Raw genomic sequence first — 57,166 nt, forward strand, 5'->3', positions numbered from 1 at the left:
CTGGATGGAAGGTTATTTCCGGTGTATCCTGCCTCCAGTTTTCTGCTTATATGCAGGGTGGTTGTGGTTATTCTCCTTATACTTCACATTAGCAGACACTGCGCAATGCATTGAGGCTTGATGGCACTGATTCAGTACCGATACTGCACAATCCTGGTAAGGTGTCTGAGGAAAGTTATGCGATTTTCTATTTTCCCGACTGCGGCTCTGTGCGGTTGTTCAGTGAAGTCTGCATAGCCACACTGGCCATACTTCGTGAAGTGGGTGTGGAGACGTTCATGCCACCTGGTTATCGCTGTTGCGGCTATCCACAAACCGCAGCTGGGCTGTACGACCGGGGACGCCAGATTATATCTGAGAACAGGATACTGTTTCATCGTATCGCCATTACCCTAAAATTACATGGATATCAAGACAGTTCTGATCTCCTGCGGAACCTGTATGGATCAACTCTACCTGAAAAATGAAGATACATTGAAGTATTGAATCAACTCAGGGATGGAGTAAAAACAAAATAGTCGACCTGAGATATAAGACTGGATTGAAAACACAAATAATTTAATAACCCGAAAATGGGAGGCATACATGGCGAACAAAAGATTTCAACCATCCGCATTAGACAAAGGCGTTCCCAAGCATATCGTTGATAAGGTAAACGCATCCAAGAAGAAGCAGCTCATCGGCCCCCAGTATCCCTATGAAAAAAAAATGGGTCGTGAAGAGTATGAAAAGGAAAAAGCAGAGCTTCAAGTGGAACTGCTGAAGCTGCAAAAGTGGGTGAGGGATACCGGAGAGCGCATTGTAATGATCTTTGAAGGCAGGGATGCCGGTGGGAAAGGAGGCACGATCAAGCGTTTCATGGAACATATGAACCCCCGGCAGGCTCATGTTATCGCTCTGACCATACCCAGTGAAAGGGAACTCGGCCAGTGGTACTTCCAGCGTTATATCAGTACGCTGCCTACTAAGGGAGAAATCACTCTCTATGATCGCTCCTGGTACAATCGCGGTGTTGTCGAACCGGTAATGGGATTTTGTACCCCGGAACAGCACAAGTTGTTCCTGAAGCAGGCTCCGATCTTCGAGCATATGCTTGTCGATGACGGTATTCGATTATACAAATTCTGGTTTTCCGTCAGCAGGGAAGAACAGTTCAGGCGCTTTAAATCACGTGAAACCGATCGCCTCAAACAGTGGAAATTAAGCCCTGTAGACCAGGATGGCTTAAAGCGTTGGGACGAGTTTACCGAAGCGAAGAATATCATGTTTGAAAAAACGGATGTTCCTTGGGCGCCATGGACAATCATTCGATCTGATGGTAAAAAGCGAGCCCGCCTGAATTGTATGCGTTATGTGCTCAACAGCCTGCAATATACGGACAAGAATAAGGAAATTGCCATACCTCCCGATCCCAAAATCGTTGGAAGTGTTGGAGAAATGTATAAGTATACATAGTGATTGCAAAAATTCTGGATACATTTTTTGTAGCATTTTCTCTCATAAACCCACAAACTGCGCATAAAACGGGATAGTCACCATTTAAAACAAAAACCACTACAGATCAATTCAGCGACAGAACCGGCAAGCTGGCCGGCTTCAGTCTGCCAAATGTGGTTGCAGGCAGTGTCAATTTTAACTGGAGTTATCGCCCACAGACAACAGCAGAACCTGGTGTGATCGAAGGTGTACTACAGAGGTAGTAGTACGCTGGTGTAACGGGCTAGCATTTACGGATAGAGTGAGCCCGTTACCCACCTGACTTGTTGAAGGTGTTATGGCTTGATCATTTAATTCAAGAGAGTGATTAATCATAGTATTTGGCCTGCCCAAAAAGTAGCTGCCTTCAAGGTAAAAGCTTTGAGTCCGGGGATTTGCGGGTTGCCTTACCTTTGTGAAAACACTAAATACTCTACGGTATTTTTTTGATCTATATCATGCCTAAGTGACTCGATTATCTGTGTGATGTCTATCTTTAGGATAGCAATCCAACGATTTCATAGCGGACTTATCCAACCATGATGAAAAATAACGACCAGAGGCGACGCCTGGCCTGGAGAAGCGCATTTTTTCTGCTTTTCATATTAGCCCCGCCTCTGGATATACTGCGTTTCGACCTCACTCAGAATCACCTCATCCTGTTTGGTTTTCCCTGGACACTCGGTATGTCGGCGTTCCAGGAAGGAACCATTGGGGCAATGGAGATGGGGATGCAGATGCTGCTTCGACTGTTTCTACCGCTCGCTTTGTTACTGACTCTTGGGGTCTACTTCGCTTGGAAGTGGGGGCGTCTCTACTGTGGGTGGCTGTGTCCGCACTTTTCTGTGGTTGAGATGATCAATTCCCTGATGCGTCGAGCCCATGGCAAGCTGTCCATCTGGGAGAAAAACCCGTTGCCCGAAGTACAACGTGACGGTACTCAAATCCAACCTAACAAGCGCTGGTGGCTAGTTACTGTCGTGGCGGTGCTGTTTTTTTCTTTCCTTTGGGCGGTTGCTCTGCTCACCTACCTGCTGCCGCCTAAGGAGATATACAGCAACCTGATCACAGCCAGCCTGACAAGAAACCAATTCGTTTTTATCGGTGTGGGGACTATACTGTTGACGATTGAGTTCACCTTTGCACGACATCTTTTCTGTCGTTTTGGCTGTGCACTGGGCCTCTTTCAGAGTCTGATCTGGATGGGGAACAAGAAAGCGATGGTTGTCGCCTATGATCGCAAACGGGCAAAGGTCTGCGTGAATTGTGACGCCTCCTGTGAACATGCCTGTCCCATGCGCCTGAAACCGCGCAGTATTAAGCGTCGAATGTTTACCTGTACGCAATGCATGCAATGTATTGCGGCTTGTGATGCCACTCAGCAGGCAGGAACCGGCAGCGGTTTGTTGAAGATGCTGGAGGACCAGTGTGCCTTGGACGTTTCCACGCGCGACTTCGGTTTCAAGCCTGAGGTACCTGAAGCCTGCTTCTCAAAAGAGAATGCAGGTAAGAGGAAGTGTTGCCATTGACCGGGATGGGTGACTTATCAGGTACCGACCCGACTTGCAGGATGCTTGGCCGGTTGAGCTGCAGCAGGGATTGTTTGACTGACGCTCTTATTCCGGTGCTTTGATTGCTGGCAGCGCAATCGGGAGTTTCCGTACGTGTAAGAAAGAAATACATTGGGGGTTGCCGGCGTATGTCCAATGGAAATTGAGGATTATCTGAAATGCGACCGTCTGGCGATTTTAATCGTCTTGGCAATTGAACTGTACGGCACCAATCAACTATTAATCATGTGGTTCGATTATGTCTGTCCTCTTGTAGACATTCAAGCCAGCGAAAGAAGTACCCCCTGGCCTGTTCCTCACCCGTCACCAGGTAGTGAAGTGCGTAAGAGTTGTTTAATGTGGACCTGAGTAACCGCTCACTCTGCTCTGTACCGCAAAACAGGATCCTGTCTCCCAGATATACCGACTCATCGAGACTTGGCAGCATGCTGGATTGTCCATCCCGGAAAATCATCAACGGCATACATGTAAGGATTTCGTTCCTGTCAGAGGGGTGGTGTAATAGGTTACTCAAAACTATTTTTTGACCTTGTTCACTGAAATCCACCATAGCCAGTGCATGCGCCCTATCCAGCGTAATACACCAGAGGTGTGGTTTTCTATTGCCAATGATAGTGGTTAATTTATCACTGATCTCGCCTGTGAGATGCTCTCCCTGTCCGTATAAATATTCAATCAATTGCTGAATATGTGGAGAGATTAAATATTTTAGTATTCGACGGGCGGTAGTCAGACTGGATTGCAATATCAAATCTGCGTGGGCTGCGTCGAATGCAAGCTGATTCTCATGATAATTTTGGCGCACAATGGTAAACACGGTTGGATTCACCACCTGCGCGCTCATCAGGATATTAAGGTTGTCTGAGTCACTGTCAGTACCCGCGACAATTCCGCTTGCATTGGCTAGGCCTGCTCTTTCCAACGTGCCGTGATCAGCATATCCATTAATGAACGATTCATCATCCGGCGCCTTGTCCACATTTGGATCGATGATAAGAGGATTAATATCATTTAACTTCATGTACTGATGCAGCCATTTTCCCATGCGTCCATAGCCGCATAATATCCACTTGTCACTGGGAGCCTTGAGAGGCTTGCCAAGTTGAACGCCCTTCGCCCTCACCAGCCAGCTGTTAAGATTATGTAGTCTTGGGGCTGTGATGGCCATACTCAGCAGCTGAGCGAATATTTCAAATGGATTAATTATGGTGACGTTATGTAGTGGCGACAGATGCTCTTCATGTTTGGGTGAAGTTGAGCGGCAAATAATATGAACATCAGGGTTCATAAACCGGGCCATAACAGCGATTTTGAGGTTGACCTCTTCATCGCCTGTTAATGCGATCACAGCCTTGCACTGCGGGTGTTTTACACCTGCATCCACCAAATGTTTAGGCGCGCTGGAATCACCGCACAAACCAGGCATTTTGATGTTGTAATCCCGCAAGGAAAGAGCCTTTATACGTTCCGGATCCCGGTCAATCACAACGCCAATGAGATGGTGATCACTTAAACCGCGCGCTAGGAGACTGCCAGTATCGCCAAAACCGCATATGATAAAAAAGGGATCGGATATTTGTTTCACAATTCTTGAAAATCGATATTCACTCAAAGCCTGAACAAAGTGTGCATTTCTTATTAATCCGATAATAGAACCGATTGCGTAGAGCCATGCTATTACACCCATGTACAGACAAAATATGGCCCATAGACGTTGTTCATCGGTAAACTCACTCGGGATCTCCCCGAATCCGGTGGTGGTGGCGGTATAAGTGAAAAAATAGAATGCATGAAACAAACTCATGTACTCGGTATTGCCGTCTGCGGATTTTCCGGGAATGAGAGCCATGCCCGTAATTCCGACCGCATAAACAAGGATAAGCACAAATATCGGCCTGCGCATATAGCGCAGGACCAGCATGGAAACCCGATCCAGTTCTGAGGTTGCCGCCATTAATTGAACCTCAACGGCGGGACATCAGTGTGTCTCCAATAAGGATGACAACGGAAACGATATTCGCCAACAGTGCGCCACTTGCCAGTGAAACGATCATAACCATGGACTCCGGGCCTGGCCCCATCTCTGTGTCGCTCTCAAAAACCACCCAAAATATTCGTGCTGTAATCAGGAGAAGATCCGCTACCAGACTGGCTGCTAGAAGCAACGCACCGACCTGGGAGCGGTCACCAAGTTTTAAGCCGGTTGCAATAAGGCTCACCAAAATCGCTATTGTGAGTATCCATACATTGTGATGTGAGGGGTTGTCGATATGGCCAATCACAAAAACAAAGTTAAAGGTCAATGAAAGAATGATAAAAAAACCAAAAGTTACCCTTTCCAAGTTCATATTAAATACTCGTACTAATATTCACACATAGTCAGATAGAAAATAAACGAAATGCTTATTTAACATGTACCCGGGACATTGGGGTAAACGAGGATCCCGAATCGTTTAACAGGCAAGCAGGATTTCTTAAACAATAGTTTAAGACAGTGATATTGCAATGACTAAATAAAGTGAGGAAGTTTTCTCTAGTATATATATCATTCCCCTCACTGTGGGTGTCGTAAAAGCAAGCAGTAATCGACGCAAATCCAATATGTCCGCAAATAAACGCAAATTTAGTGTTTTAACTGTCCTGTATGGAGGCGGTAGGTTTGGGTCTTTGTTGCGCCCTGTTGCACAGTAAATAATATATTTGCGTTCATTTGCGGACATAAATAATCATTCGCGATTATTCGCGGCTTACTTATACATCTCACTAAACCAAGACACCGATTAGGTGGCTGAATAGTGAGGGTGATCAGGAAAAGATTTACAGTTCAGGGACAAGGTGTAAAAGGTCGGTGTTAGAATGGGCCTGTGCTACGAAATGAATAACCGCCACCACTTTACTATTCGACCGACTCCCGGAGGAGGTCACGTATCAACGTCGTTGCCGTCTTGACATCGAAACCGCCGAAGCGTTGGAAACGAATACGCCCCTGCTTATCCAGGATAGCAATCTCCGGTGTCCCGCGGGTGTGGAACAGCTTCATCGTTTGTGGTGTAGGGTCATTGCCTTGATGCCGATCAACTCCAACCAGATGATTGATCCCCTTCTTTTTTAAATAGGGTATCAAACGTTCCGTCCGTTGGTAATCGTGACCCTCAAAAACCGTATGTATGCTCAACATGACGAGTTGGCCGGCGGCAATTTCCTCGGCAAAGCGCTGTTCCCATTGCGCCACTAGCGGGATCGAGAAATTATTACACCCCGGACACCACATCTGGAAAAAATCGATGACAACTACTTTGCCTTTTAGATCATCCAGGGTAACTCCATCACCATTGATCCACTCATCCACATCGAGTGCCGGTGCCATTGGGTAGGTGCCGGCTGTAAGCGGCGGAGTCATGAGGAGCATGGTAAAAAGAAGTGAAACAAAAGTCAGGTTTCTCATAGGGTGTTCCTCGTATAGTTCCGGCTTCCCGAACGGTGCGATTGCCGCCAGTCCGGCATTCCCTTCATTGCTTTCCTCAGCACCAGGGGGCCAAGGTCATGCAAGATCTGGTTGATTGGCAACAAGTTCATAGCTACTGGTTTTTTGTCGTGTTTGCGTGATTCGGATGTCAGGCGACTCTAGCACGCATGATCATGGGCATGGAAAAGTGGGCATGCTGATATAAAGAAGATATGCATGGTGGTAATTCTTTGTTTTGTCCCCTGATACTGACAATCTTCACTGCGCCAGGTTCAGTGCACCTTTATATCCGGTTATCTTGTCATCAATATATCATCGGTGCGATGATGATATGGTTGCGAAAATTAGCCTAATGACATACGGATCTAAGCACCTTGTTCATTAAGGGTGATTTTGGCGAATTCACTCTCTACCAGGCTAAACAGGGGCTATCGGCCGAGCCCTTGGTTTTGCCGCCACTGTTTGGGGATTCTATTGCTCTACATAATTGACTATCAGGCATAAGTGATATGGTCTATTCCAACCTTGTTGCAATCAGAGATCTGATCTTATGCAGGGTATTGACTAATCTAGCGGTTGGCTCACGTGGATTATGATGCGCTGGTGGAGGCGATCTTTGACATAGACCGGGTCATACTGAATGAGTGACTCGCGCTGCTCGATAGACCGTGGAGTTCTCAGGGAGAGACGGGGCCAACTATTTTTATTCTGGTGGTTCTGGTGGTTCTGGTGGCGGTAGGAAGCCGGGCTGAATGATGGGTATAAGCGCTTATTGGAGACGGTGATCCTGCGTGTGGATGTTTTGGGCATCGAAGTAGCGGGCGTCACAGTGGTTGCGAGCGATTGAAATCTGGTTGGATCGTGAAATGTTAAGATGCTGTTTTTTTAGATATCTTTCGTGGTATTTGACGGTCTGTGATACCCTTTTTCAAATCAGCTTGTTAAGTCGCTCAGCAAAGAAATAGAATTTTTCATTCAAGAAATTAAGATAATGGTATTTTTCATGGTTTTCACTCTGCCCGCCAAATATAGCCAACTGCATTTACTCCATTTACCAAGCTTATTGGCAGTCGAGTGGGAGTAGATCAGGCAGCCCGGCATGAGGTTGGACTGATGACAGCTGATGAGCCGGACCTGCAGGATCAGCAATTCATGCGGCAGGCACTGCTGCTGGCGGAACGGGCGCAATCCCAGGGCGAGGTGCCGGTAGGTGCAGTGGTCGTATTGGAAGGCGACATCATCGGCGAAGGCTGGAACCGGCCTATTGCACTGCAGGATCCTACCGCCCACGCAGAGATCATGGCATTGCGGGACGCCGCCTCCAGGATAGGTAACTATCGACTGCCGGGAACCACCCTGTATGTCACCCTTGAGCCCTGTCCCATGTGTGCCGGTGCCATTGTGCATGCCCGTGTCGGCCGGGTTGTGTTTGCCGCAGACGATCCCAAGGGTGGAGCCGCCGGGAGTGTCTTTGACCTGTTGCCGACGGATCATCGATTCAACCACAGTGTGGCGGTGAAGGGGGGTGTGCTGCAGCAGCGTGCTACGGATCTGCTTAAGGATTTCTTTCGACAAAAAAGATTAAAACAACAAGGGGAGTAACAAGCATGAACCCCAAGCTTATAAGACTCAGCCTATGGATGGTTCTGCTTGCGATATTGGGGCCGTGTCGCGTAGCAGCCGATCCATTGGCGGACTATGAACGCTGTATCTGGGAGCAGCTGCAGCATGCGGACGACGATATGCTCATCAGCGAGTTGAAGCGCCTCTGTCTCAAAAGTCGGGACCCTCTTGAGCGGCACATAGTCAGCGAAGATGGAGCCCTGCCTCCCGTTACAGAACAGAGTATTTCGCTGGTTGAGAAACGTATCAGTGCAGAGAGAAAGACCCGTTCCAACCCCTTCGTGCTCTCGCCGCATAAACAGAACTATGTGATACTGGCATCCTATAACGACAAGCCGAATTATGAAGTTTACAATACTCCTCCCTCCGAATTCGATCGCGTGGAGATGAAGTTTCAACTCAGTTTCAAAATGCCGGTGGTGGAGTCTCTGTTCGATAGCCGTGCGGATCTCTACGCCGCCTATACCAATCTTTCCTTCTGGCAGGCCTACAACCGGGATATCTCATCACCCTTCCGCGAAACCATGCATGAGCCAGAGTTGTTTTTGGTGATCCCCAATGATTGGTCGTTGTTCGGTTGGAGAAATGTGCTGCAACAGTATGGTGTGGTACATCAGTCCAATGGCCAGGGCGGTTTTCTGTCCCGCAGCTGGAATCGCGCCTATGCCAACTTTCTCTTCGAGAGGGGTAATTTCCTGGTGGGTGTCAAGCCATGGTATCGCATACCCGAGGATAATGACGACAATCCGGATATCGACGATTTTCTCGGCAGGTATGAGTTGCGGGGTATCTACAAGCGAGAGAACCAGACCTTCAGCCTGATGCTGCGAAACCTGTTTGACGGTGACAACCGTGACACTATGCAGCTTGATTGGAGCTTCCCCATTCATGGGCGATGGCGCGGTTATCTGCAATACTTCAACGGCTATGGTGAAAGCCTGATCGACTATAACGCCAAGAGTCACCGTCTCGGATTCGGCTTGCAACTGACCGATTGGTTATAGTGCCTCGGGGTTGATGGAGAGGGCGTGCGGTGGGTTCTGATCCGCCTGCCTCGCCAGTTCCATCTGCCGCAGTTGCCATTTCAGCAACTCATAGTAGGCGCGGATATTGTCCACGTAGTTGACCGGTTCCTTGCCGCGGGCATAACCCCGTTTGAGGCTGGAGTACCATTTCTTGAGACTCAGTTTCGGCAGGTGTTTCTTTACATCGGCCCATTTATCGGGGTCGTCACCCAAGTGTTCAGTCAGGATCCGCGCATCCTCCAGGTGGCCGAAACCCACGTTGTAACCCGCCAGGGTCAACCATAAGCGATCGGGCTCGGTAATCCTTTCCGGCAGCAGTTTTTCGATAAAGCGCAGATATTTCGCTCCGCCGATGATGCTCTGTTCGGGATCGAGCCGGCTCTCGATCTTCATCTGTTTGGCAGTGGCCTGGGTAAGCATCATGATCCCTCTGACACCCGTGGGTGATTTTGCCTTCGGATTCCAGTGCGACTCCTGATAACCGATGGCGGCCAGCATGTGCCAATCGATGCCGGTTTCCTTTGCCGCCTCTTCGAAATAGACTTGATATTTCGGCAGTCGATCTTTTATATGCTTGACGAAGGTGCGCAGTTCGACGAAGTTGAGTCGGCCGATGTGTCCGTAGTGGCGCTCTATCAGTTGGGCCAGGGTGCCGTCTTCACGGATGCGGTTAAAAAAAGCCTCCATCGCTTGAAACAGGCTCGCATCGTCCGCGTGGGCCATCGCCCATGCCAAGGGTTGTGGATCGGTCAGATCGAAACCGATCTTGAGGTAGGGCATGAATCGCCGGGTAACAGCAAATTCGTTGGAGTCTGCAATGGTGAAGTCGATTTTATTCTCCTGCACCATCTGCATCAGTTCGGCGCTCTCCAGATCGGTATGGCTGATCCATTGCAGATCCGGGTATGATTTTTTCAATCGCAGCAGCTCCTCCTCGTGACTGCTGCCTGCCAAAACATGCAGGTCCTTGCCGATCAGGTCTTCGACTTTTCGCGGACGCTTCTTGCCTGCGCGGTAGACCACCTGTTGCGTGATCTCCTGGTAGGAGGGGCCAAAGCGGATTTCAGCTTCCCGCTCCGGGGTGACAGTCAACCCGGCGGCGGCCAGATGGGCGTTACCTTCGATCACCGTGGGAAGCAGGTCATCGAAGTGCGCGGGAACAATGAAGTGGGCCTTGACCCCCAACTCCCGGGAAAAGAGTTGCACCAGCTCATATTCAAAACCGGTCAAACCTTCAGGGCCCTCATAAAAAGTGGTGCCGCTGTTGCGGGTAGCGACGATCAGCTCTCCGGAAGCCTTGATACGCTCCACCAGAGGGGGTGGGATGCTGCAACTGCCCAAGGACATAACAAGGGCAAGCAGACATAGAGAGACCAGCAGGGTTCGTTGTATTGGCAGCATCTATCTCAATTGCTGGTTATTACTTATTATTATGACTACCGGAATGATCCTTTACTCCATAGTTGGCAAATTTTAATCACTGAATCGGCCGCTGAATGGGACGCTTGGTACTTAACTCTAGCCCATTTAGTATAGAATGAGACAGTTCACGAGAAGTATGAGTGTTTCTTGATAACCTATTTTGACTGCTGAGGCATTGATTTTAGACAATTAACTGAATTTATAACCAGCAGACTCACAGCATCGGCCAGTTCCACCTGGCCTTATCTAGCCGCCAGTGAGCAACAACCCGATCAGGAGAGGTGCCGGAGTGGCCGAACGGGCCTGACTCGAAATCAGGTGATCCCTTATGGGATCCGAGGGTTCGAATCCCTCCCTCTCCGCCAATTAAAAAGGGGCCTGTGAGCCCCTTTTTAATTGGCGGTGAGCGAGGATTTGATTTGAACACTTCGTTCGACCAGGCGCGAAGCGCCGCAGGACGCCGTAGCGCAGCGAAGGCGCCCCGAAGGGGCGAGCCTGCGCAGCAGGTGAGTCAATCCCTCCCGTCAGTCGGCATCAAGGCACAGGAGTCCCTCAATCCCTTTTTAATTGGCGGTGAGCGAGGATTTGATTTGAACACTTCGTTCGACCAGGCGCGAAGCGCCGCAGGACGCCGTAGCGCAGCGAAGGCGCCCCGAAGGGGCGAGCCTGCGCAGCAGGTGAGTCAATCCCTCCCGTCAGTCGGCATCAAGGCACAGGAGTCCCTCAATCCCTTTTTAATTGGCGGTGAGCGAGGATTTGATTTGAACACTTCGTTCGACCAGGCGCGAAGGAGGGGCGTCCCGTATAGGCGAGCCTGCGTATCCTTATCTCTCCGCCAATTAAAGACGCTGCATTATTGGCATCAGATAAGACAGCTGCTCAAACAATGAACTGCCTCAAGTCGGGATTTGATGACATCTGGTGCATCAGAGTTGTGTCAAATTGGCTATGGTATGTTAAGTGGGTGCCGTATTGATAAAGATCAATATCTTGTTATCAGGCAGAGTCTACACTGATTATTAGCAGACTCTACTCATGACTAGCTGCCCAAAGGTGTGCTGTGGCTTATCAAGCGGATTTCACTCTGACCACAGCGGCGATCCCCGATATGGATAGTCCGACACCGTTGTATTCGCGACATGGTACGGCGATCTACTGGCTGGGGATCACCGATGAGACAGCATTTCGTTGTAATACCTATCTTATAGTTGATGGTGACCAGGCGTTATTGGTAGACCCCGGCAACCGCTCTTTTTTTGATCAGGTGAAGACACGGGTTTCGCAAATCATGCTGCCTGAGCATGTCAGCGGACTGATAGTGTGCCACCAGGATCCGGATGTTGCGGCCTCAATGGTCGACTGGCTGGAATTGAATCCTGAAATGCCGGTCTATTCCTCACCCAGGACCCATGTCCTGCTTCCTCATTACGGTAACCCCGATTACTACGCTTATGATGTTGTTGCCAATCCCGTATTCGCCCTGCCATCCGGCAGCCATTTGAGATTCATAGAGGCCCCATTTCTGCATTTCCCTGGCGCTTTTGTAACCTATCATTCGGAGAGCGGATTTTTGTTTTCAGGGGACATTTGGGCGGCCCTTGATACAGATTGGAGTCTGGCAGTTTCCTCTTTCGTGACACACAAAGAGAAAATGGACCTGTTTCACCTGGATTACATGGCATCCAATCTGGCAACCCGGGGTTTCATTAAGTCGCTATCTGGAATAGAGATCCAGGCCATACTGCCTCAGCATGGGTCAATCATCGGCACTCCCCATATTGACGACGCAATGGAATATCTGAAGGAACTACGGTGTGGAACGGACCTGATCTACCCTGAACAATAACATGCATACCCTCACAACGGAAATTCAGGAGCGGGTCTCAAAAATTCTCCGTGAAAATAAGTTGCTTGAGGAAAGCCTTCGTCAATCCATCCGATTGGGGAAACTGCGGGAAAAGGCCCTCAACAACCTGATTAATGTTGAACGTCAATTAAAGAAGAGTGAAGCAAGATTCAAAAGTATCGCAATGGCCACCAGGGAAGGTATCATCATCGTTGACCGTGAAGCCCGAATATTGTTCTGGAATCCCGCTGCGGAAAAAATACTCGGGTATACCGCCGCCGACGTAACTGATCGAAACATTCACGAACTGCTTGTACCCGAACGGCTCAGAAGCAATGCCAACGAACACTTCTATCGGTTCGTAAAAGAATATGGCAAGGAATTTGAGTCTTGGACCAAGCATTTTCCCGCGGTACGAAAAAATGGCGAGGAAACCATCCTGGAGCTGACGGTCTCCCCATTTGAGAGCCTGAATGGCTGGCAGGCATTAGGATCGTTTCGGGATATCGCGCATCAAAAGCTGGAAGAGGAACGACTCAAGTTTCTTGCCTCCCACGACCCGATGACCGGTTTGTATAATCGAAGAGGGCTTTCCGAACGGTTTGGGCAGGACTTGAAGCGGGCCAAGCGCTATAAACACAGTATTGCTTTGTTGCTGTTGGATGTGGATAAACTGAAAAAAATCAATGATACCTTTGGTCACCATATTGGTGACGAGGTTTTGCACAAGATATCAGAGATAATTGAGTATACGGTCCGGGATGTGGATTATGTCAGTCGTTTTGGGGGTGATGAATTCATTGTCGTTCTGGGTGAAACACAACTAGACCAGGCCACTACAACTGCAGAGAGAATTCGTAAACGTGCGGCAAAGGAGATCCACTGCGTCGATAACGGGCAGGAGATATCGGCGACCGTCAGTATTGGCGTATCGATGTTCCCTGATCAAGGTCACGACCTGGACTCTTTAATCGAGGCTGCGGATTCTGCCCTGTATAAGGCCAAAGAGAAAGGACGCAACGCAGTATCGAGGGTCACAGGAGAAGACGAAGCGCAAGGAGGATCAGACTAGGGCCTGTTAACACTAATCCAATGCACCCTGTTGTGCCTGAAAAAGCGCCAATCAAGGCGCGAGGAGAGAAGTTTGGTTATTCCAAATGAATGACGAGCAACGCCGAGTGGCGCTTTTTCAGGCACAACCCGAAGGGCTGGGGCTGTTTTCGCCCCCAGCGGCGTTATCATTCGCTCATGTAGAATAACTACACCACGCTCATTCTGCCTTGCTGGGCACGAAAACAGCCCCAGCAGGGCGTATTGGATTAGTGTTAACAGGCCCTAGTTTGAATTCTCGTACCGCATAGACCGGATCCGAATAGGGTACCTGGTACGCATATGGGTATCCGCAGGACGTGGCCAGCCCCCCGCGATGAGTAAGTGTGCATCTTCTCGAAACCTGCCCGGTACAGTCATTGGCTGACCATACCTTCAACGTTGACTGGTGGTAGGTAGAGCTTGCCGTTCGTTATGGGTAAATCGCTTCAATCGGTAGAGTCCCCAGGTCTTTCCCTGATGGCGACACATGCCATAGCGAAAAGAGGGTGTCAGATAGGGTAAGGTGTAGCGAAGATCGGTAAACCATACGCAGGTTTCCCCCGTCGATTCATCCAGACGATAGAGGGCCGGAAAGCGGGCAAACTCCCTGAATTTCAAAAATAGCGGCTGACTCCATGCCTCATCGATCAGGGGGGCGAGATGGTTATCATTTCCCTGCAGGCTTTCCTGTCGCCACTCAAGTGCAGCACTACCCCGATAGTCATCGATGACGGCCTTGTCCTTGGCAAGCAGGCTGAGATAGGCAACCCGATACTCATCACCGTCCCGGTTGATTACCTGCCAATAGAAGGGTGAGAAGGGTTGCGGCAATAGATGCAGATCGGATGCTTCGGACAACTGCGCGGCAACAATCCTGTGGGCATGATTCCTGAGTCCCCATTGGGCGCCCAGGTAGAGAGATAACAACAACAGACCGCTCATGGCAGCACGTCTACCCGGGTGACGCAGGGAGTAGAGGAGGATTGCTGCAAGCAGAATGGTGACTATCCCATCGATGACAAAGCTTGTTCCGATAGCGTAGAGGGAGGACGATAACGGATAGAAGATTCTGATCCCGAAGACCGTCAACAGATCGAGCAGAATATGGGACGTAATCCCCAGCCCGCACAGGGCATAGACAGTGAACCACTGATTTCTTGCCCAGTGAGAGAACATCCAAGGCGATGCCAATAATCCAGCCCAGACTGGCATGAACAACAGTGAGTGAGTTGCAGTTCGATGCCAGTCCGCTAGGAACAGCAGGGGGTCTATCCAGAAACTCAGATAGTCGATATCCGGGAAGGCTGCGGCGGTGCCGGCAACGGCCAGGCGCATAGGCAGCTCCTTATCAGGAGCCGATTCGATTCGAGTAACCGCCAGTGTACAGACCGCGCCGAAAAGAACATGGGTGACGGTGTCCATCGGCTGGTGGTTATTCTCTCCTTAGTGGACCGATCCCTCGACACTCTGTGTGGTATCTCTCTCAGTCTCACCATGAGCCGGGGTGAAATCTTCATTCCCGGTTCTGTTGAAGGGGGTTAGAAAGCGCGCTACTGATTCTGCGCGACCCAGCAGCCGGTCGAGTAATCGCCTGGTCTTTTCCGCTTCATTGGAGCTGTCAAACAACCAGTGAGCGAAGCTGGCAAGGTAGATATTGGTCAGCCCTATCTCTTCAACGACCCGATTAAGATGTATGGCGTCACGATGTGCCGACTCAAGAAACCACTGTACCGTGCGGCTTATTCTCAATACGCCAAGCACCTGCAGGTGTATGTGGCCCAGCTCGAATTTGTACATCAGCATATCCCGACTGACGCGGCGATGACGCTGCATCGACATCATCCAGCACATGATGGAACGATGAAGGCGTTCCCGGGTGGTCAGGGAGAGGTAATCCGGCAGGGCGGCATCGGCCAGCATGGCGCGGTCCGCGCGATCGTACCACGCCTCCACCAGGTCATCCTTCTGCCGGTAATAACGATGAATCACTTCAAGGTCGATGCCCATCTCGGCCGCTACCTGATGCAGTCGTATCGATTCCCATGAGCCCTCCTCGGCCAATCGAACGGCGGTATCGAGGATACGCTCAGCCAAAGGGTCGACAGGGGTTTCCCGGGCGTTTTTAGAAGGGCTTTGGTTTGTCATGGCGTTATCGGGGTGAGTTGATGGTAACTAGCAGTATAGTCGTTGGTCGCTTTCCATTGCAGGCGGATGACGGCAGTACGCTGAAAAAATAAAAACGAGTAAAATCAATAGAATGAATCCCGTCACTCTGGTGGGGGATCTGGAAATACCCTATTACGAGCATATCTAATCAGGAGCACACACCGTTCGCACTCAGGTCTAATCGGGTGATAATTGAACCGGCAGTTTTGCCCAGAGGAGAGCGATGGAAACCATCTTGGCTGGATTATTAATGTTGGCACCGGCGATCTTTTTCGTCCTGCTGGTCGTAGGCGGAATCATCATGGTGAGCATGTGGATCTATGCACATTTACCGATCAACAAAGCTGGAAAACAGCAGAGAGTCGAGAGAAGAAGCGGTATCGACAGGCGTCATACCGTCATGCAATAGACTGCTCCTCTCTGAGCAATGATGAAAACGCCTGGGCCGCGGGGGAGAGGGAACTGCCCTGCTTGGCGATGACCGCCAATTCACGGGCGATGTTGAGTCCGCGTACTTCAATTTCGCAGACGCCTGCCAGGGTATCCACGCCCATGCGGCTGACAAAGGCAAGGTTGCCCGTGGTGGCCACCATGCGCAGGATGGCCGGTATGGAACGCAGTTCCATCACCACGTTCATCTCAACGCCTGCGTCGCGCAGGGCCGCATCGATAATCTGGCGCACCGCCGTGTCAGCCTCGAAGCCGACAAAGGCGAGTCCGTCGAGGGCCTTGGCGTCAATCTCGCCCAGGCGCGCCAGGGGGTGCTCCCTGGGTGCGACCAACACGATCCGGTCGGTGATCAGGGGCCAGATCTGCAGCTCCCTGGCCTGAACAGGCAAAGTGACCAGCCCCAATTCCAGACGGCCGCTGATGACATCCCCGGCCACTTCGATACTCCCCGCCTCTTTGAGTTGAAAGCGGACCCCGGGATGTTCCTGTCGAAAGCGGGCGATCGCTTTAGGTAGCACGAAGGAGACCGCGGTTGCACCGCCGCCGATGCGTACGGTGCCCCCCTCCAGGCCCTGATGCGCCCTGACCTGTTCCCGCAGGTGGTCGAAACGGTTGACCAGGCCCCGTGCCTCGCGTTCCACCAAACGGCCGATCTCAGTCAATTGGGCGCCTTTGCGCCCTCGGGATAGCAGCTCGGCACCGAAAAACGCTTCCAGCTGCTGCAGGCGGCGGGAGAGGGCGGGCTGGGTGAGACCGATACGGTCCGCCGCCTCGGTGATGGAACCGGTGTCGGCCACAGCCAGGAGTGATCTCAAACGCTGAAGATCCATAATCAGGTAATAATAGCATGCAAAAAAGTTATGATATATATGCGAACAATCCATTATACGTATGGATCAACCTCTGCTATCTTCCTAATCCACACTCCGGTGAATATCGGAATCTCATCATCAGGAGACTGCCATCGATGGCGGTTCCCCATAACTGAAGCGAGGTCATCCATGCTCGAAGCCTATCGCCGGCACGTCGAAGAACGCGCCAAACAGGGTATCCCACCGCTGCCGTTGAACGCGCAGCAGGTCGCCGATCTGGTGGAGCTGCTGAAGAACCCAACCGCCGGTGATCAGGAGACTCTGCTCGATCTCCTCACCAACCGGGTGCCGCCGGGGGTGGATGATGCCGCCTATGTGAAGGCAGGCTTCCTGGCCGCAGTGGCCAAGGGTGAGGCGGAGAGTCCCCTGGTGGACAAACAGAAGGCGGTGGAACTGCTCGGCACCATGCTGGGCGGCTATAACATCCAGCCCCTGATCGACCTGATGGATGACAGCGAGCTTGGCGGGCTGGCCGCAGAGCAGCTGAAGTTCACCCTGCTGATGTTCGATGCCTTCCACGATGTGAAGGAGAAAGCCGATGGCGGTAACGCCAATGCCAAGGCAGTGATGGACTCCTGGGCCGACGCCGAGTGGTTCAAGCGCAAGCCCGACGTACCTGCTGAGATTAAGCTGACCGTCTTCAAAGTCACCGGCGAAACCAATACCGACGACCTTTCGCCGGCTCAGGATGCCTGGTCCCGCCCCGATATTCCACTGCATGCCCTGGCGATGCTGAAGAACGAGCGCGATGGCATCACCCCTGACGAGTCAGGCGCGATTGGTCCGATCTCGAACCTCGAATCACTCAAGTCCAAGGGATTACCCCTGGTCTATGTAGGTGACGTGGTGGGTACTGGTTCCTCGCGTAAGTCGGCCACCAACTCGGTGCTTTGGCACATGGGTGACGATATCCCCTTCGTACCCAACAAGCGTCAGGGCGGTGTGGTGCTGGGCGGCAAGATCGCGCCCATCTTTTTCAACACCGTCGAGGACTCAGGCGCACTGCCTATCGAATGCCCGGTGGAGCAGCTCGCCATGGATGACGTTATCGTGGTGAAGCCCTACGAGGGCAGGATCGAAACAGAATCAGGCGAGGTGCTTTCCGAGTTCTCCCTCAAGACCGAGGTGCTGCTGGATGAGGCGAAGGCGGGCGGTCGCATCCCCCTGATCATCGGCCGCTCCCTGACCGAACGAGCCCGTGAGGCCCTGGGCCTGGGCGCCACTGACGTCTTCCGTCGTCCCGTCGATCCGGAAGATTCCGGCAAGGGTTTTACTCTGGCCCAGAAGATGGTCGGCCAGGCCTGCGGTGTCGACGGCATCCGTCCCGGTACCTACTGCGAGCCGCGTATGAGCACCGTCGGTTCCCAGGACACCACCGGTCCCATGACCCGCGACGAGCTGAAAGAGCTGGCCTGTCTCGGTTTCTCCGCCGATCTGGTGATGCAGTCCTTCTGCCACACCGCCGCCTATCCCAAGCCGGTGGATATCAACACCCAGCACACCCTGCCAGATTTCATCCAGAATCGGGGTGGTGTCTCCCTGCGGCCGGGCGACGGTATTATCCACTCCTGGCTCAACCGCATGCTGCTGCCCGACCAGGTGGGTACCGGCGGTGACTCCCACACCCGCTTCCCGCTGGGCATCTCATTTCCGGCCGGTTCCGGCCTGGTGGCCTTCGGCGCGGCGCTGGGGGTGATTCCGCTGGACATGCCCGAGTCGGTACTGGTGAAATTCACCGGTGAGATGCAGCCCGGCATCACTCTGCGTGACCTGGTCAACGCCATCCCCTACGCGGCACTGCAGCGGGGTCTGCTGACGGTGGAGAAGAAGGGTAAGAAGAACGTCTACAATGGCCGCATTCTGGAGATCCAGGGGCTGCCGAATTTGACAGTGGAGCAGGCCTTCGAACTCTCCGACGCCTCCGCCGAGCGTTCCGCCGGCGGTTGTACCATAGAGCTTTCCGAGGAGTCGGTGGCCGAGTACCTGCGTTCCAACATCACCATGTTGCGTTGGATGATCGACAACGGTTACGAAGACGCCCGTACCCTGGAACGCCGCGCCCGCGCCATGGAGGAGTGGCTGGAGAACCCGGCCTTGATGCGCGCTGATGCCGACGCGGAGTATGCCGAGGTGATCGAGATCGACATGTCGCAAATCAAGGAACCCCTCCTGGCGTGCCCCAACGATCCGGATGACGTCAAGCCGCTTTCGGAAGTGCAAGGCACCAAGATCGACGAGGTCTTCATCGGCTCCTGCATGACCAATATCGGACACTTCCGGGCTACCGCCAAGCTGCTGGAGGCCTCGGGTGAGTCTATCCCGACCCGCCTCTGGCTGGCGCCCCCCACCAAGATGGACGAGCAGCAGCTGATGGAGGAGGGTGTCTACAACATCTACGCCAGTGCAGGCGCCCGTACCGAGATGCCCGGCTGTTCCCTGTGTATGGGCAACCAGGCGCGTATCGCGGCGGGCTCAACAGCGGTCTCGACGTCCACGCGTAACTTCCCCAACCGTCTGGGGCAGGGCGCCGATGTCTTCCTCTCCTCGGCGGAGCTGGCCGCGGTGGCCGCCGTCATGGGCAAGCTGCCCACGGTGGAGGAGTACATGGCCTACGCCACCAAGATCGACTCCATGGCGCCGGAGATCTACAAGTATCTCAACTTCGACAAGATGGATGAGTATGTGGAATCGGCCCAGCGGGGGCAGGAGATCGCGGTCAAGTTGATCGCCTGAGGATCAGGCCAGACCGGAGGGTTTGGCCGCCGGTCTGTCTGAGACTTGCTGGCTGTCGGTAAGTACCTGGTATTCATGCAGTCGAGCATAGCGACTAGCAACATAGAGAACATTATGAGAATATCAATTGCTCCATGGAACGGAGCACGATATGCCCCACGCAGCGATCACGGAGCGGTCGCCACACAGCCCACCCTATAAACGTCATCGGCCGGAACAGACGCTTCTCTATCACATCATTGAGCGGCACTACCCGGCGTTCAGGGATGTGATGGCCGCGCAGGGCAAGGACTTGACCCCGCACGTACAACAGGAATTTGCCGACTACCTCAAATGCGGCTGTCAGGAGCACGGCTTCCTGAGGGTGCAATGCACCGAATGTCATGAAGAGAATAATCGGTTTATCCAGGTAGCGAAAGTGGCTGGGTTTAGCCCGCATGCCGGTGTTGCGGCTGAGGCCTGGGAACGACAGAAGTTGGAAAGGTTTTGCCGATATATTTCAAAGCCAGCGGTAGCAGAGAAACGCCTTACCACGATGGGACCACACACATCATGTTTGAGCCGCTGGATTTCATCGCCAAACTGGCGGCGCTGGTGCCCAAGCCCAGAGTAAACCTGACCAGATTTCATGGCATGTTCGCGCCCAACAGCAAATGCCATGTCGATGTGACGCCCGCCAAACGGGGCAAAGGCAACCCATCTCAATCGAAAGAGGCAAAAAAACCCGAACAGCGTCACCGGTCCATGACCTGGGCGCAACGCCTCAAACGGGTATTCAACATCGATGTGTCGATCTGCGCGCAGTGCGGAGGTGATTCCAAGGTGATCGCCAGTATCGAGGATCAGGCGGTCATCGACAAGATTCTGCAGCAGTTGCAGGCCATGGGCGCATTGCCACCACCGCCAGATCTGTTACCTGCTACGCGGGCCTCACTTCGGACTGGTTTGTTCAGCACCGGGTCTTCACACCTCTCTACGCGGTAATCAACAGCAGGATAGGTTGCCTGGTTGCTTGTTGCCCGAAATAAGGCGGAAGGCCAGAAAGGCAGTGGGAGAGGTTGGATTCAGCCGGAAACCCGGGGAGTTGAATAGAATGAGGTCGGGTAGACGGGTATCTCAAGCGTATTCTGCCACCGGTATTCTGCCTTGATAGGCAGGGGTGGTGCAGTTATTCTCCCTATACTTTTTCTATTTCTCAGGGTAGTTCGAAACTGGCGTACATTCTTAACTCCTAAAATTGCAATAACACATAGAATCCTAATTCAGCATATTTAAGAGGTCGGTAGATCGCATACATTCCTCGAGACTTAAATTCCAAGCTTAAGACATCAATCTAAACAGGTCATCATGTAGGCTTTGCAGCGATGTGGAAATCTATGCCTGTAACCGTCGAAATGTTTTACACTCAGAAAAGCACCGATCTTGTAGTATAGTTGCAAGCCATTGATTACTTGTAATTCAATCAGGGGTGGCGCCAATCTTGCACGCCTTTCATTGAGGGTGATCAAGGTGTCAGAGATAGTCATTAAATGACTAAACTTCATTGAAAAGGGAGTATTCGGACTTGATTCAACCCGTTGTCGGAAACAACGAGGGTAAACAATCATGCTGATGTTCAACCTTTTTACGGAACACCAATTCGATAAAGAAGTCGATCTTGAGCCCGCGCTATATCCTGATGAGGTCCTGGAATCCGAATGGAATCCGGTTTTAGATGAAATTTACTCTTCACAGCATTCTGATGATGAGCGCTCTGATCAAATAGAAAGGGATCAGAGTGAGGAGAAGAATATGGGGTCAGGCCGCATATTTGATGAATCTGTAGAGTAGAAAATTTGGGTAAATAGAGGAGGAAAACCAGCAAGGATGGTTATGCGATTTGACGAGTCCATCGATCATTGAATTATTGGTGTGCTTTTACGTATGATTTCGAATGAGTGCTTGTCAAGATAGCAATCCACGATACTGATAGACGGGTTTTTTGAATACATGAGCATGATTGTCGCTGTGAGCCTTTACTATAGCTATTTATAATGTTTAGTAAATAACAGCTTGTAACTATGTATCGCTGGCCTGTGAAGCTTGGGGGCCAGAGGATCACAATAGCTGCACTTCGTAGCAGGCAAGCGCGGCTATACCTGGCCGATAAAAAGTTGATCCTTATCTATGGCGGGCTGAATATACTACAGTCAAAACTGTTGGCACATGGAGGTTGTTATGCAAGTATATTTAACTATCCCCATTTTTTTATTGGTCCTGGTCGTCGCTGGATGCAGTAACGCCATCACCTATATACGTAATCACAACATCGGTTACTATTTCTGCGATAGAAACCGCTTTCTCACTTCGGCAGCACTTAACGATGCTCTTGACTGGTCTCCTGACGGTAGATGGTTGGCATATACTCGGCGAAGTGCCTCATCACCTCGGAATAGCCTGTTTGTTCGCAATAAGCAGACCCGGGCCGATCGAGAACTGGTACATCATCTCTATGGTAATGTGCATTTTAATTTCGACTGGTCACCGGACAATAATACCATTGTGTTTGAGCATGATGTCTGTCAGACTTGTAATGCCAATATTTCCAGGGTCGACATGGACAGCGGCGACATTCGGTTGATGACACCGCTGTCGACCAACGATATGCAGCCTGATTGGGCTCCGGCAGGTGATCGTATTGCCTTTGTAAGTGTCAACGATACTACCGGCCTGGATATTTTCTGGATGAACAGCAACGCTACTACACGCTCACGCTTAACCAGTACTGTGGACAATGACAGCCATCCGGTATGGTCACCCGATTCCAGTCGTATCGCTTTTATTCGCACGCAGGTCGGGTCACCGCGGCAAGTCAGCATTGCCACTATTGCACGCAGTGAACGTGCAGGCGCTATTGTCACACTGGTGTCTGGCTTCGACGTTATCAGCTACTTAAGCTGGTCGCCTGATGGTTCGAAACTGTTGTTCCATGGCCGGGAAACCGGCATGAGTCGGCATGCCGTGTATACAGTTAATTCGGATGCCAGCAATTTAACCCGGCTTTCGTCGGTAAACAATGGGATTTACCGAGATGTGGAGGATATGTTTCCAAGCTGGTCGCCGGATGGCAGTCAGATTGCATTCTCCCGTGCAGCTCGATTCACCCGCAGTGATGGTGTGGAGTACAGTGGCCAGAGTATGCTGTTTAAAATGGATGCCGACGGCAGCAATAAGGTGCGTGTCGGTGACCTGGAATTTATCCATACCATCGCATGGCGACCCCGTGACATGCTGTGCTTCTAGACTGAATTTGGCTATGTGAAGGTAAGCCAATCCCTAGTAAAAAGCAGCCATTGGCCATCGGTTTCAATCTCTTCCTCAACTCAAATGATAGGCCATAGAAATAATCGCTTCACAGAAGTTGGCATGAACAGGATCACCAGTGATCTCAAGGTAGAGACGGGATTGCAGGTGATTCTTGATTTTCTTGAATACCATCGGATAAGCGCCTCTGCACTGACCGTAAGTCTGGTATCGATGACCTGGGTGCATATCGTGATTGCCAACCTGAAACGTTATCTGCCGGGTACTTACCATGGAACAGGGCAAAAATACCTGCAAGGCTACCTGGTTGAGTTTGCCTATCGCTTCAACTGGCGATTTTGGGAATCCGAGATTCCAAATCGACTTTTGAAGTTGTGCGTTGATAATGTGCCTATACCATATCGTGGAACAGGACTATAGTGTAGAGTCATCAGTTATTATGCAAACATCTCACGTTTATTCGAGATACCAACAGCCCGTGAATTAGATAATCCGGATGGTGGTGGTTGTAACCAGGAGTTAAAACCACAAACGGCAACTAATTATGAAATAGGTGTGAAGGGTATTTTAGTGAAACACAGTAATAACCGAAAAAAGAAGTGCCGCAAGTATACCTGTTATAGGGATGGTGATCAGCCAGGCATAGATGATCTTACGGATAGTGTTCCAATGAACACTATGCTTGGCCTCAGCAAGACCCACACCAAGTACAGCACCGATTAGAATATGAGTTGTAGAGACAGGCAGTCCAATGGTTGATGCTGCCACGACAGTTCCGGCAGTTGACAGTGAGGCACAAAAGGCCCTGCATGGTGAAAGTTCAGTGATCTGGGTCCCTACCGTTCTTAGAACTCTGGTTCCAAATAATACCATGCCGAGGATGATGCCAGCAGTACAGATGAGATAGATCTGTTTCAGTGCCAACTGGTTGCTCAATTCCTTTTCAGCGTTATTTAGCATATCAAGGGCTATCACAACAGGCGCTGCCGCATTGGCTACATCATTTGCACCATGTGCAAAGGCCATGGTGCAGACTGTAAACAGGATCATGGGATAGAAAGCATGTTCCACCTCATCCACATCCAGATTTAAAAAGGCAAACAGACCCATTACCGATATAACTGTACCAGCCAGCATAACCATGATGAAGATCTCATATGCTTCCATTGCATCGTCAACAAATAGTGTCATGCCTTTGAATAAGAGCGCCAAGGAAAGTGTAAAACCAGTAAGAAGGACGTACATTGGTCCCCAGCGTTTGGCGGCCTTAACAGGCGATCCAGACTCAAATATCAGGATAATGATTCCTTTCATCAGCAAGTATGCAATCGCTCCACCCAGTAGTGGTGAAATAATCCAGCTACTGGCGATAATTAAGACATCGTTCCAATGAACTGCATCAAAACCAATCCCTGCGATACCGAAACCCAGAATAGCACCAATGATTGAATGAGTTGTAGATACAGGCCATCCTCTGGCTGAGGCAAATAATAGCCAGAGACCAGCAGCCAGTAATGCTGAGATCATACCGTAGAGTAGTATGGAAGACTGGTCATTCAACTGGTCAATGTTGATAATATTGTTGCGTATGGTCTCAGTAACACTAGTGCTATGAAACATAGCTCCAATAAATTCAAATATTGCAGCCAAAACCATCGCTGTACCTAAGCCAATGACCTTTCCACCAACCGCTGGCCCCATCGAATTACTGAAGTCATTGGCACCTATACCGAATGCCATAACAAGGCCGATACCAATGATGATGTAGATCATAATGTCTGAATTTACAAACACCTCTAGCACATTATTTACCTTGCATCTGATTACTATGAAGACATATTATGTCGCAGTTAGGGTTCAATCGACTCTTAATCCGACCTCGCAATAGATACCGTTGTCTTGATTCGACGCTAACCAGCGTCGTGTAGCAGCCCATAGATGACCTGGAGTACCTCCTGCGCCGTTACGACCTTGTTCTCTCCGTAAGTTGTTGATCAAGCCGTAGCAGTGTCTGTCATCCCAATTCAGCAATGAACTAAAATATTCGTTGTAACCCCATCCTTAACAACACGGGTCCAGTTTGTATCCACTTTGGAAAGCAGATTATGGGTTAAGGAGACACTGTTGAGTCGATGAGGATATATATCCTGAGCAAAAGACGACATGGTGGAGCCTCCGAAAATATTATCCTGGAATATGCTGAAAAAATGTGTACGTAGTTATTATCTATAAAAAGTGTATGTCATATCTTTACTTATTGCTTGCAATCCCATGAATATTGAAATTATATCGAGCATCAATGCCCGTATTGTAGATCAAACTGTTTATTCACATTGAATAGCCTATTCGCATGACTTCGGCAGAGTTATTATTGGTTTCCATTTTTTAAAATGGTCTTGAGCATTGTTTCACACACCAAGAAATGTGTGATTGGCCTGTATACCTGGCAAGTATTGATCCAATTCAAACAGTAACGGCAACCCATACCTGATCAGTAAGGCTTATCTATCCTTCCACAAGATCGATGATGGGCGGATTGGGGGCACACTCATCGTAATCAACCTTGTATCGTGGGAATTCGATTTGGCTCTAGTACATGTATTTACACTACACGAGTAAATAACATTGCCATCCTGATAGGTAAAAATGAGTTAAAGGTCGTTGCTCAACCCAACTCAAAACACCCTACAATGATGGCACGACCCATGTCATATTCGAACCACTGGATTTCATAGCCAAGCTGGCGGTGCTGGTTCCCAAGCCAAGAGTGAACCTGACCCGGTTCCATGGGGTATTTGCACCCAACAGCAGACATCGAAGGTACGTGACACCCGCCCGGCGCGGGAAGGGCAACCCATCACAATGGGTGGACAAAACCTCCGAACATCGTCACCAGTCGATGACCTGGGCGCAACGTCTGAATCGCGTATTCAACATAGATGTGTCGATCTGCCCGAAGTGCGGAGGCGAAACCAAGGTGATAGCCAGTATCGAGGATCAGGCGGCCAGCAACAGAATAGTAGACGCACCGAAAGATACAACCTACTCGGGCGGGTGGGGCCCTGCCCCACCAAGTTCTTGACTGTCACTGCTCCTCATTCACTGACTTGAGTCGACCAAGAAAGCGCTTGATGCTGCTGATAACCTCGGCATCTTGCAGGATGCGCATATGTCCAAGCCCCCGGGTTATCTGGAGTTCGCTGTCTGCCCAGGCCGCGTGTACTGCTCTGCCATTGGATACCGGAATGTATCTATCCCGCGAGTCATGAATGATCAGTCCTGGAAGATCTGCAAGACGAACCCACTCCTGCATGGAAAACCGAGACCACATATCTTCACCGAAGCGCTGCTCAAGACGGCGTTTCAATTGACCGACTACCACCTCATTCAAACCCAGGAGACTTGAAAACTGCTGCAACAGGGTGGTGACGTCCTTGGGTGTAGAGATACAGACCACTGCGCTCGCACGGGCACCGTTCGAGATTGCGTGCAGCGTACACATGCCGCCAAAAGAGTGGGCAATCACTGCCGTATCATCTCCAGACTCCTGTAGCAGTTGCGTGATAAAACCGCTGATTTCGAAGATATCTGTACTGCTGCCGGAAGAGCGACCATGGCCAGGCGCATCGAAAGCGGTGACCTGGAAGCCCTGTCCCACCAGCGCCTCCACCAGAAAGGTCATCTGCCCCGCATCGCCGTTCCACCCGTGAGTCAGCAGTACTGGCTGGCCCTCACCCCATCGATAGACGCGAACTGACTTCCCGCCATATCGTCTGACTTCAACGCTGGCCTGATCCAAAACACGCTGTTCATCCGCTGTCACGGAGCGATGTTGGGTGCGATACCAGAAGTAGTTAGCCAATCGTCCTGCCAGAGAGGGAGATACCCGTGTCAGGGTAGAGAAGGCGCGCTGAACCGGTGTGCTCTTGTGCGTGTTTTTTCTGCTGCGCGGCTCGGATATGGCTTGTGCGGTCGATAGGGACATTTTCTTTCTCCTCTTGATTCTCTTCTGGGGCAGATTGCCGGTGTTGAAAAAAATATAGTCCTGGACTAGGTTGGTAGTAAGAGTCATAAATGACATCTTTAATGCCATATCCGCCATTATGAAAACGACCGTTACCGTCGCTATCGTCGCCATAGATGAGTGCATGGCCTCGGCCATCGCCGGCTCCATCGATATGCTCTACGCCGCCAACAGAATCATCGACGCCATGGGCAAAAAGGAGCTGCCCCGTTTCGAATGGAAGGTGGTCTCCGTCTCAGGCCGGCCGGTGAAAACCGGCAACGGCATGCTGCAGGCGGTGGATTGCAGCCTGAAAGGGGTAAGCCAGGTGGATGTGGTCTACATACCTGGCATGTCGGTCATCGATGAAACCCGCCTGGTGAATATCCTTGAAAGCAATAGACCGCTGATCAACTGGCTGGCCAGGCGCGCCGCCGGCAAGAGCCTGATCACCAGCAGCTGCACCGGCAGTTTTTTCATTGCCGAGGCGGGATTGTTGCGGGACAAGCAAGCCACCACCGGCTGGCCCGTGGAGGGGCTATTTGCCGCCAGATATCCGGATATCCATCTCAACAGCGGTGAGTTGCTGGTGGCAGCGGACTCCATTCTCAGCGCCGGCGCTTCCACCTCCTATCAGGACCTGATGCTGGAGGTCATTCGCCGCTATATCAATAGCAGAGTCGCCCATTTGACCGCCCGTTACCTATTGCTGGACAGCAGTCGACACTCGCAGGCCGCCTTCCGCGTCAGCAGCGTGCGAAAATATGATGACCCGGTGGTCACCAAAGCACATGAGTTGATGCAGAAGAACCTGGGTGATCCGTTACAGGTACCTGAACTCGCCGCACGCCTCAACGTGAGTGACCGGACGTTGATAAGGCGGTTTAAAAGCGCAACGGGTCAGGGACCCAATGCCTGCCTGCAAAACCTCAGGATCGACAAGGCGAAATGGCTGCTTGAGAGTACGGGCAAGTCACACGAAAGCGTAGCCAGCAGTGTCGGCTACACGGACATCAGCTCCTTCAGACGCCTGTTCAAACGCAGTATCGGCATGACCATGGGCGATTATCGAAAGCGTTTTCGCAGCAGACGCCAGACCAGAAGGCCTTTCCGACCGGAGAGCTCCCCGAGGATATCCTGACTGGAGATTTACCAGCTACGCCAATTGGTTGGGAAGATGTTTGTCTATGCGAATAAGGCATCGAGGTACACTACCAGCGCGTGGGTCAGCCCTACAGTCGTAACGTGATCTGGAATCTCAATATGATAAGACCAGCGGTCTCCGGGAAGCGCCTGTCATTGACCCCTTCGGGGAATATCCGATATCAACTCAAAGTCGCCAAGCTGGCGGCGCTGGTGCCCAAGCCCAGAGTAAATCTGACCCGGTTTCATGGTGTATTCGCACCTAACAATAAACATAGGCGTCATAATAGATGTGTCGATCTGCCCGAAGTGCGGAGGCGAAACCAAGGTGATAGCCAGAATTGAGGATCAGGCGGTCATCGACAAGAGTCCATCCTTAGGTCCGTAAACGGTGCATCCATGCACCACTTCTCTGCAGCATTTGCAGGCCATGGGCGCATTGCCACCACCGCCAGATTTGCTACCTGCTACGTGGGCCTCTCCCACTGCGGATTGGTTTGCATAGCAAGCTGTTTTTCACACTTTTCTGCACGGCAAGCAACACAAGAACAGGTTGCCTCGCGGCTTGTTGCCTGAAGCAAGCCGGAAGGCCTGAAAGGCAATGAAAGAGGGCGGATTCAACCTGAAATCCAGGGGAGTTGAGTGGATTGAGGCCGGATAGACGGTTATTTCCGGTCTATCCTGTCTCCAGTTTTTGCCATGATGGGCAGGGGTGTTGCGTTTATTCTCCGTAAACTTTTTTGCAGGCAGACAGCGGCGAGGTTTGTTCAGCCTGGAGAGTGGATTGTGCTTGCCTGCTCAGGCGGATATGCACGTGGGGTTTGTGGTGATGAAAAACCCGGATGTCGATGATCGGTTCGTTGATGCTGATCGACACGGTTAACAGTGGCAATTCCGGTGCATAGAAGTCGATCGATGATCCGGTTTTCCTGCTGACCAGCAGTTTTACCGGTTCGCGGTTACCGGCAAAGGTCGACAGGAAGGTCAGCTCAAGTTTGTCGGGTTCGTTGCGGAACTGCCAGTAGTGGTCGGATGGCCTGAGGTCGGCCACACCGGCCACCAGGGAGTCGCTGCATTGTTGGAAGATGATGTCGTAGTCGACAGGGCCGACGGGGGTTTCTATGGCCTGGCCATCCCAGGAACCGGGGAGGGAGGTGATTAGGGTTTCGATGATATTGGTCGGTGGTTGTTTTTCTGGGGTAACTGCCCAGCCACTCGTGGTGGCGATGAGCAGGGAGAAAACGATGGTGAGTTGAGTTCGAAGCATGATTTCTTAGTCTGTGATTATTGTGACCTGTTTTAGAGGGGATTGTTTTATTTTGTTATGGCAACGGGTTCCACACGCGAGAACCGGGCTGCCTCCGTAGAGAATTCAGATTGCGCGTGCGAGTCCCTTTTTAGGCATATGGCCAAATATCCATATATGTCCTATTAATCTTTAATCTTTCTTAACTTAGTCATACAACAATCCGGCAAGGCTGCACTGTTGATGTGCCAAACCGCCATGCAGGTTTCTGCTGTGCTCGTCAATAACTGAATGTGTGCTGTAGCGATAAATCCAGGGTGACGGTGCGGAGCCTATCTTTGTATGGACCTGGATTCCCCCCCCCTGTTTCTGCATTGAGCAAGTCCACAAAAACCGTATTGATTTGATGTTCGTTTTGTCGGTGATCCATATCTCCCGGGATGGCGTAGAAGCGAATGAACGCACGTCGGCAATCAAAGGGAGAGATCAAATGGAATGTTGAATGGTTAGGCGTCGTTCTGTGTGGCTTCGGACTCGTTCTTGTCCCTGAAGACGTTTAAACAAAAATCGATTGGAGAATTAACTATGACTACCACCCATACGAAACTCGATGGCATGTTTTTTATTTTGAAAAACAAAACGGTGATAACTCTCGTTACTTTAGTGCTGCCGGCAATGCTGATGTTGTTGGCTACATCAGCAAATGCGGGTTGGCGAGGCGGGTACTTTAAATGCGCCAAGACAGAAATTATCGATGTGAGACCCGCGACCATCACCGAGGGCGCGGTGGCACTGGGTCTGAGTACCTTGGCTACCGTCCTTCCGTTTGAGGTTGCAGAGTTGCTCGATTCCAGTGAGGGCATCACGGTTTTGGCGCCCACGGACGAGGCGTTTGAAAATATACCGCCTGACCTGCTCACCCTCATTGCAAGCGATCCGGATATATTGACAGCTGTTCTCTCCTATCACGTGGTGCCGAAAGAGGTCGATCCCAGAAAGGTGCGTTACATCAGAAAATACCAGACCCTTGCTGGCCAGACTTTGTTCGCCAGCAGGGATCGAAGAAGTCCTATGGTTAACCAGTCAGAGGTCGATTGCCAAGGCTACCGCACGGCCAACGGTCTGGTCTGGGTTGTCGACAGCGTGCTGCTGCCACAATTCTGAGCTTCTCAAACATCATGGCCGTCCCGCATCTGTGCGGGATACGGCTTGTTGGGATCACTGCCTTAAGAAACTGAAATGACCATACAGAGAGAGATGAATTGATTGTGCCGACAGTGATCCGATACGACAAAGGTAGCGTACATATGGATAGACAAGAGAAAGGTCCGCGCTATGATGTTAGCTGTGACTAACATAATTCCCGAATCCGAAAACATAGCGGGAGCATCTGCCAGTGAGACTGTTGACTGGCTCACTTCGGTTGCCGTTAACCGTGACCGGCATGCCTTCGAGCGCCTGTATGGATACTTCGCTCCCCGGATAAAGAGTTATATGATGAGACAAGGCACGGATGAAGCCAGTGCCGATGATCTTGCCCAGGAGACCATGGTGCAGATCTGGCGCAAGGCCCATCACTACGATCCGCAAAAAGCCGCTGCAACCACCTGGATATTCAGGGTGGCGCGTAACCTGCGGATCGACCGCTTGCGTAAGTACAAGCTGCACGAAGTGGAAATGACCGCTGAAGTGGAACCGGGCGACGATGAAGGTAGTGGCCATGAAAGTTACGAAAAGCGACCCGACGCGGACAAACTGCGTGCGCTGGTCGATACACTGCCGCAAAACCAGATGGATGTTGTGCGACTCGCCTACTTCGAGGGATTGAGCCATTCCGAGGTCAGTCTGCAGCTGTCCATACCGATCGGCACAGTCAAATCCCGTCTGAGACTTGCCTTCGGCAAGCTGCGCATGGGCATGGGAGAGAAGATATGAACATCAAACATCACCCCGATGACGCAACCATACTTGCCTATGCGGCTGGAGCGGTAACCGAGGGCTTTTCCCTGGTACTGGCAGCCCATATGGAGTCTTGCCACCATTGCCGCAGCCGTATGGCGGAGGCGAACGCCTTGGGTGGTGAATTGTTGTCTGAGATGCAGCCGGCAGCCATGTCCGCCAGCGGTCTTGAGGATGTCTGGTCGCGTATAGATAGCGGACCGGATAAAGAGTTTCCGGTCGCCACGCCCCACGCACCGGTCGATGGTGTGCCCGGGATCCTGATCCCCTATCTGCCGGATGGAATCGATTCGTTACACTGGCGCAGTTTAGTGCCGGGTATCCGCCAGCATGTGATTAACGGGGTTGAAAGCGGCCGGGGCAGTGTACGTCTGCTCTCCATTGCGCCCGGTACAACCATACCGCACCACACACATCTGGGCGGGGAACTGACCCTGGTGATCAAGGGTGCCTACACGGATGAGATGGGATGCTTCCAATGTGGTGACCTGACAGACCTGGATGCATCGGTTTCCCACCAACCGGTTGCAGAAAGCGGTGAACCTTGCATATGTCTTATCGCCACTGATGACAGGTTGCTCTTCTCAGGGGTTTTCAGCCGCATGTTGCAACCGCTCATCGGCATATGACGTTATCCGGAACCTGGCCGGCTGCTTGAGGTGATTCTGCATCGGCCAGTCCCGGTTCGCAGATCTCAACATATAACCGCGCACAACAGCTATGGCCAGATATCCGGCCTGGGGCGTGCCTTCCCGCCGGCTTCGCTTATACTGAATATGGTCGTTCTGTTTTTCTACATATCGTCACAAACATGTCCGGCCTTTTCCCGCTCGTCCACTGTCGGAGGCATATAGGGTTGCGGCATGTTGACCATCATGCCCCGCATCTTCTCGCTGCATTTACGCATCTCTTTTATCTTGGGATCGTTATTTATCTGCTTGCTGTATTTAAACGCTTTACTCATGGCCTCATCCCGTTTGCCGGCAGCACACAGGGCCTTTATATCGGCCTGCATTTTTTTCCCCTTGGCCTCGAGTTCCTCCACCTGTGATTTATCGATTTTACTGAAACACTCTTCTGCCTCTTGAGCCCGCATCATCATCTGTTGCATCTGCTGTTCACTCATGCCGGGTGCGGCATGTGCTGTATGAAACAGCAGTGATAGTGCAGCCAACGAAAACGTTACCAACTGTTTAATGTATGAAATCATTACATTCTCCATGTGAATATCTGTTTGTTTGTATCACTGAAAACGCTCTCAGGCGAGTCATCTAACCAGAGATATACCAATAATGGAAGTGATGGGTGTAGTGAAAAATTCACACCATGTGAGTGGAATGGAGTCTAAGGAAGGGTTCAAGTTCAGAATACCCCAAATGTTAAAAGACAATCTGTGGTGCTCTGCCAGGTGTGTCGATGGTGAGCTCAGAAGAGTAGAAAAACTTGACATCGAAATAATAAGTGTATATACACTATATATGCCGGAGAATAAGTTAAATTGCGATATTGGAATGTGCCAGGGAATCGGCCAGACATGCGTTATGTTCAATCTACGCAAGGCTTCCAGGGCTTTGACCCAGGTTTACGAGGAAGTCATGAAACCCAGCGGCATATTGCCGACTCAGTTCACACTGTTGGTTGTAACCCGGGGCATGGGGCCGGTTGCCATATCCAGGATGGCAGAGGTGCTGGTGATGGATCGCACTACGTTGACACGAAACCTGAAGCCCCTTGAGCGGGACGGGCTGGTGACGGTAAAACCCAGTCGGCACGACAAGCGGACGCGCGAGGTGAATCTGACAAGGAAAGGGGTAAAGCAGCTGGAACTGGCTGTACCCCTATGGCTGGAGGCGCAACAGAAGATAAAAGCATCTCTGGGCGGCGAACGGCTTGATCGTATGCTCGAGGATCTGACAGCTGTTGTGACTAGTGCTGCAACTGCGTGAGCAGTTATTTAAAGTTATTATATGTGCATATACACATATTAAGGATTTACCATGAACCTAAGTAACATTCAGCGCGAACCTGAGAAGATCCTGGTATCGGGTGCCGCGGCGGCTGCTGAATCCGATAACGCAGAAAATCATGGACACTCCATAAGGAGGGCTTAATGAAGAAAACTGTCTATCGCATTCTATTGGGCCTGGGAGCGTTTCTTATGTTCTTTCGATTCGGCGGACCGGCGTTGATCTACGGCACGACAGGTCCTGGGCCCTTTGCGGAAGTTTGGGTGGAGCCCGGCAACACCACAAGCTTGTTGCTGGACGCAGATCTTCGTTTTTTCGGTGCGTTGATGTTAGGCATCGGCCTTGTCATGATCTGGCTAATGCGGGAGGTCGAATACGGCGGGACTGTCTTGAGAATCATAGCGGGGGCTGTTCTGGTAGGCGCTGTAGCACGTATCTATGCTCTCGTTCAATTCGGATCGGCAGGTATGGCGGGTATCGTCCCCATAGCGGTTGAACTGCTCCTCCCTGTTGCGTTAATCGTGTTACAGGCATCGGTCAGTCGAGATACTCAGTCGATTTAACAATCGATGACAAATGTATCGTTTTTGAGGGGCTCTGTCCCAGCCAAGCTGATGAATGAAGACTTAGGTTGCAAAACAGATGCATTCAGGTGCAAAAGCTGCCACTCATTGCTTGCACGGGTTTATTTACACTTTTGATTTGCAGCATTCAGAAATCTTTTGTGATGGGTTGATTCTAAGCATCATGTAGTTCATGGGAATGATTGTGTGAAGAATACTGCAGATTAGACGAGCCATATGGAGATCAAGTCAATGACTACGAAAGATGTGAAAAGTGAAAAACGACCAACAGTATTGATTACCGGTGGTTCTAAAGGGATTGGATTTGAATTGGCGAAACAGTTCGCCATGCACGGCTACAATCTTGTGTTGGCGGCGCGCAGTGAGACCGATCTCAGGCAAGCAGCCGGACAATTGGAAAACGAATTTGGGTGTGTTGTTACCATATACCCGTTTGATCTGACCGCAGACGATAGTTCCACTGAGTTACATCGGCAAGTGATTGATAAGGGTATCCAAGTGGATGTGCTTGTTAACAACGCCGGGATGGGGGATGTGGGTCCCTTTGCGAAGAGTGATCTTGATCGGCAGCTCAATATGCTTAGGCTAAACATCGTTACACTGACATCGCTCACCAGGCTGTTTCTCCCCGCTATGATTGAACGTGGAAATGGACGAATTCTGAATGTCGCCTCACTGGCCGCCTATTTTGCGGGTGGTTCAAACTGGGCTAGCTATGTTGCTTCGAAGCACTATGTACTGGCATTCACCCGTGGCATGGCAAGAGAGCTTGCTGGGACGGGGGTTAAGGTCACGGCGTTATGCCCGGGAGCCACACCGACGTCGTTTGCCGGTCAGGCGGGTGCGAACGCCATGCCGATCTATCGCTGGATGCCCAAGCTTACGCCGGCAAGAGTGGCGCTCGCCGGATATCGAGCCACCATGGCGGGGCGAACCACATCAGTGCCGGGACTGCTCAACAAGGTGTTTGCCTTGCTCGGTGAGTTGCCGCCGCGGTCGATTGCGCAGTGGGTGTTTGGCATTCTCACCCGAACGCAATCAGCCACTGCGACAGAAACCAGAAGGGCCTTATGATCTATATATGGCCTGAGAGCATGGGCCTTACGATCATTGTCTAAGTAATAAGGGAAATCACGATGCAATTATCCAGCATGCCTCTGTTGATTGCTGTTGTGTTCGGATTTTTCTGGTTTCTTGTAAGTAGACTGCATCGGGCTGGGATACTGACCTCAGATCAACGGAATCAGATGGCATTACTGATTGGCGTAATTTTGATGTGGGGTATGTTTATCGGTTACCAGTCGAGTGTTGGCCGGTTTGGCAGTGAATCATTTTATAATCTGATGCCCGGGTATTGGCTGCCCTATGTACCGGTTGTTGTCGCGGTGAGCATGATGTTGTTGCTGGCGCCGCTCCGGGATGGCCTGAGAGTACTCGTGGATGAAACACCGGCCCATTGGTTGAGCGGGATACATATTCTCCGAGTCCTTGCTCTGGGTACCTTGTTGAAGGCATCGAATGATCTGTTTCCACAGATGTTTGCCTGGTTTGTGGGTGGTCCGGATCTTCTGTTCGGCGTCTCTGCCATCATCGTGACCCTGTTGTCCCGTTCAGGGTGGCTGAGTGATCGATTTATCCTCTTTTGGCATCTTGTCGGTGCGTTTACAATCGTCTTGCCGGTAGCGGGATTGATGCACCTGTTTATGGCGGAGCCCCTGTTTGCAGAGTTGTTCATGTTTCCCATGGTCATGGCGCCGGCGTTGATCGTGCCAACCCTGGTTTTGTTGAATCTGCTGGTGGCCTGGCGGTTCTACGAACAGGGAGCGTTGAAACAGTAACCACACACCTGCGGTCTTTTTAGGCGCTCTCAATCGCAGTTGTGTAATCAATATACGGCAACAGCCACACCTGATTCTTTTGCCAGTTAGAACCAGACGACAGAAGACCACCTGTGGATGGACAGTCACCCGGGGTAATCGAGGCCTGCAGGCTCAATGATTGAATACTCAAGCTCACGGTCTCTTGTGGGATTGCGTCACTGCAGGGTCCACAAAGAGGGGAAATAGTTCCAAACGTGCTGACGACGCCCTCTACAGGACCAAGCAAACGGGCAGGAATAGGGTGGTGGTTGAAAGCGATTGATAGATCTCCCTACATGATGGTGATTTATCCATAATTTCTGTATCCAGTTTGATCGTAGCTAAGCTTTGTCTGCCGTACTATCCTAACCAGATAGCTGTAGGGATAGCGGCATCCGGAGGCATAACATGATTCAAATAACTATCAACGGCTCGAAACAATCCCTCGATATCGATCCGGGAATGCCCCTGCTGTGGGCATTGCGCGATCATATGGGGCTGACGGGCACCAAATTCGGTTGCGGGATTGCCCAGTGCGGGAGTTGTACCATCCACCTTGACGGTGAACCAGTACGTTCCTGTATTACCCCCGTCTCGGAGGCGATAGGTAAACAGATAACCACAATCGAGGGTTTGAAAAGCCCCGCCGGCAAGGCGGTACAGGCGGCCTGGCGCGAGCTCGAAGTGGTACAGTGCGGTTACTGTCAGTCGGGCCAGATCATGTCGGCCGCAGCTTTGCTCGAGCGAAAATCCAAACCCACCGATGCCGAGATCGATGATGCCATGCAGGGCAATCTTTGCCGTTGCGCGACCTATGTGCGGATTCGTGCCGCCATCAAGGCGGCCGCGAATAAGTCTGTCTAGGCCGTCGGGAGGGAATCAAGATGAAGAGTGACTGGATAACCAATCTGAGTCGCCGCCGTTTCCTGGCGGCGGGTGTCGCCACCGCGGCCGGACTGACTCTGGGCATCATGCCGGTAACCCGTGCCGATATGCGCAGATCGGGGCCCGGTTTTGCCGGTGCGGCGCCAGCGGATCAAGCGGCCTTTCAGCCCAACGCCTTTCTGCGCATCGGTAGTGACAACCGGGTCACTGTGATCTCAAAACATCTTGAGATGGGACAGGGGACCTATACTGGATTGGCAACCCTGGTGGCGGAAGAGTTGGATGCGGCCTGGGAACAGGTCAGGGTGGAGGGTGCCCCGGCTGACGCCAAACGCTATCGCAATCTCTACTGGGGCGAGGCCCAGGGTACCGGCGGCAGCACAGCGATAGCCAACTCCTGGATGCAGATGCGCAAAGCGGGCGCCGCGGCGAGACATATGCTGGTGGAGGCCGCCGCCAAGCAGTGGCAGGTGAAAGCGGATGAGATCCGGGTCGAGGCCGGTCTCCTGACCCATGCGTCCAGCGGTCGCAGCGCCAGCTTTGGCGAGATGGCGGATGCCGCTGCGCAGCAGCCGGTACCCCAGGAGGTGTTATTGAAGGAGCCTGATGAATTCCGCCTGATCGGCAAGCGCCTACCTCGTAAGGATAGCCCGGAAAAGACAGATGGCAGCGCTGTCTTCACCATCGATGTGCAACTCCTCGAAATGTATACCGCTGTGGTGGCACATCCTCCGCGCTTCGGCGCCAAGGTGCGCAGTTTCGACGACAAGGCGGCAAGGGCGATCAAAGGCGTCAAACAAGTGCTGCAGATCCCTTCCGGGATCGCCGTTGTGGGGGACGATTTCTGGAGCGCCAAGCAGGGCCGGGATGCACTGCAGGTGGAATGGGACGAGAGCGAGGCATTCAAGCAGAGCTCCAGTGAGATACTCGACAGCTACCGTGAGCTGGCAAATCAGCCCGGTACGGTCGCCCGCAATGAGGGCGACAGCGAGGCGGCGATGGCCGGCGCTAAAAAGGTCATTGAGGCCGAATACAGCGTACCTTTCCTGGCCCATGCGGCGATGGAGCCGATGGACTGCGTGGTGCGCATCGATGCCTCGGGTTGCGAGATCTGGAACGGCGAACAGATGAACACCGGCGATCAGATGGCGGTCGCCGGTCTGTTGGGATTGCAGCCGGAACAGGTACGTATTCATATGCTCTACGCGGGCGGTTCCTTTGGCCGGCGGGCCAATCCCAAGGCCGACTATGTGCTCGAGGCGGTGCATATCGCCAAGACGATGCCGCCGGGGACGCCGGTCAAACTAATCTGGACCCGGGAAGACGATATGCGTGGCGGTTACTACCGGCCACTCTATCTCCACAAGCTCAAGGCGGGACTGGATGCCGAAAACCGGCCTCTGGTATGGCAACAGCGTATCGTGGGGCAGTCTATTTTAGCGGGTACCCCGTTCGAATCGGTGATGGTCAAGGATGGAATCGACCAGACTTCTGTAGAGGGTGCGGCAAATCTGCCGTACGCCCTGAAGCATATCCATATCGATCTCCATTCTCCGCAGTTACAGGTGCCGGTACTCTGGTGGCGTTCGGTGGGTTCCACCCATACCGCCTTCGCAGTGGAGTGCTTTCTGGACGAACTCGCGGTTGAGGCAGGCAAGGATCCGGTAGCCTTTCGACGCACCCTGTTGGCGGAACATCCGCGACATCTGGGTGTACTGAACCTGGCGGTGGAGAAGGCAGGGTGGGACGAACCCCTGGGCCGTAACCGTGGCCGGGGGGTGGCGGTGCACGAATCCTTCAATTCCTACGTGGCCCAGGTGGCGGAGGTCACGGTGCGCCGCGGGGTTATTTATGTGGACCGGGTGGTGATCGCGGTGGATTGCGGCGTTCCGGTCAACCCCGATGTCATCGAGGCGCAGATGCAGGGCGGTATGGGCTATGGCCTGGCGGCCACTCTGGCCAGCGAGCTGACCTTCAAGGAGGGACGGGTCGAGCAGTCCAACTACCATGACTACCGGACCCTGCGCATCGATCAGATGCCAGAGGTTGAGGTCTATATTGTACCGTCCACCGAAGCACCCACCGGGGTCGGCGAGCCGGCCACACCGGTGATAGCGCCTGCCGTTGCCAATGCCGTGTATGCGGCGACAGGTCAACGTCTGCGCCAACTGCCGCTTCGTCCCGCTTGAGGGCTTTAGGTTCACAAGGCATGAATTACGGGATCGTTATTGCCATTCTGGTTTTTCCGGTTCCCACGCTCCTCCGTGGGAATCCATACTTTGTTTTTCTATTGCACTGTGGTCTGCGTTCCCACGCCGGAGCGTGGGAACGATGAAGTGAGGTTTCAAAGGTGAACGACAACGGTATGTCCAGGGAGTTGGTGCGGGCGGAAGATAGGGCAGTCATTGCCAAGGCCGCTGAGTGGCTGCGTGAGGGAAAAAAGGTAGCCCTCTCGACGGTGACCCAGACCTGGGGCTCCTCGCCACGACCGCCTGGATCGTTGATGGCGATGAACGATGCGGGCCGCTTTATCGGCTCGGTTTCAGGCGGTTGTGTCGAGCAGGCGTAGATCGACCGATACCGACAGGGTGAATTGGCCGACACGAATCCGGTTTCGTTGGGCTTCGGCGTCGACAACCAGGAGGCCGGGCGGCTCGGACTGCCTTGCGGCGGTCGTCTGCAGATCATCGTTGAGCGCCTCAACTCGGTCACCTTCATCGACCAGCTATTGAACCGTGTAGATCATGGTGAACTGGTTGCTCGTCAGGTAGACCTGCAGAATGGGGAAGTTACCCTGCTAACCGGTGAGGGATACCCGGAGTTGAGCTTCTCGGATCAGAGTCTGACAAAGGTCTTCGGTAGCGCCTGGCAGCTTCTTTTGATCGGGGATGGTCAGTTGGCACGCTGCCTGGCCAGGATGGCGCGCATGCTCGACTATCGGGTGACGATCTGCGATCCCAGGGAGACGTTCACCGATCCCGACCCCCTGCCCGATGTTGACTACACCCGCCAGATGCCCGATGACGCGGTACGCAATATCGCCGCGCGACCGCGTACGGCAGTGGTCACGCTGGCCCACGATCCGAAACAGGACGACATGGCGTTGGTGGAGGCGCTTGAATCCAATGCCTTCTATATCGGTGCGCTGGGCTCGATACGATCCGCCGCAAGGCGACATGAGCGTTTGGCGAAAATGGGCTGTACCCCCCAGCAGCTTGACCGAGTAAGTGGCCCGGCCGGTGTGCCGATCGGCAGTAAACGGCCCTCGGAGATCGCTCTCTCCATTATGGCTGAGATAACCGCGACCCGGAATAGAATTGTCAGCGCGGCATAGTTCATTTGGTCAGTGGGGATACTTCTGGTTATCAATGTTCACCAGTCGTTACGCCAAGTTAGATGTTATATATACGAATTGATTGATATGAAATTTCCGAACGATTCCATCGGTTTCGTATTGAACGATCTCATAAGCAACGATGTTGATATATCTTTAGTTTACAAAATCGATTTCAGAATTGATTTTGAATCTTGGCCCCTTCCAGATGAAGCAAGGAATGTAATCCAACAGCTTTACCCTGATGCTGTGACTATAGATCCTGCCGAAGAAGAGTTAGCTGATGATATAGATGTTGATTGATCAATTGCATTGATATCACATCAACTACTTACTCATGGTTTTTGTAACCTTCGTAACGTGGATCTCCGCAGTACCCTGATTGTTTCGGTAATAGGCAAACACACCCTTTAGACACACATCGCACAGGACGTCATTAACATAGAAATACAAAGGCCCATTGTGTTTCGCTGTGAACTCTGCTTTTCGACCTACCGCCACCTGTTGTCGTCCACCGATATTGGCTATTAACTTGAACCAGTCTTGGTTGCCGGTATTTTCATCACTATTGTAGCGTTTGAACAAAGAAATGAGTTTATGTCGTAGGCCTGGTTCGTCCACGAAACCATTCGCATTCGCAGGAATATGCCAGTCGTTCCAGTTATCGTCTCCTGTGACTTGCACCTTGTAGGTCGCGCCCTTTTCCACGCTGATTCCGGTTGCATACCAGGGATTGCATGTGTGGAAGTCGTGTAACGTTGAACCATTCGCTGGTAGTTGGCTGAATTTTATCTTTTCACTCATACACGCATCCCTATTGGGCGGCAGAATATGCATGTTGAACAGCCACAATGAAGCCAGCAGGACGACAAAGCCAAATGCTGTCACTGGAAAGACTTTTTCACGCATATAATTGCGTATTTTCTGGGGCGCATAGATTGCCTTGACAATATCCACCATGGATTCAAGTACCGTACCCGCCGGAGAGTGTACTGCCATACCATTAGTCAGATTCCACCCTGATCGTCCAAGGTATCGGGTGCGCTTGCGTAGGTAGCTGCGGAACATGAGCAGTGCGCTGAAGAGTACTACCAGTGATGCGAGGAACCACCAGCGGCCACTGAAGGCGTAGAGCCATTTTTCCGGAAATCCGCCGATGTATTCGGAGAGGGAAGCCGGTAGACTTTCTAAGATGCCTTTCCAGTTGCCGGACAAAGGCATGGGCATGGCCCCGTACCTTCGGACGGCAAGGAGTGTACCGATGGTGGAAACGAGTAGCAGGAAATAGGTGACTCTGCGCCACCAGACGATTTTTTCACCCAGACTCTGCGCCTTTAGTCGTTCATCCGGTAGGGTGTCCATTGGATGTGGTTTGCCCGTTGGCGGTACCGAGTAGTGTTTGCCGAAAACCATTGGGGCATAGTCTTCGGTCACCTGTTTGATTCGCTGGAATACCGACTCGTGCAACAGCACTGGAGCATTTGCCAGATTGCAGATCTGATCCACTCCCCGGGGTTTGTAACGGTAATAGGAAGCCAGGCCTGCTCGTGAGTCATATATCTTGCCGTTGACTCTGGCCTGTTCCGACGCTTCTATCCGAGAGGATTTCAATAACTTCAGTCCGCAGCCTTCCGCTTTCTCCATCATCCAGTCCAGTGACACGTAAGCCATTTCATCTTTGGCATAGCCGCCGCCGACGTTGGAATGAACGCCGGAAAACCAGATCTGTTCGATCTTTTGTCCCGTAACCTGCAAGGACTCGTCCCACATCAGTGGGTGAAAGGTGTGCCTTTCGTCGTCCAGGGAGAGGGCGTGATAGTTGTGCCCGGCGATGGGGTGCCGATCATAGCTGTAGAATTTGAAATGAAACCACCAATCGAGAAATTCGGTCAGTTCGTCGATGGGAAGACCGACTGCATCGACCGTATCCCATACCCCGATGAAACGGATTATCGGGCGGTACACCAAATCATCGTCGGCACTCTCCTTCTCCGACCATTTTTTTTCCTGCTCTTCCAATACTTCGGTGAGTGGTTTGTGGCCGAGTTCTCTATACGCCCGGACTAGCTGTTCGAGTGGCACTTGTCCTGCTCTCTTCCGAATAGAAGGAGTAAGCGCAGTTATTCTGAATTTCCGGATCTCCTTCCGCCAATCGAGATATCTCTTCATGGCATCATCAATACGCCTTTCTGTCTCTTTCGGGTCACCATCCGCCTTGACGACTCCGCATACAGTCACCATATAGGCCAAGGCTCTGACGGTGAAGGCGCCGCGGCTGAAACCGAGCAGATAAATATCGTCACCAGGTTGATAGTTGTGGACCAAAAAGTGGTACATTTCTAGGATATTGGCCTTCAGGCCATAACCAAATGCCCCACCAAGCAGTCGAAAAAGTTTAAAAGCCTGGGTGCCGACACCATCCTGATAGAAAGTCAGTTGGCCTAGATTGGGATTGGTATCGACCGCTTTATAAAAGCGCCAGACATTGGTACCCCGAGCTTTTCCGCCACTGTTACCTGTACCGTCCGAGCATAAAACGAGTTTCCTGGTCATGGGCAGACTCCCTTTTCCATGCAGGCGCTGAAAAAAATGGCCCTTAGCTTATCAGCACACAGATACCGCTTATTCAATATATTTTTCAATCGCTGGGAGCGATCGGAAATGGCGGCGCATCTGACCTATAGAGATGTAGGTGTTAGGAAATCCTGCAGGGAGTTGGATTGTCCTTGTGCCGCGGGTACCTCTGAAGTAATCATATAATACTTATAGCATTCATTGCCTTTAATAGTCTGAGCATAGACTAAGTGCAAAGAATAGTAGTAGTAGAAAGCCAGACAGGGCGTGCCATTGAATTGCCTGAATTCCTGTATGTCTAGTCTCAGCATTAGAGTGTTTATAAAAAACTGCTACGAATGTGCATAATGAGTTATTTAAGCTGATCCACTGATAGCCTACCCGGTTAGTTGATGACATGTTCCTAATGGAGATCCACCGCAGAGGAATATTGAATCACTATCAATAGGCACTAGAGTCATGACTGAGATTCAAGGCATATTGCTGGCGGCCGGCACCGGTCAACGTTTCGGCGGCCACAAACTGCTGCATCCACTCCCTAACGGTGAGCTGGTGGGCATGGCGGCGGCGCATAATCTCGTTACCGCGTTGCCCAACGCCCTGGCAATCGTACGCCCTGATGATGTTCGTTTGGCTGAGCATTTCGAAGCCCTGGGTTTGAGTGTACTGGAAAACGCACAGGCGGAGCAGGGCATGGGGATAAGCCTGGCCATGGGGATAAGGGCCAGTGCCGATGCGGCGGGCTGGGTGGTGGCGTTGGCGGATATGCCCTGGATTGCGCCCGAGACCATTCGCTCAGTGGTCCAAGCGTTGGTTCAAGGGGCCGCTATCGCCGCACCCGCTTTTCAAGGACGCCGTGGCCATCCAGTTGGTTTCGGGCAACAATGGGGAGACCGGTTACAGGCTTTGCAGGGTGACCATGGTGCACGCCATCTGCTACAGGCTCATACCAATGAAATGATTTTGTTACCCACGGAAGATCCTGGTGTTCTGCTCGATATCGATCAGCAGGGTGACTTGAATGGCGGAGGGGCAACTGTGGATTAGTGTTAACAAGCCCTAGGAATCCGGCCACCTGTAATGAACCGGAAAACGGCCGTCGGCTTCGGGGACAAGACCCTCTTCCGCGAGTCTGCGATATTGCCTCTCGTTACCCGGATAATCCGCGATCCGTCTCTGACCGGTGATCAATCGGTACCAGGGCAGTTCGCTCCCTTGCGGCAATTTACGCAGCCAGGCCAGTATCTGACGTACATGAACGCCACAAAGCTTGGCCATATCGCCGTAGCTGCAGTAACGGCCTGGCGGGATCGAAGCCAGGTTGGTGTAGAAGATCTTACGCATCTCTTCATTGGCCACACTTACACTCCCGGATCTCCGTATCGATTGATGAAATGAATCGGTATTTCTATTCTTGACGTATTGTTAGAGGACGCACGCTTTCGATCAACAATAACACCAAGGTATCTGTCATGAAAAAAACCGCCATCCTTTCCTGGTCCGATCTGCAACCGCTGACACCCACCTATGCCCTGGCTGCCGGTGTCGACCTGGTCGTCATTCGATGGCAGGAGGAGGAACGGGTCTCGGTGCTCTATGGCCGCTGTGCCCACCGGGGCGCGCTGATGGCTGATGGCCGAATCGAGGGCGAGGATCTGATCTGTGGGCTGCACGACTGGGATTATCGATATAAGACTGGAATCAGTGCTTACAATCCTGCAGAACGGCTGCGCAGTTTCCAGGCCTGGGTCGAGGAGGGTCGGGTCTGGGTGGACGAGGATGAGATCAGGGCCTGGGCGGAGGATAACCCCCAGCCCTATGAGCGGGAAAAGTATCAGGGTCTGTATAAGGATCTGCATGGCGGCAGCGAGGAGCCGCACTACAAGTATATCCAGCATCTGGCCGAGCACGGCCTGTCGAAGGTTGGCCATCATGGCCGGGTCAGCGCCATGGGGGTGCCCCGGGACGAATTACCGAAATGGGAACGGATCCAACTGCTGACGGCACAACTGCATCGGGTGCCGCTGCTGGATGATCACCCGGTAGGCACCGAAGTGGTGATCGGTCCCAATGCCGACAAACCGTTGCGGCTGGAGCTCCCCCTGCTGGTCTCCGACATGAGTTTCGGCGCCCTGTCGGAAGAGGCCAAGGTGGCCTTGGCCAGGGGGTCGGAGCTGGCCGGTACCGGCATATGCTCTGGCGAGGGGGGCATGCTTCCCGACGAGCAGTCAGCCAGCAGCCGCTATCTCTACGAGCTGGCGTCGGCCCGTTTCGGCTACTCGATGGACAAGGTGCAACGCTGCCAGGCCTTTCACTTCAAATGCGGCCAGGGCGCCAAGACAGGTACCGGGGGCCATCTGCCGGGAAACAAGGTCAAGGGCCGGATCGCCGAGGTGCGTGGGCTGGATGAGGGCGAAGCCGCCATCTCGCCGTCCCGTTTCCCCGACTGGGAGAGCCTGGATGACTACCGTCGCTTCGCTGACGAGGTGCGTGAAGCCACCGCTGGTATTCCCATCGGAGTCAAGCTCTCCGCGCAACATATCGAGCGGGATATCGAGGCTGCGCTGAGTATCGGTGTCGACTACATTATTTTGGACGGCCGGGGCGGGGGTACCGGGGCGGCTCCGTTGATCTTCCGCGACAATATATCCGTACCCACCATACCCGCCCTGGTACGGGCCAGGCGCTACCTGGACAAGCGGGGACGGCGTGACGTCTCCCTGGTCATTACCGGTGGTCTCAGGCTGCCGGCCGATTTTATCAAGGCACTGGCCCTGGGCGCGGATGCCATCGCCGTCTCGAATTCGGCGCTGCAGGCCATCGGCTGTCTCGGCATGCGCGCCTGCCATACCAACAACTGCCCGGTGGGCATCGCCACCCAGCGAGCGGACTTGCGGCGGCGTCTGAAGATCGAGAAGGGGGCCGAACAGCTGAACAGTTTCTTCCGCGCCTCGACCGAGTTGATGCAGGTGATGGCGAGGGCCTGTGGCCATGATCATCTCAGCGGCTTCTGTACCGATGACCTCACTACCTTCGATCGTGAGATGGCTCATCTGACCGGCATCGCCTACGCGGGAGTCTCGTTGGAATGAAATCGAACCGATCCAGGTGGCTCATTGAAGTCACATGCGGAGAGATGCCATGCAGGATGCTTCCGGATCGGCAATGCAGAAACATCTCAACATAAGCTGTGTAACCCTTGATGTGAGACAACCATGACCAATCAAGAAACTGTCGAGCCTATACAACTTCCCGCACTTGCTCTGTCTGCTTGGCGACCAACCAGGGATACCCTGCAGCAATATGCCCGTATTGTCGGTAAGGTGCGCAGCCATTTTATGCCGAAGTCAAAGCACTGGTGGCACATTACCCTGAGTGTCTACACCCATGGATTGACCACTACACCCTTTCCCGTCGGCGCACAGAATTATGAACTCATCCTTGACTTGGCCGCGCATCGCCTGGTGCTATCCGGCAGTGATGGCAGGCTGTCATCACTGCCCCTGGCCGAACAGAGTACGGCGCGTATATGCCGATGGATCATTGCGGCTCTCCCATTGACGGGGGGCGGCCTGGCCCGGCAACTGTTAGGCGATTACGGGGATGAATCGACCCTGCCTTACGATATTGCGGCGGTTGAAAGCTATCGTCAGGCAATCAATTGGGTGGATGGAGCGTTCAAGGCATTCAAGGGTGGACTGAGGGAGGAGACCAGTCCCGTACAACTCTTTCCGCACCATTTCGATCTTGCCTTGAATTGGTTCTCCGGCCGTTTGATCCCCGGTGTCGATCCTGCGGATGCTGAGCATGCCGACGAGCAGATGAACTTCGGCTTTGTAACTGGCGATGAATCGATTCCGGATGCCTATTTTTACGTGACCGCCTACCCTGAACCCGCCGATTGGATGGAACTTGAGTTGAAACATGGTGCCTATTGGCATACGGATGGCTGGGTCGGTGCGGTACTGCCCTATGCGGAATTGTTGAAGCACGATCAACCCTATAGTTTGTTGCTTGTATATCTTCAGCAATTGCGTTTACATGGTGCGGACTTGATGGCTTGAACTACCGATGGCATGCATCGGATCTCAAACAGTATAAAAAATCAGAATGAGATATTGATATGGACAGTGCTATCACAACACACAGCAGTCGTGATCGGGTAGTTGCGGAGTTCCAGCGAGTCCGCCAATTTTCCGAGACCCTCTGTCAGCCGCTACAGCAGGATGATTTTCAAATCCAATCCATCGTTCAGACCAGCCCGCCTAAGTGGCACATCGCCCATGTGAGCTGGTTTTTCGAGGCCTTCGTGCTGCCTCACTTCAATCCCGACTACCGGCCCTTTCATCCCCAGTTCGATTACATCTTCAACAGCTACTACTACACCCACGGCATGATGCATCCCAGACCCAGGCGGGGTCTGTTGTCACGTCCGACAGTGGACGAAGTCTACCGATACCGCGCCCATGTGGACGAACAGATGATGCAGTTGATGGAGGCCATCGATGGGAAGGCTTGGAGCGAACTCGCATTCCGGATCATCCTTGGGCTCAACCATGAGGAGCAACACCAGGAACTGTTGTTGATGGATGTGAAGCACAACTTCTGGTCGAATCCATTGAAGCCGGCCTATCGGGGCGATCTGCAGACCGCCTCCGGCAACGCCAGAGCGATGCGCTGGGTGGAACAGGCGGGGGGCGTTTACCGAATCGGTCATGGAGAGGATGAGGGTTTCGCCTATGACAACGAAACGCCACGGCACGATCTATTGTTGTCCGATTTTCGGCTTGCCGATCGCCTGGTGACCAACGGTGAATACCGGGAGTTCATGGAAGACGGCGGCTATGACGATCCGGCGCTATGGCTCTCCGACGGTTGGGCCCTGCTACAGCGCGAGGCTTGGCGGCATCCGCTCTATTGGGAGCAGCAAGAGGATGAGTGGCTGCAATTCACTCTGGGTGGGCTGAGCCCACTGAATCCTCACGAACCCGTCTGTCATCTCAGTTACTACGAGGCGGACGCCTACGCCCGCTGGTCGGGCAAGCGTTTACCGCTGGAGGGTGAACTGGAGGTCGTGCTGTCCCAACAGCCGTTGAGCGGCAACTTCGTCGATCGGGATCAGCTACATCCCGCGCCGGCGGGAGAGATGGGGCAGTGGTTTGGCGACCTCTGGACCTGGTCGGCTTCGCCTTACGCCGCCTATCCCGGATTCAAGCCTCTGGGCGGTTCAATGGGTGAATACAACGGTAAATTCATGTCCAACCAGATGGTGCTGAAAGGCGGTTGTTGCGCGACGCCTACAGGCCATACCCGCGCCAGTTACCGTAACTTCTTTTATCCGGATGAACGCTGGGCCTTTACCGGCCTGCGACTCGCGGAGGACGCATGATGGAGAATGTTACCTTTCACGATCATAAGCCCCAGGCGCTGAGCCTTTATGACGCGGTGGTTACGGGTCTCTCCAAATCGGACAAATCGATCCCGCCGAAATTCTTCTATGATCAGCGCGGATCGGAACTGTTCGACAGGATATGCGAACAACCGGAATACTACCTGCCCACCGTTGAACGGCGTATGCTGTCGAGCCTCGCGGAGGAGATAGCAACCCTGGCCGGAACCGGGCGAGTGCTGATCGAACCAGGCGCCGGCAGCGCCGCAAAAGTACGCCTGCTGCTCGATGCGTTACGGCCGAGCGCCTTCGTACCGATGGATATCTCCTTCGACTATCTGAAATCGAGTGCAAGGGCCTTGGCGGTGGAGTATCCCTGGTTGCCCATCCATGCCGCCTGTGTCGATTTCACTCATTCATTGCCGATTCCTCACGAAGTACCCAACGGACCTCGCTTACTCTTTTTTCCCGGTTCCAGCCTGGGTAATTTCAGCCCCAGCGAAGCAGGCGGGTTTTTACGCCTGGTACACGATACAGTGGGTAGCGGGGGTATGATGCTGATCGGTGTCGATACCAAAAAGAGCGAACGGGTGTTGAACGCCGCCTATAACGACGCAGCGGGTTTGACTGCGGATTTCAATCTGAACCTGCTGCAGCGCATGCAGCAGGAGCTGGGTACTGATATCGATCCCGAAATCTTCGAGCATCTCGCCTTCTATAACGATCAAGAGGGGCGTATCGAAATGCACCTGGTGAGCACTGAAGAACAAACGCTTCGCCTCAACGGTCACCGCTTCGAATTCAAAAAGGGCGAAACACTGCACACCGAAAACTCCTATAAATACTCACCGACGGAGTTTATCAACCTGGTCACAGAAAACGGATTCACCCAGGTTCGCCATTGGGTCGATGAAGATGGTCTGTTTGCTGTCTACCTGGTGGCAGTTGCCTGAACCGAACATTCCCCACTATCCCTTGGTAAACATGAATATAAAGGATATAACAGGGATCACTCAAAGCGGACTATCCAGCAGGCGTTGAATGCCCAAGGGTTTTGCCCAGTTTCCACGGACGGTTGAGTTAAGAGTGTGGACTTTTTGTGGGTAGGATCAGTGTAAAAACTTGCATCGTAGGAATCATTATGAGCATACGTACCATTGTAATACTTATAGCAACACACTGCGTAGTAGCTGTATTAGGTTTCGGTGTCGGCATCTACGCGTTACCTATTCTTACCGCACCCCCTGCTCCTAGCGAATCTGAGATAAAGGCAATGTCTTCGCAAGCCAAGTACACCACATCATTTCGTAGAGATCTGAAAGATAGCGATGCTTTCCATTGGGGAGAAGGTACAGTTACAATTGGTTCCGAATTCATAACGTTTATGGGCAAACTTGCACCTGGTCCTGACTACAAGCTCTATCTTTCTCCTGAATATGTTGAGACCGAAGATGATTTCAATCGTTTGAAGACTACTATGGTTCGTGTGGGTGATGTAAAAACATTCGATAACTTCGTAGTAGATGTTCCGGCAGGTATAGATCCGTCTAGTTACAATAGTGTTATTGTTTGGTGTGAGTCTTTTGGCGAATTCATCACATCGGCCATGTATCGTGAATGAAAACAACTATACCTAGTGAGCGCTGCTAGGCTGACAAATGAAAGCTCAAGCGAATTTGTACGATAGAAATAGTACCATGAAAATCAGGGAGTCCAATGAGGCTGATAAACTCGGAATTGAAACCGTACATATCCAAGCTTTTGGAAAAAATGAAGGCCCGGAAATCGCAGCACTGGTTAATGATTTGCTTAAGGATGAAACAGCATTTCCATTGTTGTCTCTCGTAGCTATTGTAAACGGTAAAATTGTCGGGCATCTACTCTATACAAACGCAGTGGTCACACAAACTACCGAATCTGTTTCGGCACAGCTACTGGCGCCGCTAGGGGTTTTACCTGAAGCTCAAAACCAGGGGGTTGGTGCTCAACTCATTAATGAGGGAACAAAGCGGTTAAATAAATCAGGCGTGGAATTGGTCTTTGTTCTGGGGCATCCGAAATACTATCCACGTTATGGTTTTAGAACAGCCGGAATTATAGGGTATGAAGCTCCTTATCCGATACCTGAGGAAAGTGCAGATGCTTGGATGGTATTGGAACTAAAAAAAGGGATTATCGGGAGGGTTAAGGGAAAGATTCAATGTGCAAAAGTATTAAATCAACCACAATACTGGCGCGAATGAATAATGTTAACGGGCCCTAAGAAAAAATGGTATACAATAAGCTTATGTGAATAAGTGCAGTAATCGCACATACATCCTCCACGCATTATCGTATTCAATAATTGTCACATGATTGACCTAACCCGCTGGTCTGCATTGATACTTGCCTACCTCTTTCTGGCGCTCGCGGTTATTGGCGTGATTCTTCCTGGGTTGCCAACGGTACCGTTTCTGCTGTTGGCTGCCTGGTTTGCCGCAAAAGGATCAGAGCGACTGCATCGTTGGCTCTATGCTCATCCGCATTTTGGAAAGCTCTTGGTTGATTGGGAGCAGCAAGGAGCCATTTCACGCTCCAGTAAAGTTGTGGCTGTGATACTACTCATCGTAGCATGGGTAGTCATGTACCTGAGAATCAGCAGTCCATGGGTGATGGCGGGACTGACCGCGCTGTTTGTATCAATTATGGCTTTTCTTCTCACAAGACCTGAACCGCGTTAATGCGTGGTCAAGATTACCGACTCCAAAAGATAGGCACCGTACTACGGGTTTTTCCACGCGAGAGTGGATAGCGCGGTTCACGTTTCCAGATAACCACATCCATCGGATTTACTGCCAGGGACAAATCCTTATGATCCAAATAATCAATAAGTGACCGCGCCAGTCTGCGCGCCTGTTTACGCCTGGTATCAGATGCAGGCACGCCGGCACAAGGCGCAATGATGACATTATTGTGTTTGAGGAAGGGTTGCACCCATTCCGGTAGTTTTTTCTCCCTCAGTTGTTCTTTGGGCAGAGTAATGGCCGCACCTCTTACCCGATTCTCCGACAACGCCTGGAGTAAAGCAGAATAATCGATATTCCCGCTACGCGATGTGTTTACGATAAACGGGCGGTTTCTGGCAAAGTAGAGTTCCTTGCCCTTGAACACCTTCTCATCGCCCGCTGTATGTATACTGATCACATCGGAGTGTTCCAGCACCTCGCTCAGTTGATTGTATTCGATTACCGGTTTCTCAAGCGGTGAACGCTGGTGGAAGTTTTCATAGACAGTACGGAGATGTGAGTCATAGCCGATCACTCGTTGACAGTGAGGGCGTATTTCTGTGGCTACAACCTGGGCAACGTTTCCACATCCGATAAGGCCGACCACGAGATTGGCCAACTCGAAGCCGGTCAATCCATCGTTCTCCAACTCTGATAAGGTCTGCACTATCAAAGCCTTCTTGGAATCTCGCGTGCGGAACGCCCTGCTGATCAGTTTAACCATTAAGCGTGCAGCCAGGTTTGCCACTTCATAGCTGTTACCATATTCAGTGACCTTGACCAAAATTCCATTGCGCGAGGCGTCCGCGATGTCGATCTTGGTGATGTCATCGCCGAATACGCCGATCACCCTGAGATGTTTGCCGGCGGATTCCAGCATTTCGAAATTGATCGAAACCTTACTGCGGACCAGGATGGCCGAATAGTCTCCAAGCTCCAGCAGCGGCCTCAGGATGCGTTTCTTCGGCGAGATGATATCAGCCTCGAATTTCGCCTCCTGGAAGAGGTCAAGTACCAAAGGAGAGAGTTCACTGTCTAGGAGAACGCGTCGGTTTTTCATCCAGTCACCTTGATGTGAAATAATGGGTGTAAAGAACAGTTCCAAGATATGAGGTTACTACAAAAATTATTGTGCGTAGCAGCAGTTGATCTGTATTGGATACGTGAATCTCTGTTTTTATTCTTTAAGTCAAGGTGCTAGAGGAGTCATAACCAGCCCAACAAGTGTTATTTCAGGACCGGTTGAAATGAGTATGCTATTGCAACGAGGGTATCGGTTATTCTGTCCGCGGTTCGTCAATTATGACGAATAATCATGTATTCACTCCATATGATTGACATTGATATTTAATCTATCACGCTTCATCAATAGCATTGATGATAACTTCACATAAAGACTGACCGGCGCCTGGTTGCCTTCGCTATCGCCTTGCAAAATCGAGCTAAAGGAGATTATGGGGAATGTCTAGTAGGTTGAAAACAGCTTATTGAGTTTTGTGCCGATACGCTCAAGTTCCCTTATCGTGTAGTCGTAATCGACCTTATCCCGATTAAACGTTGGTTGGCCGCTTTCGTTGCTCGAGCGGTAATCATCCTCGTCATTTTTGAGATAACCACAGATTGAGCGTAGCTGGCTGATTGCCTGTTTTAGTATTTGTGTATAGTCAATCAATGTTTGCTGAAGCTCGGCCGCATTTCTTAAAGGCAGATCATCTTCAGCGACACTATTGATCTGCTCAACCAATCCTGCAAGTTCATCCTGCAGTGTGTTCAGTCTTTGCTCATAATCACTGTACAGCGAGCTCGTTTTACCCTTCAGGGCGTAGAGGATCATGCGGTATGAAGTAATACCGAAAAGAGCGCCATGTATTTCGGCATACTGGCGATGGATATCCGAGACACTACATCCTAAATTGATGATTTTAGACATCTGCAGCAATCAACCTCATTGTTGTTATGCCTTATTGTCAGGCTCTTGGCGAAGATGTTGCTGGTAGCGTGACTTCAGCCACACACCTAACACCATCATACCGAGTGCGATGGATGTCAGGATGAAATCAAGTTGTTTGTTCACCACGTACATGGCTGCGGCGATCAGCGCGGTCACCCAGAATGCCACCACGACGATGACCCATCGATTCTTGAGACTGTCACGCTGTTTCTCCCAGGCGAGCCAGTCACTTCCCGGTTTCTGTTTGTGTTCTCCCATATTCTTACAACCTTCGTGAGATGTTTTCAGCATTCAACAGGATTGTACACGATCCAGGCGCAATTTCTCCTGAAGGTCAAACCCATAATATTCTTAAGGATGCGTTAATATAAGTAGTGGCAACCTATACATTTAAACGATGACATATATCGTCTACGTCTTAAAGTATTATTGCATAGCACGATATATAGCCCTTTACGGACCGGAAAGGAATTACACGCTGCTGCTCCGAGATCAGTACCTGCTGCTTTCATGCTCCACATCAGGAGAAAAAAAGTCCATAATCGAAGTTCAGTGGATGGGTTTGTTTCAAGTGCCAATACTTAGCCAGGCGAATTTCGCAAAAGATGCCAGGAGTTAACTTTGCCTTATGCCCCATATCCCATTGCATTAGTGTTGAGGCCGCATAATTGGTATAGCTTATGTTCGTCACAGAGTTTCTGATAACCTCTTTGATTGTGGTAATGATACCGGGTACCGGTGTGCTCTATACCGTCTCCACGGGCCTGACCAAGGGGTGGCGCGCGAGTATTTTCGCCGCGCTCGGTTGTACCCTTGGAATCGTGCCTCATCTGTTGGCCAGCGTGTTCGGGTTGGCGGCCATATTGTACGCCAGTGCCTTGGCGTTTCAGGTGTTTAAGTTTCTGGGGGTATGCTATCTGGTTTATCTGGCCTGGACTATGTGGAATGAATCCGGCGCCATACATTTCAACAGCAAGCCAGATACCGATGGATATGGAAAAATTGCCATGCAGGCTATATTGATTAATATCCTGAACCCCAAACTCTCAATTTTCTTCCTTGCATTTCTACCGCAATTCGTTCCGAGCGGTGCGTCATCACCTATTTCATGCATGCTGGTATCAAGCGTAATTTTTATGGTTATGACCCTGGTCGTCTTTGTTGTTTACGGAGTTTTGGCGAACCAAGTGCGTCAATATGTTTCGCGGTCACCCGGCATGGTTCAAGGAGTACAAAAGGTATTTTCCGGATTGTTCCTTGCGATGGGCGTCAAACTGGCAGCTATGGAACGTTAAAGACGATTGCGGCAGCAATGGGCTTTGTGAAAATCGAACTGTCTATTCTGCGGAGTGCGTAAGATGCAAGATTTGGAAGCAAATAAACATAATGCGATAGCGTTTTACCGTACAGCATACTTAGGCAATCCCAAGAAAGCTGTCGAGTTGTATGTGGGGACAGAATATATTCAACACAATCCTCTGGTAGGGAATGGTAAGGCGGCATTCATCGACTATTTCGACGAGATGGCCAGATCATATCCCGATAAAGAGATTGAATTTGTTCGCGTTGTAGCCGAGGGTGATCTGGTGGCCCTTCATACCCATCAAACATGGCCGGGGAACGATGAGTATGTGACGATGGATTTTTTTCGCTTCGATGGGGCAGGCAGGATAGTCGAGCACTGGGATTCAATACAGCAGATCCCGAGTGAGACCAAGAATGGCAATACCATGTATTGAACCAGGACCGTTTGGATTAGAGTTGACGGGTTTCATAACTGAACTGGTCAGCATAACATGAGGCTCTGGTCACTCCATCCAAAGTATCTGGATTCAAAAGGTTTGGTGGCATTGTGGAGAGAGGCGCTGTTGGCACAAAAGGTTTTGCAGGGTAACACCCTCGGTTATGTCAACCATCCTCAACTCACCAGGTTTAAGGAATCAAGAAATCCGCTTGGAGCCGTTGCGGCCTATTTACGGCAAATTGCCGGTGAGGCCGAAAAACGTGGTTACAAATTCGATAAAAGTAAAATACTCAATAAAAGCATGCGTACCCAGTTGTATGTTACAGAGGGTCAAATAAACTATGAATTCAGGCATTTATTGAAAAAGCTAAGAGAGCGGGACCCTATTGCGTATGCGGCTGTTAGAAGTACATCTTCCATAAAGCCACACCCATTATTCAAACTCCGCAAAGGACATATCGAGGAGTGGGAAGTCATGCAATGAACTTATAATCGTAGATCGACTTCAGTAACTCTCATCCATTGTCTTCATGCTCTATTGTCTATCCCAGATTTCTCAATTCACTATGATTAATTAGGTAATTATCCCACTTGCGATAACTCCGTCATGGACTATAGATGTCAATAATATTGCCATCTTATAGTAGCAATGGGGTAACACAATCATGCGGCAAAGGATCGTTGGGGTGGTTTTTTTGTTGTTTTCAGGGACACCGCTATCAGCGGATGAACATGTCGCCTGCACGCAACCGGATGCATATGAGGGCTATCGTGTCGAGGTGCTTCTTTCAATCGCCAAAAGCTGCAAAGTGGCTGCGGTAGCCGACCTTTTCTACAATCGCGCATACCATATCCGGCAAGTTGAAAAATATCACCAGTTTGAGAAGCTGCTGAATAAACAGGGCGGCAGTGAAAATATAGCCTATATCGACGCCTACCGTATCCATATAGGTTTGGCGGAGGCCCTGCTGAGCAGATCGCTCACCCCTGATGCAATCGGTGCAATAAGACGTCTCAATAATATCTATGAACGTAGCGGAGAGATCGCAGAAATGCGATTCAGGGGCTACGATCTGCTTGCGAACAGGCTTCAGCAGCGGCTCAGGGATAAGTCCCATATCTAGGCACGTGCCGGCCCGCATACCCGATTGCTGTTCCCTGTGGATTCAGCGAAACAGCAGAGAGACCTCTTTGAACTTCGGGTTGTTGGCGTCCCCCATCCATTCAAACGCTACCGATTCACTGTTGGTGACCTGAACGCCATTTAAACGCATCCGTTGAAGTGCGTTTTTTCGGTGATGGGGATTGCGTGAAGAGATGGCGTCTTCTACCACGAAAACCTGATAACCCCATTGTTGCAGCCCGGATGCAGTCTGCAGGACACAGATATGGGCTTCGAGACCGACAATTACGACCTGTTTGCGATCGCCGTTTTCTGTCAGTTCCTCTTCGAATCCTGGGGCAGTACAACAGGAGAAGGTCAGTTTGTCTTTTGCCTTTGTGTGTGGCGGCAGGTGTTTGGCGATCTGCGGCAGGGTGTTGCCCAGCCCCTTGCCATAGTGTTCGGATAGAATGATGGGTACCTCCAGCGCACTAGCCGCCTGGCTGAGTCTGACGATATTGGCAACCATCTGGTCCAGGTCGAGCTTTGGCATTGCCTTCGTCAGCCTCTCCTGGGTATTGATGATCAACAGCTGACTGGTTTTGGCATGGGTCAGCGGCAGTTCACACTTGCTTTTAGACATGATCTCCCTCACTTTTATAGTTATTCGCTGTGCTGCGAAATTTAACCGGGGAGCAGCAACAGGTTGGTAGCTTAGAACTCAAACACCACGGGTACCGGTGCATTGATCAACGGTGACAGCTCCGTTTCCAAAATGCTCTCTTCCTGAAAGATCTTATCGGCATGCCGGGTGATCAGCATGCACTCCATCACCGGTGCCGTGCCGACGACGACAAACAGTCGCCCGCCAACATTCAGCTGTTGCCGGAAGATTTCAGCCTGTTGACTGGTGGGTAGGGAGCCGGTGACGGCTATCGCGTCAAAAGGCCCCTCTTCCAGCGGGTCGGCAAGGGCATCTCCGTTGATCAGGGTGATATTTCGAATACCTTGCTGTCCGAGTTTCTCTTTGGCACTCTCGGTAAATTCGTTGTGGATGTCGATGGAGACGACCTCTTGAGCCAGGTTTGCCAGGCAGGCTGTGAGGTAACCGCTGCCGGTACCCACTTCCAGTACCTTGTCAGTCGGTTGGATGGCCAGGGCCTGCATCAATTTGGCTTCGATTCGGGGGAACATCATTTGCTGCCCCTGTCCGATGGGGACCTCGATATCGGCATATGCCAGATCCCGGTAGGATTGCGGAACATAATGTTCCCGTGGAAGAGATTCCATCAACGAGAGTACGCGCGGATCGAGTACCTCCCAGGGACGGATCTGCTGTTCCACCATGTTGAATCGTGCTTTCTCGAAGCTGCTTGCCATCATGAAAATATCCTGGTTTTTAATATGGTTTAATGCGGCAGAGAATTAAGACTACGTATTTTATTACCTCCGGGCAAGATTCTCCTGAGCGATTTTATCCGATCAGGCGGGCCAGACACCGTCACTCTGTGGGGTATTTCGATACAGGTATCTGACCTCCGGATTGAATGGCCGGCTCTATTTGTCGAGCTAACTTGCTGTTTATAAAACTTATCTTGTAACGTGGTCGGCTGGCT

The 57,166-nt window shown here is 51.6% G+C and carries 53 protein-coding genes, 1 tRNA gene and 5 pseudogenes; 41 read left to right on the forward strand and 18 right to left on the reverse strand.

From position 1 onward, the window contains the following. Nucleotides 1-92: 92 nt before the first annotated feature. From AB8516_RS15300 to AB8516_RS15310, 3 genes and pseudogenes are all read left to right on the forward strand, one after another. Nucleotides 93-468: pseudogene (locus tag AB8516_RS15300) on the forward strand (heterodisulfide reductase-related iron-sulfur binding cluster); the annotation flags it as partial. Between the two features lie 117 nt (nt 469-585). Next, the gene (ppk2, locus tag AB8516_RS15305; protein WP_369161953.1) at nt 586-1,455 is read left to right on the forward strand and encodes a polyphosphate kinase 2; all 870 of its coding nucleotides are present in this window, start codon (nt 586-588) and stop codon (nt 1,453-1,455) included. Between the two features lie 560 nt (nt 1,456-2,015). Next, nucleotides 2,016-3,005 carry a 4Fe-4S binding protein gene (locus AB8516_RS15310; RefSeq protein WP_369161955.1) on the forward strand — a complete coding sequence of 330 codons (990 nt, stop codon included), beginning with the start codon at nt 2,016-2,018 and terminating at the stop codon, nt 3,003-3,005. A gap of 265 nt (nt 3,006-3,270) precedes the next feature. Here the strand turns inward: AB8516_RS15310 and AB8516_RS15315 are convergent, their stop codons facing one another. The 3 genes from AB8516_RS15315 to AB8516_RS15325 all read right to left on the reverse strand — a co-directional run bounded on the left by AB8516_RS15315 (nt 3,271) and on the right by AB8516_RS15325 (nt 6,492). Next, a complete protein-coding gene (locus AB8516_RS15315) occupies nt 3,271-5,001 on the reverse strand; it encodes a TrkA family potassium uptake protein (protein WP_369161957.1) in 1,731 nt (576 codons plus the stop codon). A 10-nt stretch (nt 5,002-5,011) separates the two neighbouring features. Further along, nucleotides 5,012-5,395 (reverse strand): DUF6394 family protein, encoded by a 384-nt coding sequence (locus AB8516_RS15320; RefSeq protein WP_108295014.1) that lies wholly within the window; start codon nt 5,393-5,395, stop codon nt 5,012-5,014. 548 nt (nt 5,396-5,943) lie between these two features. Continuing rightward, nucleotides 5,944-6,492, reverse strand: coding sequence for a TlpA family protein disulfide reductase (locus AB8516_RS15325; RefSeq protein WP_369161960.1), 549 nt, complete (start codon nt 6,490-6,492; stop codon nt 5,944-5,946). A gap of 1,134 nt (nt 6,493-7,626) precedes the next feature. Here AB8516_RS15325 and tadA point away from each other — a divergent pair. Beyond that, a complete protein-coding gene (gene tadA, locus AB8516_RS15330; RefSeq protein WP_369161962.1) occupies nt 7,627-8,115 on the forward strand; it encodes a tRNA adenosine(34) deaminase TadA in 489 nt (162 codons plus the stop codon). A 5-nt stretch (nt 8,116-8,120) separates the two neighbouring features. After that, nucleotides 8,121-9,140, forward strand: a complete 1,020-nt coding sequence (locus AB8516_RS15335; protein WP_369161964.1) for a phospholipase A — start codon at nt 8,121-8,123, stop codon at nt 9,138-9,140. Here the strand turns inward: AB8516_RS15335 and mltF are convergent. After that, on the reverse strand, nt 9,135-10,562 hold the full coding sequence (mltF, locus tag AB8516_RS15340; RefSeq protein WP_369161966.1) for a membrane-bound lytic murein transglycosylase MltF: 1,428 nt from the start codon (nt 10,560-10,562) through the stop codon (nt 9,135-9,137). The two genes, AB8516_RS15335 and mltF, sit on opposite strands and share 6 nt — an antisense overlap. 296 nt (nt 10,563-10,858) lie before the next feature. Here mltF and AB8516_RS15345 point away from each other — a divergent pair. The 3 genes from AB8516_RS15345 to AB8516_RS15355 all read left to right on the forward strand — a co-directional run bounded on the left by AB8516_RS15345 (nt 10,859) and on the right by AB8516_RS15355 (nt 13,501). Then, nucleotides 10,859-10,948: transfer RNA gene (locus tag AB8516_RS15345), tRNA-Ser, on the forward strand. A 695-nt stretch (nt 10,949-11,643) separates the two neighbouring features. Next, nucleotides 11,644-12,429: an MBL fold metallo-hydrolase gene (locus tag AB8516_RS15350; RefSeq protein WP_369161968.1), complete on the forward strand. Its 786-nt coding sequence runs from the start codon at nt 11,644-11,646 to the stop codon at nt 12,427-12,429. 1 nt (nt 12,430) lies between these two features. Beyond that, on the forward strand, nt 12,431-13,501 hold the full coding sequence (locus tag AB8516_RS15355) for a GGDEF domain-containing protein (RefSeq protein ID WP_369161970.1): 1,071 nt from the start codon (nt 12,431-12,433) through the stop codon (nt 13,499-13,501). Nucleotides 13,502-13,914: 413 nt separating this feature from the next. On the opposite strand, the gene AB8516_RS15360 is transcribed toward AB8516_RS15355, so the two are convergent. Both AB8516_RS15360 and AB8516_RS15365 read right to left on the reverse strand, forming a co-directional pair. Beyond that, nucleotides 13,915-14,943, reverse strand: coding sequence for a metal-dependent hydrolase (locus AB8516_RS15360; RefSeq protein WP_369161972.1), 1,029 nt, complete (start codon nt 14,941-14,943; stop codon nt 13,915-13,917). Nucleotides 14,944-14,964: 21 nt separating this feature from the next. Continuing rightward, nucleotides 14,965-15,666: a TetR family transcriptional regulator gene (locus AB8516_RS15365; RefSeq protein WP_369161973.1), complete on the reverse strand. Its 702-nt coding sequence runs from the start codon at nt 15,664-15,666 to the stop codon at nt 14,965-14,967. Nucleotides 15,667-15,922: 256 nt separating this feature from the next. On the opposite strand from AB8516_RS15365, the gene AB8516_RS15370 reads away from it, so the two are divergent. Further along, on the forward strand, nt 15,923-16,096 hold the full coding sequence (locus AB8516_RS15370) for a hypothetical protein (protein WP_369161975.1): 174 nt from the start codon (nt 15,923-15,925) through the stop codon (nt 16,094-16,096). Here the strand turns inward: AB8516_RS15370 and AB8516_RS15375 are convergent. Then, entirely contained in the window at nt 16,086-16,952 is an 867-nt protein-coding gene (locus tag AB8516_RS15375; RefSeq protein WP_369161977.1) for a LysR family transcriptional regulator, read from the reverse strand. The two genes, AB8516_RS15370 and AB8516_RS15375, sit on opposite strands and share 11 nt — an antisense overlap. A 186-nt stretch (nt 16,953-17,138) precedes the next feature. On the opposite strand from AB8516_RS15375, the gene acnB reads away from it, so the two are divergent. From acnB to AB8516_RS15400, 5 genes and pseudogenes are all read left to right on the forward strand, one after another. Then, the gene (gene acnB / locus AB8516_RS15380) at nt 17,139-19,742 is read left to right on the forward strand and encodes a bifunctional aconitate hydratase 2/2-methylisocitrate dehydratase (protein WP_369163304.1); all 2,604 of its coding nucleotides are present in this window, start codon (nt 17,139-17,141) and stop codon (nt 19,740-19,742) included. 151 nt (nt 19,743-19,893) lie between these two features. Beyond that, nucleotides 19,894-20,609, forward strand: a pseudogene (locus AB8516_RS15385) (transposase); the annotation flags it as partial. A gap of 738 nt (nt 20,610-21,347) precedes the next feature. Further along, nucleotides 21,348-21,572: a hypothetical protein gene (locus AB8516_RS15390; RefSeq protein ID WP_369161979.1), complete on the forward strand. Its 225-nt coding sequence runs from the start codon at nt 21,348-21,350 to the stop codon at nt 21,570-21,572. 387 nt (nt 21,573-21,959) lie between these two features. Then, nucleotides 21,960-23,024: a hypothetical protein gene (locus tag AB8516_RS15395; protein ID WP_369161981.1), complete on the forward strand. Its 1,065-nt coding sequence runs from the start codon at nt 21,960-21,962 to the stop codon at nt 23,022-23,024. Nucleotides 23,025-23,258: 234 nt separating this feature from the next. Continuing rightward, nucleotides 23,259-23,465: pseudogene (locus AB8516_RS15400) on the forward strand (transposase); the annotation flags it as partial. 147 nt (nt 23,466-23,612) lie between these two features. Here the strand turns inward: AB8516_RS15400 and AB8516_RS15405 are convergent. Further along, nucleotides 23,613-24,818 (reverse strand): inorganic phosphate transporter, encoded by a 1,206-nt coding sequence (locus tag AB8516_RS15405; protein ID WP_369161983.1) that lies wholly within the window; start codon nt 24,816-24,818, stop codon nt 23,613-23,615. Nucleotides 24,819-25,716: 898 nt separating this feature from the next. Between AB8516_RS15405 and AB8516_RS15410 the strand changes: the two are divergent. Next, nucleotides 25,717-26,043: pseudogene (locus AB8516_RS15410) on the forward strand (transposase); the annotation flags it as partial. An 87-nt stretch (nt 26,044-26,130) separates the two neighbouring features. On the opposite strand, the gene AB8516_RS15415 reads toward AB8516_RS15410, so the two are convergent. Continuing rightward, nucleotides 26,131-27,030 carry an alpha/beta fold hydrolase gene (locus AB8516_RS15415; protein WP_369161985.1) on the reverse strand — a complete coding sequence of 300 codons (900 nt, stop codon included), beginning with the start codon at nt 27,028-27,030 and terminating at the stop codon, nt 26,131-26,133. 118 nt (nt 27,031-27,148) lie between these two features. Here AB8516_RS15415 and AB8516_RS15420 point away from each other — a divergent pair, with 118 nt between their 5' ends. Together AB8516_RS15420 and AB8516_RS15425 are read left to right on the forward strand one after the other, a co-directional pair. After that, a complete protein-coding gene (locus tag AB8516_RS15420; RefSeq protein ID WP_369161987.1) occupies nt 27,149-28,189 on the forward strand; it encodes a GlxA family transcriptional regulator in 1,041 nt (346 codons plus the stop codon). A 122-nt stretch (nt 28,190-28,311) separates the two neighbouring features. Further along, a pseudogene (locus tag AB8516_RS15425) lies at nt 28,312-28,558 on the forward strand (IS91 family transposase); the annotation flags it as partial. A 354-nt stretch (nt 28,559-28,912) separates the two neighbouring features. Here the strand turns inward: AB8516_RS15425 and AB8516_RS15430 are convergent. Next, nucleotides 28,913-29,458, reverse strand: coding sequence for a hypothetical protein (locus AB8516_RS15430; RefSeq protein ID WP_369161989.1), 546 nt, complete (start codon nt 29,456-29,458; stop codon nt 28,913-28,915). A gap of 564 nt (nt 29,459-30,022) precedes the next feature. Here AB8516_RS15430 and AB8516_RS15435 point away from each other — a divergent pair. From AB8516_RS15435 to AB8516_RS15445, 3 genes are all read left to right on the forward strand, one after another. After that, nucleotides 30,023-30,601 carry a fasciclin domain-containing protein gene (locus AB8516_RS15435; RefSeq protein ID WP_369161991.1) on the forward strand — a complete coding sequence of 193 codons (579 nt, stop codon included), beginning with the start codon at nt 30,023-30,025 and terminating at the stop codon, nt 30,599-30,601. 183 nt (nt 30,602-30,784) lie between these two features. Continuing rightward, nucleotides 30,785-31,372 carry a sigma-70 family RNA polymerase sigma factor gene (locus AB8516_RS15440; protein ID WP_369161993.1) on the forward strand — a complete coding sequence of 196 codons (588 nt, stop codon included), beginning with the start codon at nt 30,785-30,787 and terminating at the stop codon, nt 31,370-31,372. Next, complete coding sequence (locus tag AB8516_RS15445; protein WP_369161995.1) at nt 31,369-32,025, forward strand: ChrR family anti-sigma-E factor; 657 nt, start codon at nt 31,369-31,371, stop codon at nt 32,023-32,025. Before AB8516_RS15440 ends, AB8516_RS15445 begins: the two co-directional genes overlap by 4 nt. 164 nt (nt 32,026-32,189) lie before the next feature. Here the strand turns inward: AB8516_RS15445 and AB8516_RS15450 are convergent, their stop codons facing one another. Further along, on the reverse strand, nt 32,190-32,606 hold the full coding sequence (locus tag AB8516_RS15450; protein ID WP_369161997.1) for a hypothetical protein: 417 nt from the start codon (nt 32,604-32,606) through the stop codon (nt 32,190-32,192). A gap of 331 nt (nt 32,607-32,937) precedes the next feature. On the opposite strand from AB8516_RS15450, the gene AB8516_RS15455 reads away from it, so the two are divergent. From AB8516_RS15455 to AB8516_RS15495, 9 genes are all read left to right on the forward strand, one after another. Continuing rightward, on the forward strand, nt 32,938-33,342 hold the full coding sequence (locus AB8516_RS15455) for a MarR family winged helix-turn-helix transcriptional regulator (RefSeq protein ID WP_369161999.1): 405 nt from the start codon (nt 32,938-32,940) through the stop codon (nt 33,340-33,342). A 164-nt stretch (nt 33,343-33,506) separates the two neighbouring features. Further along, a complete protein-coding gene (locus tag AB8516_RS15460) occupies nt 33,507-33,926 on the forward strand; it encodes a DUF4345 domain-containing protein (RefSeq protein ID WP_369162001.1) in 420 nt (139 codons plus the stop codon). 252 nt (nt 33,927-34,178) lie between these two features. Further along, nucleotides 34,179-35,021: an SDR family NAD(P)-dependent oxidoreductase gene (locus AB8516_RS15465; protein ID WP_369162003.1), complete on the forward strand. Its 843-nt coding sequence runs from the start codon at nt 34,179-34,181 to the stop codon at nt 35,019-35,021. A 62-nt stretch (nt 35,022-35,083) separates the two neighbouring features. Continuing rightward, nucleotides 35,084-35,785, forward strand: a complete 702-nt coding sequence (locus tag AB8516_RS15470) for a hypothetical protein (RefSeq protein WP_369162005.1) — start codon at nt 35,084-35,086, stop codon at nt 35,783-35,785. A gap of 429 nt (nt 35,786-36,214) precedes the next feature. Then, complete coding sequence (locus AB8516_RS15475) at nt 36,215-36,670, forward strand: (2Fe-2S)-binding protein (protein ID WP_108295048.1); 456 nt, start codon at nt 36,215-36,217, stop codon at nt 36,668-36,670. A 20-nt stretch (nt 36,671-36,690) separates the two neighbouring features. Then, complete coding sequence (locus AB8516_RS15480) at nt 36,691-38,880, forward strand: molybdopterin cofactor-binding domain-containing protein (RefSeq protein ID WP_369162008.1); 2,190 nt, start codon at nt 36,691-36,693, stop codon at nt 38,878-38,880. A 161-nt stretch (nt 38,881-39,041) separates the two neighbouring features. Beyond that, the gene (locus tag AB8516_RS15485) at nt 39,042-39,260 is read left to right on the forward strand and encodes an XdhC family protein (protein WP_369162010.1); all 219 of its coding nucleotides are present in this window, start codon (nt 39,042-39,044) and stop codon (nt 39,258-39,260) included. A gap of 24 nt (nt 39,261-39,284) precedes the next feature. After that, nucleotides 39,285-40,025, forward strand: coding sequence for an XdhC family protein (locus tag AB8516_RS15490; protein ID WP_369162012.1), 741 nt, complete (start codon nt 39,285-39,287; stop codon nt 40,023-40,025). A gap of 87 nt (nt 40,026-40,112) precedes the next feature. Then, nucleotides 40,113-40,328 (forward strand): hypothetical protein, encoded by a 216-nt coding sequence (locus tag AB8516_RS15495; RefSeq protein ID WP_369162014.1) that lies wholly within the window; start codon nt 40,113-40,115, stop codon nt 40,326-40,328. Between the two features lie 24 nt (nt 40,329-40,352). Here AB8516_RS15495 and AB8516_RS15500 read toward each other — a convergent pair whose 3' ends face one another. Continuing rightward, entirely contained in the window at nt 40,353-42,578 is a 2,226-nt protein-coding gene (locus AB8516_RS15500) for a DUF2235 domain-containing protein (protein ID WP_369162016.1), read from the reverse strand. A gap of 480 nt (nt 42,579-43,058) precedes the next feature. Between AB8516_RS15500 and AB8516_RS15505 the strand changes: the two genes are divergently transcribed. Further along, nucleotides 43,059-43,646 carry an NTP transferase domain-containing protein gene (locus AB8516_RS15505; protein WP_369162018.1) on the forward strand — a complete coding sequence of 196 codons (588 nt, stop codon included), beginning with the start codon at nt 43,059-43,061 and terminating at the stop codon, nt 43,644-43,646. Between the two features lie 12 nt (nt 43,647-43,658). On the opposite strand, the gene AB8516_RS15510 is transcribed toward AB8516_RS15505, so the two are convergent. Continuing rightward, entirely contained in the window at nt 43,659-43,958 is a 300-nt protein-coding gene (locus AB8516_RS15510; protein WP_369162020.1) for an MGMT family protein, read from the reverse strand. A gap of 113 nt (nt 43,959-44,071) precedes the next feature. On the opposite strand from AB8516_RS15510, the gene AB8516_RS15515 reads away from it, so the two are divergent. From AB8516_RS15515 to AB8516_RS15545, 7 genes are all read left to right on the forward strand, one after another. Beyond that, a complete protein-coding gene (locus AB8516_RS15515) occupies nt 44,072-45,691 on the forward strand; it encodes a glutamate synthase-related protein (protein WP_369162022.1) in 1,620 nt (539 codons plus the stop codon). A 123-nt stretch (nt 45,692-45,814) separates the two neighbouring features. Then, nucleotides 45,815-46,663 (forward strand): DUF5996 family protein, encoded by an 849-nt coding sequence (locus tag AB8516_RS15520; protein ID WP_369162023.1) that lies wholly within the window; start codon nt 45,815-45,817, stop codon nt 46,661-46,663. Nucleotides 46,664-46,722: 59 nt separating this feature from the next. Continuing rightward, nucleotides 46,723-47,988 (forward strand): ergothioneine biosynthesis protein EgtB, encoded by a 1,266-nt coding sequence (egtB, locus tag AB8516_RS15525; RefSeq protein ID WP_369162024.1) that lies wholly within the window; start codon nt 46,723-46,725, stop codon nt 47,986-47,988. Then, nucleotides 47,985-48,941: an L-histidine N(alpha)-methyltransferase gene (gene egtD, locus AB8516_RS15530; protein ID WP_369162025.1), complete on the forward strand. Its 957-nt coding sequence runs from the start codon at nt 47,985-47,987 to the stop codon at nt 48,939-48,941. The genes egtB and egtD overlap by 4 nt, the downstream gene beginning before the upstream one ends. Nucleotides 48,942-49,129: 188 nt before the next feature. Continuing rightward, the gene (locus AB8516_RS15535) at nt 49,130-49,609 is read left to right on the forward strand and encodes a DM13 domain-containing protein (RefSeq protein ID WP_369162026.1); all 480 of its coding nucleotides are present in this window, start codon (nt 49,130-49,132) and stop codon (nt 49,607-49,609) included. Between the two features lie 37 nt (nt 49,610-49,646). Then, on the forward strand, nt 49,647-50,231 hold the full coding sequence (locus AB8516_RS15540) for a GNAT family N-acetyltransferase (RefSeq protein WP_369162027.1): 585 nt from the start codon (nt 49,647-49,649) through the stop codon (nt 50,229-50,231). A gap of 108 nt (nt 50,232-50,339) precedes the next feature. After that, nucleotides 50,340-50,708 (forward strand): YbaN family protein, encoded by a 369-nt coding sequence (locus AB8516_RS15545; protein WP_108295026.1) that lies wholly within the window; start codon nt 50,340-50,342, stop codon nt 50,706-50,708. A gap of 13 nt (nt 50,709-50,721) precedes the next feature. Here AB8516_RS15545 and AB8516_RS15550 read toward each other — a convergent pair whose 3' ends face one another. The 3 genes from AB8516_RS15550 to AB8516_RS15560 all read right to left on the reverse strand — a co-directional run bounded on the left by AB8516_RS15550 (nt 50,722) and on the right by AB8516_RS15560 (nt 52,962). Next, nucleotides 50,722-51,813, reverse strand: coding sequence for an NAD(P)-dependent oxidoreductase (locus AB8516_RS15550; RefSeq protein WP_369162028.1), 1,092 nt, complete (start codon nt 51,811-51,813; stop codon nt 50,722-50,724). A 405-nt stretch (nt 51,814-52,218) separates the two neighbouring features. Next, nucleotides 52,219-52,683: a hypothetical protein gene (locus tag AB8516_RS15555; protein ID WP_369162029.1), complete on the reverse strand. Its 465-nt coding sequence runs from the start codon at nt 52,681-52,683 to the stop codon at nt 52,219-52,221. A gap of 24 nt (nt 52,684-52,707) precedes the next feature. Then, the gene (locus AB8516_RS15560; RefSeq protein WP_369162030.1) at nt 52,708-52,962 is read right to left on the reverse strand and encodes a hypothetical protein; all 255 of its coding nucleotides are present in this window, start codon (nt 52,960-52,962) and stop codon (nt 52,708-52,710) included. Between the two features lie 464 nt (nt 52,963-53,426). Between AB8516_RS15560 and AB8516_RS15565 the strand changes: the two genes are divergently transcribed. The 4 genes from AB8516_RS15565 (at nt 53,427) to AB8516_RS15580 (ending at nt 55,572) form a co-directional block, all read left to right on the forward strand. Further along, on the forward strand, nt 53,427-53,999 hold the full coding sequence (locus tag AB8516_RS15565) for a LysE family translocator (RefSeq protein WP_369162031.1): 573 nt from the start codon (nt 53,427-53,429) through the stop codon (nt 53,997-53,999). A 63-nt stretch (nt 54,000-54,062) separates the two neighbouring features. Next, on the forward strand, nt 54,063-54,443 hold the full coding sequence (locus tag AB8516_RS15570) for a nuclear transport factor 2 family protein (RefSeq protein WP_369162032.1): 381 nt from the start codon (nt 54,063-54,065) through the stop codon (nt 54,441-54,443). A gap of 57 nt (nt 54,444-54,500) precedes the next feature. Next, nucleotides 54,501-54,932, forward strand: coding sequence for a pyrimidine dimer DNA glycosylase/endonuclease V (locus AB8516_RS15575; protein WP_369162033.1), 432 nt, complete (start codon nt 54,501-54,503; stop codon nt 54,930-54,932). A 181-nt stretch (nt 54,933-55,113) separates the two neighbouring features. Further along, entirely contained in the window at nt 55,114-55,572 is a 459-nt protein-coding gene (locus AB8516_RS15580) for a hypothetical protein (RefSeq protein WP_369162034.1), read from the forward strand. Nucleotides 55,573-55,614: 42 nt separating this feature from the next. On the opposite strand, the gene AB8516_RS15585 is transcribed toward AB8516_RS15580, so the two are convergent. Together AB8516_RS15585 and AB8516_RS15590 are read right to left on the reverse strand one after the other, a co-directional pair. Next, nucleotides 55,615-56,193, reverse strand: coding sequence for an isochorismatase family protein (locus tag AB8516_RS15585; protein ID WP_369162035.1), 579 nt, complete (start codon nt 56,191-56,193; stop codon nt 55,615-55,617). A gap of 71 nt (nt 56,194-56,264) precedes the next feature. Continuing rightward, a complete protein-coding gene (locus tag AB8516_RS15590; RefSeq protein WP_369162036.1) occupies nt 56,265-56,933 on the reverse strand; it encodes a protein-L-isoaspartate O-methyltransferase in 669 nt (222 codons plus the stop codon). Between the last annotated feature and the right edge of the window lie 233 nt (nt 56,934-57,166).

The sequence above is a fragment of the Candidatus Thiodiazotropha sp. LNASS1 genome, from assembly GCF_964212655.1.
Classification (GTDB): domain Bacteria; phylum Pseudomonadota; class Gammaproteobacteria; order Chromatiales; family Chromatiaceae; genus Thiodiazotropha.

Excerpts from the sequence above, each read along its gene's own strand:
- AB8516_RS15455 (WP_369161999.1), top strand. The coding sequence starts at position 32,938 with ATGTTCAATCTACGCAAGGCTTCCAGGGCTTTGACCCAGGTTTACGAG.
- AB8516_RS15550 (WP_369162028.1), bottom strand. The coding sequence starts at position 51,813 with ATGAAAAACCGACGCGTTCTCCTAGACAGTGAACTCTCTCCTTTGGTA.
- AB8516_RS15575 (WP_369162033.1), top strand. The coding sequence starts at position 54,501 with ATGAGGCTCTGGTCACTCCATCCAAAGTATCTGGATTCAAAAGGTTTG.
- AB8516_RS15320 (WP_108295014.1), bottom strand. The coding sequence starts at position 5,395 with ATGAACTTGGAAAGGGTAACTTTTGGTTTTTTTATCATTCTTTCATTG.
- AB8516_RS15590 (WP_369162036.1), bottom strand. The coding sequence starts at position 56,933 with ATGATGGCAAGCAGCTTCGAGAAAGCACGATTCAACATGGTGGAACAG.
- AB8516_RS15545 (WP_108295026.1), top strand. The coding sequence starts at position 50,340 with ATGATTGACCTAACCCGCTGGTCTGCATTGATACTTGCCTACCTCTTT.
- AB8516_RS15325 (WP_369161960.1), bottom strand. The coding sequence starts at position 6,492 with ATGAGAAACCTGACTTTTGTTTCACTTCTTTTTACCATGCTCCTCATG.
- AB8516_RS15505 (WP_369162018.1), top strand. The coding sequence starts at position 43,059 with ATGACTGAGATTCAAGGCATATTGCTGGCGGCCGGCACCGGTCAACGT.
- AB8516_RS15500 (WP_369162016.1), bottom strand. The coding sequence starts at position 42,578 with ATGACCAGGAAACTCGTTTTATGCTCGGACGGTACAGGTAACAGTGGC.
- AB8516_RS15310 (WP_369161955.1), top strand. The coding sequence starts at position 2,016 with ATGATGAAAAATAACGACCAGAGGCGACGCCTGGCCTGGAGAAGCGCA.
- mltF (WP_369161966.1), bottom strand. The coding sequence starts at position 10,562 with ATGCTGCCAATACAACGAACCCTGCTGGTCTCTCTATGTCTGCTTGCC.
- AB8516_RS15355 (WP_369161970.1), top strand. The coding sequence starts at position 12,431 with ATGCATACCCTCACAACGGAAATTCAGGAGCGGGTCTCAAAAATTCTC.
- AB8516_RS15580 (WP_369162034.1), top strand. The coding sequence starts at position 55,114 with ATGCGGCAAAGGATCGTTGGGGTGGTTTTTTTGTTGTTTTCAGGGACA.
- AB8516_RS15405 (WP_369161983.1), bottom strand. The coding sequence starts at position 24,818 with ATGATCTACATCATCATTGGTATCGGCCTTGTTATGGCATTCGGTATA.
- egtB (WP_369162024.1), top strand. The coding sequence starts at position 46,723 with ATGGACAGTGCTATCACAACACACAGCAGTCGTGATCGGGTAGTTGCG.
- AB8516_RS15540 (WP_369162027.1), top strand. The coding sequence starts at position 49,647 with ATGAAAGCTCAAGCGAATTTGTACGATAGAAATAGTACCATGAAAATC.
- AB8516_RS15450 (WP_369161997.1), bottom strand. The coding sequence starts at position 32,606 with ATGATTTCATACATTAAACAGTTGGTAACGTTTTCGTTGGCTGCACTA.
- AB8516_RS15585 (WP_369162035.1), bottom strand. The coding sequence starts at position 56,193 with ATGTCTAAAAGCAAGTGTGAACTGCCGCTGACCCATGCCAAAACCAGT.
- AB8516_RS15445 (WP_369161995.1), top strand. The coding sequence starts at position 31,369 with ATGAACATCAAACATCACCCCGATGACGCAACCATACTTGCCTATGCG.
- AB8516_RS15565 (WP_369162031.1), top strand. The coding sequence starts at position 53,427 with ATGATACCGGGTACCGGTGTGCTCTATACCGTCTCCACGGGCCTGACC.
- AB8516_RS15465 (WP_369162003.1), top strand. The coding sequence starts at position 34,179 with ATGACTACGAAAGATGTGAAAAGTGAAAAACGACCAACAGTATTGATT.
- AB8516_RS15335 (WP_369161964.1), top strand. The coding sequence starts at position 8,121 with ATGAACCCCAAGCTTATAAGACTCAGCCTATGGATGGTTCTGCTTGCG.
- AB8516_RS15560 (WP_369162030.1), bottom strand. The coding sequence starts at position 52,962 with ATGGGAGAACACAAACAGAAACCGGGAAGTGACTGGCTCGCCTGGGAG.
- AB8516_RS15365 (WP_369161973.1), bottom strand. The coding sequence starts at position 15,666 with ATGACAAACCAAAGCCCTTCTAAAAACGCCCGGGAAACCCCTGTCGAC.
- AB8516_RS15315 (WP_369161957.1), bottom strand. The coding sequence starts at position 5,001 with ATGGCGGCAACCTCAGAACTGGATCGGGTTTCCATGCTGGTCCTGCGC.
- AB8516_RS15515 (WP_369162022.1), top strand. The coding sequence starts at position 44,072 with ATGAAAAAAACCGCCATCCTTTCCTGGTCCGATCTGCAACCGCTGACA.
- AB8516_RS15480 (WP_369162008.1), top strand. The coding sequence starts at position 36,691 with ATGAAGAGTGACTGGATAACCAATCTGAGTCGCCGCCGTTTCCTGGCG.
- acnB (WP_369163304.1), top strand. The coding sequence starts at position 17,139 with ATGCTCGAAGCCTATCGCCGGCACGTCGAAGAACGCGCCAAACAGGGT.
- AB8516_RS15520 (WP_369162023.1), top strand. The coding sequence starts at position 45,815 with ATGACCAATCAAGAAACTGTCGAGCCTATACAACTTCCCGCACTTGCT.
- AB8516_RS15395 (WP_369161981.1), top strand. The coding sequence starts at position 21,960 with ATGCAAGTATATTTAACTATCCCCATTTTTTTATTGGTCCTGGTCGTC.
- AB8516_RS15495 (WP_369162014.1), top strand. The coding sequence starts at position 40,113 with ATGAAATTTCCGAACGATTCCATCGGTTTCGTATTGAACGATCTCATA.
- AB8516_RS15555 (WP_369162029.1), bottom strand. The coding sequence starts at position 52,683 with ATGTCTAAAATCATCAATTTAGGATGTAGTGTCTCGGATATCCATCGC.
- ppk2 (WP_369161953.1), top strand. The coding sequence starts at position 586 with ATGGCGAACAAAAGATTTCAACCATCCGCATTAGACAAAGGCGTTCCC.
- AB8516_RS15435 (WP_369161991.1), top strand. The coding sequence starts at position 30,023 with ATGACTACCACCCATACGAAACTCGATGGCATGTTTTTTATTTTGAAA.
- AB8516_RS15570 (WP_369162032.1), top strand. The coding sequence starts at position 54,063 with ATGCAAGATTTGGAAGCAAATAAACATAATGCGATAGCGTTTTACCGT.
- AB8516_RS15535 (WP_369162026.1), top strand. The coding sequence starts at position 49,130 with ATGAGCATACGTACCATTGTAATACTTATAGCAACACACTGCGTAGTA.
- AB8516_RS15390 (WP_369161979.1), top strand. The coding sequence starts at position 21,348 with ATGCTGATGTTCAACCTTTTTACGGAACACCAATTCGATAAAGAAGTC.
- AB8516_RS15430 (WP_369161989.1), bottom strand. The coding sequence starts at position 29,458 with ATGCTTCGAACTCAACTCACCATCGTTTTCTCCCTGCTCATCGCCACC.
- AB8516_RS15360 (WP_369161972.1), bottom strand. The coding sequence starts at position 14,943 with ATGGACACCGTCACCCATGTTCTTTTCGGCGCGGTCTGTACACTGGCG.
- AB8516_RS15470 (WP_369162005.1), top strand. The coding sequence starts at position 35,084 with ATGCAATTATCCAGCATGCCTCTGTTGATTGCTGTTGTGTTCGGATTT.
- AB8516_RS15415 (WP_369161985.1), bottom strand. The coding sequence starts at position 27,030 with ATGTCCCTATCGACCGCACAAGCCATATCCGAGCCGCGCAGCAGAAAA.
- AB8516_RS15420 (WP_369161987.1), top strand. The coding sequence starts at position 27,149 with ATGAAAACGACCGTTACCGTCGCTATCGTCGCCATAGATGAGTGCATG.
- egtD (WP_369162025.1), top strand. The coding sequence starts at position 47,985 with ATGATGGAGAATGTTACCTTTCACGATCATAAGCCCCAGGCGCTGAGC.
- AB8516_RS15460 (WP_369162001.1), top strand. The coding sequence starts at position 33,507 with ATGAAGAAAACTGTCTATCGCATTCTATTGGGCCTGGGAGCGTTTCTT.
- AB8516_RS15475 (WP_108295048.1), top strand. The coding sequence starts at position 36,215 with ATGATTCAAATAACTATCAACGGCTCGAAACAATCCCTCGATATCGAT.
- tadA (WP_369161962.1), top strand. The coding sequence starts at position 7,627 with ATGACAGCTGATGAGCCGGACCTGCAGGATCAGCAATTCATGCGGCAG.